The organism is Rheinheimera sp. SA_1 (assembly GCF_001669775.1).
Taxonomy (GTDB): domain Bacteria; phylum Pseudomonadota; class Gammaproteobacteria; order Enterobacterales; family Alteromonadaceae; genus Pararheinheimera.
Genome location: NZ_LXWK01000020.1, coordinates 115,343 through 173,013, shown reverse-complemented (window position 1 = coordinate 173,013; position 57,671 = coordinate 115,343). Strand labels below are relative to the sequence as shown.

At 51.5% G+C, this 57,671-nt stretch carries 43 protein-coding genes (1 of these 43 cut by a window edge); 19 read left to right on the top strand and 24 right to left on the bottom strand.

Going from position 1 to position 57,671, the window contains the following annotated elements:
• Positions 1-1,074 carry the 3' portion of an MFS transporter gene (locus tag A5320_RS20505; RefSeq protein WP_082971950.1) on the top strand. Its footprint begins 642 nt before the window's first position, so the window shows 1,074 of its 1,716 coding nt (coding positions 643-1,716); its start codon lies off the left edge, out of view; the stop codon is at positions 1,072-1,074.
• 321 nt (positions 1,075-1,395) lie between these two features.
• Positions 1,396-2,043 carry a hypothetical protein gene (locus tag A5320_RS22180; protein WP_068069646.1) on the top strand — a complete coding sequence of 216 codons (648 nt, stop codon included), beginning with the start codon at positions 1,396-1,398 and terminating at the stop codon, positions 2,041-2,043.
• A 148-nt stretch (positions 2,044-2,191) separates the two neighbouring features.
• On the opposite strand, the gene A5320_RS20495 is transcribed toward A5320_RS22180, so the two are convergent.
• Positions 2,192-3,172 (bottom strand): catalase family peroxidase, encoded by a 981-nt coding sequence (locus A5320_RS20495; RefSeq protein ID WP_068069644.1) that lies wholly within the window; start codon positions 3,170-3,172, stop codon positions 2,192-2,194.
• Between the two features lie 233 nt (positions 3,173-3,405).
• Positions 3,406-4,299 (bottom strand): AraC family transcriptional regulator, encoded by an 894-nt coding sequence (locus tag A5320_RS20490; protein WP_197490230.1) that lies wholly within the window; start codon positions 4,297-4,299, stop codon positions 3,406-3,408.
• A 113-nt stretch (positions 4,300-4,412) separates the two neighbouring features.
• On the opposite strand from A5320_RS20490, the gene A5320_RS20485 reads away from it, so the two are divergent.
• From A5320_RS20485 to A5320_RS20475, 3 genes are all read left to right on the top strand, one after another.
• Complete coding sequence (locus A5320_RS20485; protein WP_082971948.1) at positions 4,413-5,018, top strand: acyloxyacyl hydrolase; 606 nt, start codon at positions 4,413-4,415, stop codon at positions 5,016-5,018.
• 21 nt (positions 5,019-5,039) lie between these two features.
• Entirely contained in the window at positions 5,040-5,384 is a 345-nt protein-coding gene (locus A5320_RS20480; protein WP_068069642.1) for a hypothetical protein, read from the top strand.
• Between the two features lie 198 nt (positions 5,385-5,582).
• Positions 5,583-6,347 carry a type 1 glutamine amidotransferase gene (locus A5320_RS20475; protein ID WP_068069640.1) on the top strand — a complete coding sequence of 255 codons (765 nt, stop codon included), beginning with the start codon at positions 5,583-5,585 and terminating at the stop codon, positions 6,345-6,347.
• A gap of 30 nt (positions 6,348-6,377) precedes the next feature.
• Here the strand turns inward: A5320_RS20475 and A5320_RS21835 are convergent, their stop codons facing one another.
• From A5320_RS21835 to A5320_RS20450, 5 genes are all read right to left on the bottom strand, one after another.
• Complete coding sequence (locus tag A5320_RS21835; RefSeq protein ID WP_082971947.1) at positions 6,378-9,146, bottom strand: endo-1,4-beta-xylanase; 2,769 nt, start codon at positions 9,144-9,146, stop codon at positions 6,378-6,380.
• Positions 9,143-12,052 carry a glycosyl hydrolase 115 family protein gene (locus A5320_RS20465; RefSeq protein ID WP_068069639.1) on the bottom strand — a complete coding sequence of 970 codons (2,910 nt, stop codon included), beginning with the start codon at positions 12,050-12,052 and terminating at the stop codon, positions 9,143-9,145. Before A5320_RS20465 ends, A5320_RS21835 begins: the two co-directional genes overlap by 4 nt.
• Entirely contained in the window at positions 12,049-13,809 is a 1,761-nt protein-coding gene (locus A5320_RS20460; protein ID WP_082971946.1) for a glycoside hydrolase family 43 protein, read from the bottom strand. Before A5320_RS20460 ends, A5320_RS20465 begins: the two co-directional genes overlap by 4 nt.
• Before the next feature lie 188 nt (positions 13,810-13,997).
• Positions 13,998-14,738 (bottom strand): LytR/AlgR family response regulator transcription factor, encoded by a 741-nt coding sequence (locus tag A5320_RS20455; RefSeq protein ID WP_068069637.1) that lies wholly within the window; start codon positions 14,736-14,738, stop codon positions 13,998-14,000.
• Positions 14,735-16,282, bottom strand: a complete 1,548-nt coding sequence (locus tag A5320_RS20450) for a sensor histidine kinase (protein WP_157606153.1) — start codon at positions 16,280-16,282, stop codon at positions 14,735-14,737. The genes A5320_RS20455 and A5320_RS20450 overlap by 4 nt, the downstream gene beginning before the upstream one ends.
• Positions 16,283-16,578: 296 nt before the next feature.
• On the opposite strand from A5320_RS20450, the gene A5320_RS20445 reads away from it, so the two are divergent.
• Both A5320_RS20445 and A5320_RS20440 read left to right on the top strand, forming a co-directional pair.
• A complete protein-coding gene (locus A5320_RS20445) occupies positions 16,579-17,463 on the top strand; it encodes an ABC transporter ATP-binding protein (RefSeq protein ID WP_068069699.1) in 885 nt (294 codons plus the stop codon).
• Positions 17,457-20,888, top strand: a complete 3,432-nt coding sequence (locus A5320_RS20440) for a M1 family aminopeptidase (protein WP_068069634.1) — start codon at positions 17,457-17,459, stop codon at positions 20,886-20,888. The genes A5320_RS20445 and A5320_RS20440 overlap by 7 nt, the downstream gene beginning before the upstream one ends.
• 32 nt (positions 20,889-20,920) lie before the next feature.
• Here A5320_RS20440 and A5320_RS20435 read toward each other — a convergent pair whose 3' ends face one another.
• From A5320_RS20435 to A5320_RS20420, 4 genes are read right to left on the bottom strand one after another with little or no spacing between them, the layout of a single operon-like run.
• Positions 20,921-23,209 carry a CHASE2 domain-containing protein gene (locus A5320_RS20435; protein ID WP_068069632.1) on the bottom strand — a complete coding sequence of 763 codons (2,289 nt, stop codon included), beginning with the start codon at positions 23,207-23,209 and terminating at the stop codon, positions 20,921-20,923.
• 39 nt (positions 23,210-23,248) lie between these two features.
• Complete coding sequence (locus A5320_RS20430) at positions 23,249-25,822, bottom strand: Ig-like domain-containing protein (RefSeq protein ID WP_068069630.1); 2,574 nt, start codon at positions 25,820-25,822, stop codon at positions 23,249-23,251.
• A 10-nt stretch (positions 25,823-25,832) separates the two neighbouring features.
• Complete coding sequence (locus tag A5320_RS20425) at positions 25,833-26,987, bottom strand: FecR family protein (RefSeq protein WP_068069628.1); 1,155 nt, start codon at positions 26,985-26,987, stop codon at positions 25,833-25,835.
• Positions 26,977-28,290: a tetratricopeptide repeat protein gene (locus A5320_RS20420; protein WP_068069625.1), complete on the bottom strand. Its 1,314-nt coding sequence runs from the start codon at positions 28,288-28,290 to the stop codon at positions 26,977-26,979. Before A5320_RS20420 ends, A5320_RS20425 begins: the two co-directional genes overlap by 11 nt.
• A gap of 175 nt (positions 28,291-28,465) precedes the next feature.
• Between A5320_RS20420 and A5320_RS20415 the strand changes: the two genes are divergently transcribed.
• A complete protein-coding gene (locus A5320_RS20415; RefSeq protein ID WP_068069623.1) occupies positions 28,466-29,071 on the top strand; it encodes a hypothetical protein in 606 nt (201 codons plus the stop codon).
• An 89-nt stretch (positions 29,072-29,160) separates the two neighbouring features.
• Here the strand turns inward: A5320_RS20415 and A5320_RS20410 are convergent, their stop codons facing one another.
• Complete coding sequence (locus A5320_RS20410; RefSeq protein ID WP_068069622.1) at positions 29,161-29,739, bottom strand: DUF6942 family protein; 579 nt, start codon at positions 29,737-29,739, stop codon at positions 29,161-29,163.
• A gap of 79 nt (positions 29,740-29,818) precedes the next feature.
• Here A5320_RS20410 and A5320_RS20405 point away from each other — a divergent pair, with 79 nt between their 5' ends.
• Positions 29,819-30,556, top strand: coding sequence for a TMEM175 family protein (locus A5320_RS20405; RefSeq protein ID WP_068069620.1), 738 nt, complete (start codon positions 29,819-29,821; stop codon positions 30,554-30,556).
• 189 nt (positions 30,557-30,745) lie between these two features.
• Positions 30,746-31,309: a M23 family metallopeptidase gene (locus A5320_RS20400; RefSeq protein ID WP_068069614.1), complete on the top strand. Its 564-nt coding sequence runs from the start codon at positions 30,746-30,748 to the stop codon at positions 31,307-31,309.
• Between the two features lie 75 nt (positions 31,310-31,384).
• Here the strand turns inward: A5320_RS20400 and A5320_RS20395 are convergent, their stop codons facing one another.
• From A5320_RS20395 to A5320_RS20365, 7 genes are all read right to left on the bottom strand, one after another.
• Positions 31,385-32,983, bottom strand: coding sequence for an amidohydrolase family protein (locus A5320_RS20395; protein WP_068069612.1), 1,599 nt, complete (start codon positions 32,981-32,983; stop codon positions 31,385-31,387).
• 76 nt (positions 32,984-33,059) lie between these two features.
• Complete coding sequence (locus tag A5320_RS20390) at positions 33,060-34,439, bottom strand: sensor histidine kinase (protein WP_068069611.1); 1,380 nt, start codon at positions 34,437-34,439, stop codon at positions 33,060-33,062.
• On the bottom strand, positions 34,432-35,115 hold the full coding sequence (locus A5320_RS20385) for a response regulator transcription factor (protein WP_197490228.1): 684 nt from the start codon (positions 35,113-35,115) through the stop codon (positions 34,432-34,434). Before A5320_RS20385 ends, A5320_RS20390 begins: the two co-directional genes overlap by 8 nt.
• Positions 35,116-35,277: 162 nt before the next feature.
• Positions 35,278-35,688, bottom strand: coding sequence for a hypothetical protein (locus A5320_RS20380; protein WP_068069607.1), 411 nt, complete (start codon positions 35,686-35,688; stop codon positions 35,278-35,280).
• A gap of 116 nt (positions 35,689-35,804) precedes the next feature.
• Positions 35,805-36,410 (bottom strand): nucleoside deaminase, encoded by a 606-nt coding sequence (locus A5320_RS20375; RefSeq protein ID WP_068069697.1) that lies wholly within the window; start codon positions 36,408-36,410, stop codon positions 35,805-35,807.
• Positions 36,411-36,454: 44 nt separating this feature from the next.
• A complete protein-coding gene (locus tag A5320_RS20370) occupies positions 36,455-37,114 on the bottom strand; it encodes a helix-turn-helix transcriptional regulator (RefSeq protein WP_068069605.1) in 660 nt (219 codons plus the stop codon).
• Positions 37,104-38,474, bottom strand: a complete 1,371-nt coding sequence (locus tag A5320_RS20365; protein WP_082971942.1) for an MFS transporter — start codon at positions 38,472-38,474, stop codon at positions 37,104-37,106. Before A5320_RS20365 ends, A5320_RS20370 begins: the two co-directional genes overlap by 11 nt.
• 210 nt (positions 38,475-38,684) lie before the next feature.
• On the opposite strand from A5320_RS20365, the gene A5320_RS20360 reads away from it, so the two are divergent.
• The 5 genes from A5320_RS20360 (at position 38,685) to A5320_RS20340 (ending at position 46,217) form a co-directional block, all read left to right on the top strand.
• Positions 38,685-39,059, top strand: coding sequence for a cupin domain-containing protein (locus A5320_RS20360; protein WP_068069693.1), 375 nt, complete (start codon positions 38,685-38,687; stop codon positions 39,057-39,059).
• A 28-nt stretch (positions 39,060-39,087) separates the two neighbouring features.
• Complete coding sequence (locus A5320_RS20355) at positions 39,088-39,306, top strand: DUF6500 family protein (protein ID WP_068069604.1); 219 nt, start codon at positions 39,088-39,090, stop codon at positions 39,304-39,306.
• A gap of 272 nt (positions 39,307-39,578) precedes the next feature.
• Positions 39,579-40,571: an alpha/beta fold hydrolase gene (locus tag A5320_RS20350; protein ID WP_068069602.1), complete on the top strand. Its 993-nt coding sequence runs from the start codon at positions 39,579-39,581 to the stop codon at positions 40,569-40,571.
• A gap of 767 nt (positions 40,572-41,338) precedes the next feature.
• A complete protein-coding gene (locus A5320_RS20345; RefSeq protein ID WP_068069600.1) occupies positions 41,339-43,954 on the top strand; it encodes a TonB-dependent receptor in 2,616 nt (871 codons plus the stop codon).
• A gap of 304 nt (positions 43,955-44,258) precedes the next feature.
• A complete protein-coding gene (locus tag A5320_RS20340; RefSeq protein WP_068069598.1) occupies positions 44,259-46,217 on the top strand; it encodes an alpha/beta hydrolase family protein in 1,959 nt (652 codons plus the stop codon).
• A gap of 77 nt (positions 46,218-46,294) precedes the next feature.
• On the opposite strand, the gene pepQ is transcribed toward A5320_RS20340, so the two are convergent.
• Both pepQ and A5320_RS20330 read right to left on the bottom strand, forming a co-directional pair.
• Positions 46,295-47,617, bottom strand: a complete 1,323-nt coding sequence (gene pepQ, locus A5320_RS20335; RefSeq protein ID WP_068069595.1) for a Xaa-Pro dipeptidase — start codon at positions 47,615-47,617, stop codon at positions 46,295-46,297.
• A gap of 116 nt (positions 47,618-47,733) precedes the next feature.
• The gene (locus A5320_RS20330) at positions 47,734-49,647 is read right to left on the bottom strand and encodes a transglycosylase SLT domain-containing protein (protein ID WP_068069592.1); all 1,914 of its coding nucleotides are present in this window, start codon (positions 49,645-49,647) and stop codon (positions 47,734-47,736) included.
• A 207-nt stretch (positions 49,648-49,854) separates the two neighbouring features.
• Here A5320_RS20330 and fadB point away from each other — a divergent pair, with 207 nt between their 5' ends.
• Complete coding sequence (gene fadB / locus A5320_RS20325) at positions 49,855-52,008, top strand: fatty acid oxidation complex subunit alpha FadB (RefSeq protein WP_068069590.1); 2,154 nt, start codon at positions 49,855-49,857, stop codon at positions 52,006-52,008.
• A gap of 15 nt (positions 52,009-52,023) precedes the next feature.
• Entirely contained in the window at positions 52,024-53,193 is a 1,170-nt protein-coding gene (gene fadA / locus A5320_RS20320; protein WP_068069588.1) for an acetyl-CoA C-acyltransferase FadA, read from the top strand.
• 292 nt (positions 53,194-53,485) lie between these two features.
• Here the strand turns inward: fadA and A5320_RS20315 are convergent, their stop codons facing one another.
• Positions 53,486-54,223, bottom strand: a complete 738-nt coding sequence (locus A5320_RS20315) for a HEPN domain-containing protein (RefSeq protein WP_068069586.1) — start codon at positions 54,221-54,223, stop codon at positions 53,486-53,488.
• Positions 54,224-55,002: 779 nt separating this feature from the next.
• Here A5320_RS20315 and A5320_RS22060 point away from each other — a divergent pair.
• Positions 55,003-55,164, top strand: a complete 162-nt coding sequence (locus A5320_RS22060; RefSeq protein WP_157606150.1) for a hypothetical protein — start codon at positions 55,003-55,005, stop codon at positions 55,162-55,164.
• A gap of 717 nt (positions 55,165-55,881) precedes the next feature.
• On the opposite strand, the gene A5320_RS20305 is transcribed toward A5320_RS22060, so the two are convergent.
• Positions 55,882-56,367 carry a hypothetical protein gene (locus A5320_RS20305; protein WP_068069581.1) on the bottom strand — a complete coding sequence of 162 codons (486 nt, stop codon included), beginning with the start codon at positions 56,365-56,367 and terminating at the stop codon, positions 55,882-55,884.
• 305 nt (positions 56,368-56,672) lie between these two features.
• Positions 56,673-57,134, bottom strand: coding sequence for an Lrp/AsnC family transcriptional regulator (locus tag A5320_RS20300; protein WP_068069578.1), 462 nt, complete (start codon positions 57,132-57,134; stop codon positions 56,673-56,675).
• 130 nt (positions 57,135-57,264) lie between these two features.
• Between A5320_RS20300 and A5320_RS20295 the strand changes: the two genes are divergently transcribed.
• The gene (locus A5320_RS20295; protein ID WP_068069570.1) at positions 57,265-57,600 is read left to right on the top strand and encodes an NIPSNAP family protein; all 336 of its coding nucleotides are present in this window, start codon (positions 57,265-57,267) and stop codon (positions 57,598-57,600) included.
• The last annotated feature ends 71 nt before the right edge of the window (positions 57,601-57,671 follow it).

Genomic DNA, 57,671 nt, shown 5'->3' with positions numbered 1-57,671 from the left:
ACTTTTGGCCGCGTGCTGCAGGGTATGGGCGCCATTTCCGGCGCGGTACTGGCGCTGGCCGCAGATTTAACCCGCGAAGAACAACGACCTAAAGTGATGGCCGTGATCGGCATGACCATCGGCCTGTCTTTTGCGGTGGCCATGGTCGCCGGGCCTTTGATTGCTGAAGCGGCTGGCCTTGCCGGCATATTCTGGTTTACCGCCGTGCTTGCGGTGACCGGGGTTTTAATTGTCACCTTTTTAGTGCCAAAAGCGGTGAATCAGGCTCGCGACAGCGAAGCTTTGGCCAAACCAGGTTTTTTAATTGATTTATTCCGGCATCGGCAATTATTACAACTTAATGCCGGCGTGATGATTTTACACTTACTGCTGACCGCCATATTTGTGGTGCTGCCACAGCAACTGATTGATCTGCATCTTGAATCGCCAGAGCATTGGCAGGTGTATTTGCCGGTGCTGGTCGCGGCTTTTGTGTTGATGGTGCCGCTGATGATCCTGGCGATGCGCCGTCAGCAGGAAAAAAGTTATTTTTTATTCGCGATTGGCTTGCTGATTGTAAGTTTATTGTTAATGATTAATGGCCAGCAGCTCAGCTGGACTGTTGCCGGTTTATTATTGTTTTTTGTTGGTTTTAACTATTTAGAAGCCAGCATGCCGGCCTTGGTTTCCCGTATTGCGCCAGCCGGTCAAAAAGGCACCGCCATGGGTATTTACGCTAGTGCGCAGTTTTTCGGCGCCTTCCTTGGTGGGGTGATCGGTGGCAGTATTGCCGGTTATTATGGACTGGTGATGGTATTTGCGGTGGCCGCCGGAATTGGTTTACTATGGCTGATTATTGCCAAAACCATGCAAGTGCCAGAGCGCGCGCAACGCTTGTCGTTTGCGGTGATGGTACCCGACGATCACACAGCCAGGCATTATGCTGAGCTACTCAGTCAGTTAACTGGCGTGCAGGAAGCCACGGTGGTGGTCGCTGAACAACGTTGTTATTTAAAGGTCGCCCAAGGCGCATTTAATCTGCAGCAGGCGCAGGATTTGCTGGCGACCGGCATAGTACCGGAACAAAAAGCCTGAGGGCTTTTGTGATAAAAGTTTGTCGCAGCAAAGATGTGGTACTACGTATGAGTTGGTGCTGCGAAAGGTTGACAGATTACCCAAGGTAAATGGTTGAAACGACTGCGTAGTTGACTCAGCTTGCACCAATACGATGTAGTGGTTGGTACCGGTGTAATATTTACACCCGATTAACGAATCCAAAAGAATTTACACACTGAACAGCTGTTGCTGGCGAATACACTGTGTTGTTTTCACAGGCAAAGCCGACGGCATCACGACCGGTCGGCGAAGACACAGCGGCAGCGCGTTTCAGTTCAATTAACAGAAGGTAGAGCAGCAATGGCAACAACGGTAACCGGCAAGTTAAATAAAGCCGCATCACAATTTCAGGCAGGTGAGTCCACAGGTTTTGGTTTGCGTTTAGGTGTGAAGTACTACGACCGCGAAAGTAAAACCGAACAATGGTGTAATTACGAAGCCGTGGTGTTTGCCAAAGCGCCGGCACAAATTCAGTTCTATCAGCAAGCACTGGTAGAAGGTGCAATTATCGAAGTTTCCGGTGACAAACAGCGTATCCGTCAGTTCCAGGGCGCCAATGGCTTAAACCTGTCGATTGAAATTCTGGATGCCCGGTTAGGTGCGGTGTTCTCACCACAACCAGGTACAATGCAAGGCCAGGCCCGCCCACAACAAGCGCCGCAACAAGGTTACAATCAGCCAGCAGCACCACAGGCCTACAATCAGGCCCCGCCGCAACCGGCTTATAATCAGGCGCCACCACAGCCTGCTTACAATCAACAGCCAGCGCAACCGGCTTATAATCAGGCACCGCCACAACCCGCCTACAACCAACAACCAGCCCAGCCTGCCTACAATCAGGCCCCGGCGCAGCAAGGTTTTAACCAGCCAGCCCAAGGTGGTTTTGGCCAGCAAAACCGCGCGCCGATGGAACCATCTATTGATTTTGATGACGATATTCCATTTTAATCGGCACCTTGGTTAGCTTTAGTTAATCATAGATATAAGCCTCTAATTTTAGAGGCTTTTTTGTTTATATCTTGTGTTGAGGCAAATTATTCAGATGTGGTTATGTGTACATTTTTAAATTGTTAACCATCAACTGGTTTTTCTGAAATCACAGCCTGCGGCCATAACTCACTGCATAAGCTGCGGGTCGGAACTGTAATACCGGATCTGCACTTGCAACAATGCCTTTCGGCAGAATTAATGGGTTAAACATTTGTTTATCAAGTTGGGTCACGTCAGCAGGTATTGAATCCAGCTTTATGGTCCCAAGCTCAACGATGGTACGATCATCCGGCCAGGTCTGGCTGCCGTCCAATAAAGCGTCGCCATGATTTGGCAGCTGAGCTTGCAATAAGAATTCGACCGGTGCAGCAATGACCCGTGTTTGGATCTCGCTCATTAATACATCCGCCGTCGCTTTTTCCGCATCTGGATCAGCCATATGCTTGATGCCAGCTTTCGGCACAATTCTATAGCGGAAATATTGTTGCTTACCGTTCAGATCTTCAAAAATGAAACTATTGACGCCGAAAAAAGGCTGATTCGCAAAACTCATCGGAACTGGTTTGGGATCCTTGGCAAAGGTTGCCGCAGCTGGATGAGCAGCCATAAATTTGTCTAATGCTGTGGGTTTTGTCGTTTCAGTGGGGGCGTTTTTGATCGCAGTCAACAACTCGAGGAACTGTTCAGGCTTGCTCACCGGAAAGCCGTTATAGGAAATACTGACAATGTCGGTGAAACTGCGATCAGGAAGGTTAAACCGAATCGCCATGCCGTAAGGTCGCGCATGTGGTGATGCATCCGGCAATGTTGGAACGCCTGTACCTGTGGAAAACCTTACGACCACTGGCACCGCCGTCTGAAAATGCGGAGCTGCACTCAATTTTTTAGCTTCGGTACCTGGGGTGAAAGTTCCTGCGACAAATGTACCCTTGGCATGGTTTGCACGGAACCCTTTATGCGGCCCTTGCGCCAGTTCAGTCATGGTATCAACGGTCTTTGTGGCGATAATTCCAATATCTTGTGCTATTGCAGTTACGCTACAAACTAGAAGTGTACAGATAGATAACAACATTGCTTTATGGTTCATGAGTTCTCCTCATCAGCTTTGTTATTTAAATGAATACTGCCTAATTGCGTAAATTAGCTTAGCTTAATCCTGGCAAAAATCGAACAGAAGCGGGCATCAAATCCAGAGCATCGGGCGCCTAAACCGTGGGCTGCTTGACCGATAGCAACAGCCTTATCTGCTAGGGGGGCGAACCACCAAGTTGTTTCCCTACCGCTGTCATTGACCCCTATTTAATTACCTATCCGTTTGCCTTAAGCCGCATGCGGACTCATGCCATGCAACCACTCTTTTGGGGTTTGGCCAAACCGGCTGCGAAAGACTCTGTGAAAGGCTGCGACACTTTGGTAGCCGACCGCTGGCGCCACCTGTTTCAGTGACTCACCAGCCAGTAGTTGTTTACGGGCCAGCGTCAGTCGCCACTGGGTCAGATAATCATTAGGTGTACATCCCACCACTTTCCGAAAATGTTCGGCGAATCTGGCGCGGGACATGCCGGCTTCTTGCGCCATTTGTTCTAAATCCCAATCCAGTTGCGGTTGTTTGTGTAAGGCGTTAAACACCAGCGCTAACTTGCGATCGGCCAAACCTGCCATCAGCCCGGATTGCGGTGGATTATCGCTTAGAATATGTCGCAGCAATAAAATAAGCAGGTACTCAGTTAAGCGGTTTACCGCCGCTTCCCGGCCACAGTACATGGCGGTGTTCTCGCGCCAGATCATCTGGATCAGTTCGCGTAACGAGCTGCAGGCAGAAAGCGGAATGACTTTAATGGCTGGTAATGCCGTCAGAATAGGATTTCCTGCGACCTGTCCGGCATCGATCGTCGCGCAATACAGCTGCAGACTGTCAGGCGCCAGACTTTTAAAACTATGGGCATCGCCCCGTGGCAGATAAATTAAACAAGGTTCGACAATCGCGATCTCTTGTTGATCCAGCAAGATACTGCCGCTGCCACTTTCGACCAGATGCAAATAAGATTGGTCTCCTTTCGGGCAAAACGAGGATTGATCGCAGCTTTTACCATGGAAATGCAGCGCGGCTTTGGGCGAAAAATGCGCCAGCAGCGGCGTCAGTCGATCGACATGCGGCTGCGTTGACGACGGCTCAATCGAGCACCCTGAGGTTTTGTCTAGTATCCCGTTCATCGCTCCTCCTTTTGGAAAATTGGCACGTTCTGCAATAATTTTAGCACTAAATGTTGCCATTAGTTCCAGATAATAGCACTCCAACGCATCAATGCAATCAATTGGAGTTCAAAATGTCCGCTTTTACACCACTTAACGCATGGCTTTGGCGCAAACCTTTGTTGCAAGGCTTGTTCGCCATCATGCTGCTGGTAGGGTTGCCGCAACCGCTGCAGGCTGCGCCACAACACAGCATGGCAACGCAACCACGGCATCAGCTGCATGTCGCTTATGTGCAGGGCGAAGGTGATGTGCAAGGGCTGAAAGTTGCGGTGCAACGTGAGTCAGCATTTTTTACCCAGCATCTGCAGGACTATGGATTCGCGGGCACGGTAAGTTTTGAAATGAGCGCCAACTTCTGGCGCTTTGGTCCTGAAAACGATACTGACCAGAATGTGGTGCTGGCCGTCTCGCCGGTACTGACCTTCTCGCTCGGTAAAGTCTTTGAACAAGAGCTGCTGGCTGAGTTTGGCATCGGCGTGTCCTTGCTGGACGATACCACTTTCGCCGGCAAAAACGTCAGTACCCACTATCAGTTTGAAGACCGCCTGGGGCTGATTTATCGGCTGAATCACGAAGATTCCATCAGTTTACGGTATCTGCACTATTCCAACGCCGGCTTTAAAAAACCGAATCCTGGCCTCGACTTTATCGCGCTTGGCTACAGCCGGGCTTTCTAAACCCATTCAACGGAGTACGTGATGAAACAACTTTATCTGATATTGCTGCTGGTAACACTCAGCATCCCGTTCAGCAGCGCGCAACAATCCATGGTGATGAAACAGCAATCGGCTGCAGACAACATCGCTGTGATGCTGCAACAGATTGATCTGGTGTTAGCGAAAAGGCAGACTGAAAAGCTACCTGTTTCCTGGGTTGAAGCGGAAGACGAATGGCAGAAGCTGTTTGCTGATGAACCCACACCAGGTCTGAACAAAATCTACAATCAACTGCAGGTCAGCTACTTAGTGTACCGGCAAAACCAGGATGTCAGCATGTTGCGACAAGACATCGCGGCTGCACTCGAAGCGCTGGGGTATCAATGACATTCAAGATAAACAAGGATATAGCGGCTATTGCAAACAAAGTTTCAAGCGATGCGCTTTCCTGCAGCTGATTGGCCAAAATCAGCGGTTGTCAGCTAAAAAATTACGATCCCTTTATTGTTCCCGCCATTAATTTTACAGCGTTTTTGCAGTGACTTTTTCTATCATAGGGTCGTGTTTATTACCCGGACATTCACCATGTTGAGTCAGTTTAAACCCATCGCTATCTGTCAGCACGACGCGACCCAAGGCCCAGCCTATTTACAAACGTATCTGGATTTATGGCAGTTGCCCTCTCAGATATTTGCCATTGATCAGGGGGAAGCACCGCCAGTCAGCAGTAAAGATTACAGCGCGGTGGTGCTACTTGGGTCAAATGCCAGTGTCAATGACGCTAACTTGTGGATTCGACAGGAAGAAATCTTAGTCCAGGATGCGCTAAACCGACATCGACCTATACTTGGGCATTGTTTTGGCGGGCAGCTGCTGGCAAAAGTATTGGGGGCACAAGTTCGCCCCAATGCAGTGCCACAAATTGGCTGGGATCCAGTGCGGGTGACGGCTTTTCCGGAAGCGCGACAATGGTTTGGTGCACAGCAGGAGCTGAATCTGTTTCACTGGCATTTTGAAACTTTTCAGATCCCAAGAGGGGCTAAGCGATTGTTGTTTGGCAGTTATTGCCTGAACAAAGCGTTTTCATTCGGCCCGCATCTGGGATTGCAATCGCATCTGGAGGTCACCGCCGACAGTGTCAAAGCCTGGTGTCAGCAAGACCGGCAAGCCTTGTTAAAGCACCAACATTTTCATTCAGTGCAAACTGAAGCTGATATTTTGCACAACTTGCCCGCCAAAGTAGCAACCTTGCATCAAGCCGCCAATTACACCTACCGACAATGGTTACAACAAATTCCGGATTTCCGGGCTGGTCTGGCGCGGGAACCTGTTCCGGCATTTTCGTTATAAAACAGTGTTCTGCAGTGGTAGATCTGCCTGCTATAGCATCTGCTGTGACAATGCTGCCGTCACATACACCAAAGGTGCGTTCCAGTTAATCGCTACTTCATTGGTGGCGTAACTGCACCAGTCGTCCAGATAAGTCGTCGCTGGTTGAGTGCCGGCAGCGGGTAAAGTACCGTAATAGGTGCACTTATCCTGCTTGCCTGGCTGCGCACCACCCACAAGCCAACCGGGTATCGGCGCCTGGACGGCATCTGCTGCCGAAGGGCGATGATGGATATTCAGTGGACTATGTTGGCCAAAGCCGGTGACATAAGACAGCTGCAGCGGATTACGGCCTAGTACGTAATCCAGCAACCCTTGCATTGCTTGTTGTAGTTCAGGTTGCGGGGCGATTTTCCAGGCCTGATACAACAAGATGGCTTTGTTCATCGCCACCGCATTGCTGCCCCAGACAAAATCATTTTTGCTCATCGCTACCTGATAGGCCGAAGCCTGATGTTCGGCCATAATTTGCGTCGCAGCTTGCTGGATGGCTTGCTGCACTTTTTTTCGAAGTGCAGGCTCAAGCTGTGTAGCAGATGCCAAAGCAAAATAACCCAGCGCACCAACATTGGCCCAGGACGCTGCTTTAATCGGTGTTTCCAGCGCCAGCAGTGGCTGTAGATAGCTCCGGTCGTTGGTTAACAAATACAGTTCGGCGCCAGCCCAGGCCCATTCATCGGCCAGTTGTTTGTCGCCGTAAGCGCCGGTGCTGACGTCCTTTGGCTGCTGATAAATGCTGTCTGGATGTTGCTTTGCCCACTGCCAGGCGAGCAGCGCTTGCTGACGATACTGCTGCGAAAGACCGGGCAGCTGAGTTTCAAATTCGGTGAAAGTGCGACTGGCTTTGGCCATTACTGCTGCGAAATTCAGTGCCGCCGCCGTAGTTTTTTGCACCACATAACGCTGTGCTGTGACTTGATCCGGCATTAGGGTGCCGGAAAAATTCAGTTCGGTCAGCTTGTGATAAACCCCACCATCGTTTGGATCTTGCATCGCGCTTAACCACTGCAGATTCCACAAGGTTTCATCAAGAATATCCGGTAAGTCGTTGGTCGATTCCGGAATATTCCAGCTTCTGTCGCGATAAAAATCAGCAAAGTCCTGCCAGGCCTGCAACAGAGTGAAACTGGTAATACCGGAATTAACCACGTATTTGTTGTAATCACCAGCGTCATACCAGCCTTTGGCGGCGCTGAGCTCAAAACCAGCCGGACGATGGTCGGATGCAGCTGAAGCGTGCACCTGAATTTGCGTGTCGGGATGACCCGCGGCACGCGCCCAAGGCCCGGCAAATCTTGGCTCCAGCGCCATCGAGGCGCGGTTAAAATAATAAGCTTTGACCGCAGCATCATGCAGTTGGGCATAAGGTTCTGCGGCAATCTCGACGGTGATTGGGGTTAATCCAGCCACCTCAACCTGATAACGCCCTTGGGTTGTTAAGGTCGAAAAGTCGGCGATACTGACCCATTCACCTGATTCCGGCCAAAACTTAGCCGCCGAACTTTGGCCTTGCAGCACCGTTTTGCCGCTGCTTTGGTTGTTGACTTGAAACGGCACCGCCTGCCGCCCCGGCACCACCAGCAATTTTTGCGCATGTGGTGCAAAACCGAGCTGATTTACTTTCGGCTTGGCTGAGGCTTGAGTTTCTGCCAGTTTGATCAGTGCGCTCAATAGCGGTTTGGCTTGCAGCTTGCGATCAAACAGCAGCGGGTAATCGGTACGACCGCGCATTGGAAAGTTATTGCGCCAGCTTTGGCCATCATCTAAACCCCAAAACGTCACCCGGTCTAGTTTTTGCTGCTGGCGCAATAACAGCGAAAACAGATCCAGATACCGTTGTTGCCAGGCCTGTTCGACGGTTTTTGGTAAGCCATCGCGATAAGGATTCAGCTGTTGTTGCAGTTCCTGATGCTGACTGATATCGGCGCCTGGTGTCATGCCAGGCGGAAACGGTAGTACTGAAATTTCCAGTTCGGTCAGCATTACGTCGAGGCCGGTGGCAGCAAAGGCGTTGATCGAGTCTTCTACTTCCTGCAATTTGGGCGAATCAAGGCCATAATGCGCTTGCTCGCCAATTGCATGAATAGGTACATTTTTTTGCTGCAGTTGCTGGATGATCCGCAGCACCCCGGCGCGTTTTTCCAGTTTATACAGGTTGTAGTCGTTGTAATAGAGTTTGGCTTTGGGGTCGACCTTATGCACCAGCGCAAAAGTGGTGGCAATGTAATCATCACCCAGAATTTTTCGCCACGGCGTATCGCGCAGACTGCCATCTTCATTCAGCGCTTCATTCACTACATCCCAGCCATGTACCCGACCTTGGTAACGACCGACCACAGTTTGGATATGCTTTTTTAATCTGGCGAGTAACAAAGCTTGGCTGGCTGGTTTACCATCCGGGCCTTGAAACACCCAGTCCGGGGTTTGTTCATGCCACAGGATCGTATGGCCGACCAGCCACATCCGATGTTGTTCAGCAAAAGCCACCAGCTGATCGGCAGCTTCGAACACAAAGTTGCCTTCAGTCGGTTGGATTTCCTCCCATTTCATCAGGTTTTCGGCGGTCAGGCTGTTAAAGTGCTGCGCGATTAAATCTCGTTGGTTTTGGTTAGATGGCTGAAGTTGCGCCAGACTCACCGCAGTGCCGATATGGAAAAACGGCTGATAGGCCTGCTGTAACGAGGGTGCAGCAGTGGCCTGGACTGCCTGACTTAACAGCAAGGCAATTCCGAATAGCATCGATGCCAACTTTAAATTCATTCTGAACTCCCAACATAAGGACTTTGCAATGGCCCCAGATAACTAGGCCGTAAACCGCCGGTATCGAGGAGCAGCTTTTGTAGCACCAGTGCCGGATCAACCAGATAAATCCGCAGTTTATGTGCTCCGGCCTGGTTAAACTGCAATGGAATTTGCACTGTGCGTACGCCGTCCAGCACTGCTTGCTGCCAGGCTTGGTTGCTGCGATCTTTAAGCGTGTCGATTAACTGTGGCGGCTGGTCATTCAGGGCTACTGCAAAGCGCAGACCACGACCCGGTACTACATCCAGAGTCGGTGCAATGATCACATGCAGAGTAAAAGTGCCGGCTTGATTGAGCAACAAAGGGTACTCCAATGCTGCCGATTGCTGAATTGCTACTTGCGTGCTGCCGACCTGATAATTCAGTTCGGTCATCGCCGCCATTGCCGCATCACCCCGACCAAGACCTGGCACTTTTTGCCACCAGCGTTTGGAATTGTTCGCCAATACTTTGCCGCTTGCTGCATCTATCGCAATATAACCATCGGCATCAACAAAACCATGACCTGCCAACGCCGCGGTTTTGTGCGCTGTCACCTTAATTTTGGCGCCGCCCCAACCGGTGCCCTGCACATGCACTTCACCGACATTTTCACCGGCTTCGGCTTTGTCCCAATCAATAGACACCGCGATAGTTTGCTGTTCGCTGACACTGCCACTTTGTTGGCTTAAGGTGATCCAGGGCTTGGAGGCTGTGGCTTTAAATTCAAAAGGTGTGGTGCCTTTGTTAAATATTTCCAGCTGACGCTCACGCTGACCCTGCGGATAAAACGGTAATAAACTGAGGTTTTTGCCCTGATATTCACTGATCGGCCACGACAACGGCGAACCTTCAGCCATCACGCCCATATCGGCTACCGGTTGCGGTGTCGCGACGGCCACCACCGGCATTAAATTCGCATCTGGATTGCGCCAATAGGTGTAACCCAAATGCGGCTGCGACATCATATGGTTCCAACGACCGTTGCCCAATTTGTGATAAAGGTCGGTGAGTCTGGCATCTTCATCAAACCAGAATTTTACCTGCGCCGCCCAATAGTTGGTGCTGGCGCGGCCTTGCTCGCCATGTAAACGATTCATCGCCAGCGCGCGATTGTGTTCAAACATCGCCCGACTGGCTTTGAGCGGATGCGACACCAACTGCACATAAGCATCGCGCTGCCTGTCTGCCAACAACGGTTCCAGCGCATCGGACGCCGCCACTAATTCCGCCAGTTCAGCGCTGACGCGCTCTGCTTCGCCATAATGGAAAATACTGTAGGTATCAGGTTCCACCGCTTCGGGTTTACGCCGGCCATTATGGTGCGTATAGCCTTGCAGCAGCCGCGCTATGGTGTCGGCATGTTCAGGCTTTAGCGGCGCGCCAAACTGCTGCGCCGCCCAGTTGCTGGCAAATTGCTGCAGATTATCGGCGTTAAAGTTGGTGGGATCCCAGGCCATGCGCAGGAAAAAGTCGGTTGGAAGTTCCATTGGTTTTAAATCACCAACATTCACTATCCAAATCCTGTCAGCCTGAAATTGCCAGGCCAAATTCATTTGCTCCCAGATTTTCGCCAGCGGTACTGTGTTGATCCAGCGGTATTCCCGCGGATTGCCAACATAATCAAAATGATAATAAACTCCGGCGCCACCTTGGCGGCTACGTTCGTCTTTGGTCGGTAACCTTCTGATATTGCCAAAATTATCATCGGCCCACAGCAAAGTGACATCGTCTGGCACCCGCATGCCACGCTCATAAAAACCCTGCACTTCTTTATACAGCGCCCAGACTTGCGGAATATCGCTGACTGGCCGATCTTTGAAAGTATCTTGCAGAATTTGCCGTTGATCGGCGACGATTTGTTCCAGCAAGCCGATATTCTCACCTTCACTCATCGGCTCATCTTCTTGCCCGCGCATGCCCAGGGTAAAGATACTTTCCAGTTGTTGGTGGCGCTTGGCGCCTTCTTGCCAAAACTTGTAGATGTTGTCGCGATTACTGGAATATTCCCACGGCCCTTTGCCATAACGATTCCATTCTTTGTCGGCGCGCAGCATCGGCTCGTGGTGGCTATTACTCATCACAATGCCCATTTCATCAGCCAGCAGCATGTTTTGCGGGTCATCATCAGCAAAGGCGTTATTCCACATCGCGGGCCATAAAAAGTTAGCTTTGAGGCGCAGTAACAACTCAAATACATGCTGATAAAACTGATGGTTATAGTTGCCGAATTTTTCCGCCACCCAGTTGCTGAGCGCCGGATGTTCGTCATTCAGGAAAATGCCACGATATTTTACTTTCGGCGCATCTGTGATGAAGGTGCCAGCTTTGATATAAAGGCTCGGGTTTTTGGCGACCGGTACATCGGCCCACCAGTGCCAGGGCGACACGCCGATGGTTTCGGCCAAATCATAAACGCCAAAAATAGCACCTCGTTTATCGCTGCCGGCAATCACCAGCGCTTGCTCGACACCCGGCAGCGGGTTTTGCAGCAACTGAATTTGATAAGCTTCCCAGCGACCGGTAATGGCGCTGACATCCAGTTTGCCTTGGCTGATTAACTGATCCAACAGCGCGCTTTTTCCCAGGCTGCCGATGATCACAAGGTTGGTTGTCTTGGATTTGCTGCCGGACTGTAACTTGCGGCCGCTAACATTCTGAATATCCTGCTGCAGACTTTTGACCGCACGCTGCAGACCCGGATAGTCTGCAGCGTCGATATAAATGTCCGCCTGTTGTTTGGCCGCCACCAGCGGGAAATCACTGGCAGCGGGTGTAGCTTTCACCAAATAATCGCCCGGTAGCGCCAGCGTGCTAAAACTGCATATCAACCAGCAAAAAACGCTGAATATAGTCGCTAACGCTCGCGAACGTCGCCGAATCATTCAGTTTTTCCTGAGCTCGTGGTCGGGATTTCCTGACGGCTATACAAACCCAGCATCGTGCCGACAAAACCAGTGGCGACCTGGGTGCTGAGCAGTTTGCCATCTTGCACTGGGCCAAGAGCTTGCCATTCGCCATTGTCCACCGCGTAATAAAAGCTGATTTGCCCGGCCTGACCGCTGATTTTGAGTTTTACACTGGCAGCAGCTGGCAAGTTTTGGCTCAGTAACTGTTTTGGTGCAGCGCCTGCTGCTTGCTCCAGAAAGACCTGGGTTTGGTCGGCTTGTTGGCGGACACCCAGATAATAGTGATATTGCTCATTCTGAAAGGCCACCATACCCGCAGATATTCCAGCAGCCGGTACCTGCAACTGGGTGCTGCTTTCATAATGCATATGTTGTTGGCGACGCGATACAAATGCCGGTTGTAACATGCTATCGAGGCCCGCTGGTTTCGCCTGGATTTGCAGCTTGTCGTCATCAAGCTTTAACCAGCTTTGATCAAATTCGCGCAGCAAGTTCCACTGAATATCCAGCTCTGGGCTGCTGAATTCATCACGCCAGTTAAAATTGCCGGTCAGTGGTGATGGTGGCAGTTTGCCTGGTATTGCTGCCGCTACGGCTGGGGTTGTGCTCACTTTTGGCACCGCCGGACGATACGGAATAGTTTCACCTTGTTTTAAAATCAGCGGCCAGCCATCAGCCCAGCTCACTGGCAGCACAAAGGTCTCGCGGCCACTGTTAAAGTAGATTTGATCATAAGTGCGCGCTGCCAAAAATACCGCCCACCAATCGCCATCCGGGGTTTGTACAAAGTCGGCATGGCCAGCGGTGGTGACAGGGTCTGGCCGGTCAGCCGCTAAATCGCGTTGGGTCAGAATAGGGTTGACGGTGTGCGGTACAAAAGGCTCGTTCAGGCTTTTGCTGCGGAAAATCACCGCTGAATGCTGGTCGGCAGTGCCGCCTTCAGCGCAGAGTAAATAATACCAGCCGTCGACTTTATACAGGTGCGGCGCTTCAATCCAAATCGGTTTGGTTGAAAGGTCAACGCCACCATTCACCAGTAATTTTTTCGATTCTGGCAGCACTTTTTTGGCGATCGGATCATATTCCCACAACCAAATGCCCTTGTGACCTTCATACAACTGCCCGCCAGGGACATCACCGTTATGAGCGATATACACCTTGCCATCGTCATCAAAAAAGATATCCGGATCAATACCTTCAATTTCCGGCAACCAGATTGGGTCTGACCATGGCCCGGCCGGATCGGTAGCGGTCAGAATAAAATTACCACCCCGGTCGACCACTGTGGTGATGAGGTAAAAAGTGCCCTGATGGTAACGCATCGTCGGCGCGAAAATGCCACGCGAGACCTGTAAACCAGCAAAATCCATCTGCGTGGGGCGGGTTAAGGCGTAGCTGAGCAAAGTCCAGTTCACCAAATCGCGGCTATGTAAAATCGGTAAGCCCGGCGCATAAGTAAAAGAAGATGCCACCATGTAATAGTCATCACCACGGCGGGTAATGCTTGGATCCGGATAAAAGCCGGCCAGCACCGGGTTCTGGAAAGTACCGGCCGGCAAAGGTGCGGCGAATATCGGGTCCTTGCCCTGATAATCAAACCAGTCAAAGCTGGCGACTGGCGCAGCTTGAATGTCAGAACCAGCTGACACCGGCGCCGCAGCTTGCTGTGCTGGCTGACAACCGCTTAATAACAAACCTAAAACCAAGGCGGCGCATTGAGATCCATGGTGCATGATCGGTGACTCCTGTTCAGAAAATTGGCAAAAGCGGTCAGAAAAACCACAAGTCAGCCATTAAACGGATAAATGCCATCCGCATCAACGGCCTGCGGTTTATGAAAATCGGGAAGGCTTGTGCGTTTTTTCAAAGCAGTGGCTATTAAAGGAAATAACGGGAAATAGCGACACGCATCCGAATTTGGTTATCTACCGGCCAAAATCGCGCGGGCGTTGTCTTTGTAAGCCTCGCCAATTTTAATCTGTAGAAGATCTGCCAGCTGCACTTTGTGGCTGTCGACCGCAATCACCTGCTGTTTATTAACCAAAAACGACTTATGTACCTGCACAAAACCGGCGTTTTCACACTGGGTATGAATCTGTTTTAAGGTCGAATTGACCAGCGTCATCTGCCCGCTTTGCCAGACTTTGACGTAATTGCCATAAGCTTCAAAGCAGCTGATCCGCGCCAGTTCAAATTTACGCAGTTCGCGTTCGACTTTTAGCACAATAAAACAGGCTGCGATTGGAGGCACAGCTTGCGGTAACTCCGGCTGCGCACCAGCTGCAAGTAAAGTCCGTGCTAACTGACGCCGCCGTACTTTCTCCAGCGCCTGTTGCAGTCGCTCGGCACTGATTGGTTTGAGCAAATAATCGGTCACATCCAGCGCAAAACCATCTAACGCATATTCGGCGTAAGCACTGGTAATAATCACCTGCGGCGGGGTGGCCAACACTTTGAGCATATCCAGGCCGGTCAACACCGGCATTTGGATATCCAGCAACATCAGATCAATTGGCTGATGCGCCAGCACCGCCAGTGCTTCGGCGGCGTTGTAACATTGCGCTACCACTTGCACTGTGGGTTCAGCGGCCAAATGATGCAATAACACCTGATGCGCCAACGGTTCATCGTCGACAATCAGCAGCTGTAATGGTTGACTCATCCCATCTCCAAATTCAGTTGCAGCTCTGCCCGCCAGCTCGCGCCATCCGGCTGACTATGCAGCATAAAATCCGCACCGTAATACAACTCTAATCGCCGCCGCAGGTTGTCTAGTCCCAGACCGCCGTCGCTCGCAGCTGTCGCCGAAGCTGGCCTGCTGTTGTCACAGCGAAAATACAGCTTTTGTCCCTTTACCTCAGCCGACAAGCGGATCCAGCTGGGTTCGTTCGAATTTTCGACACCATGTTTATAGGCATTTTCGACCAACATGATCAATAACAAAGGGGGCAGTAGCAAAGGCGGCAGCTGTAGTTGATTCAAGTCATCCGGGAAATGAACCTCGAGCCGGGTCTTATTGCTGACCCTAAGCTGCTGCAGCGCCAGATAATGCTGTAGATAATCGAGTTCTTGCTGCAGCGTCACCCGGGTCTGCTGACCTTGATACACCACATATCGCAATAAATCCGCCAGCTGCAAAATCAGCGTCGGCGCGCTATCAGATTTCATCAGGCACAGCGCATATAGGTTATTAAGCGTATTGAACAAAAAATGCGGATTAATTTGTTGTTGCAACAACTGCAATTCAGTCTGAACTTGCTGGTGCTGAATATGCGCCAGCGTGCTTTCCTGCTGCTGCCTGTCAAAAGCCAGGATCAACGGCGTGGTGAATAACCACTGAAATAACATAAAGTTAAAGTTGTACCAATCAAAAGGGTTGGGCCCGCCGCCCGGTAACGCTGGCACTGCCACCTGATTCATTGGCAGTTGCAGCAACAGCGCAGATAACAGCGGATAACTCAATAACATCAATGTCAGACTGACCAGCACAAAAGGCAATAAACCATATTTCGCCAGCACCTGCCGTATGAGCCAATAACGGGTGAGCCAATAGCATAACCACATCGTTGCGGCTAACACACTGAATTGACACAGATAACTTAGGAATAATCCGGGGTGTTGCCATAGTCGTTGCCAGTTGACCTGAACTGGGATCGGTTGCCCGGCAAAACCGGGTGGATGCGACACCAGCAATAATGCCCAGGTGATGGTCCAGGCCAGCAGCAGCAAGATCAACACCGCGTCCAATGACAACAACCATTGCCAACGCGTACGTCCACCTTGTTGCAGCTTATGCTGGTAACTAAGCTGGTAAAAAAAATGCAGCCAATACAACAGCGAGAATCCAGCCGCCAACAACCAATCACTGAAGCTGACCGCTGGTGCAAGATTCGTCAGCACCATCAGCGTCGGATAAACCAGCATGCCGGTAACCCACAACCCCAATACCAAGCCTTTGGTCAGACGGGATGGACTTCGCTGCAGGTGCAACCAGCTGAGCAATCCCTGCGCCAATAACAACGGCAGAAATTGCAAAAACAGCAATCCGGTATTCGGCCAGAATAACGCGCTATCCGCCAGCTGCAGTTCCATCTGCGGTTGCAACGCCGCCCATAACCACACCAGCAGCACCGGCAATAGCGGAAACAGGGCTTCAGCTTTAAGCGCAGTTGTTAATGTCAGTGCTTTGGGTTGCTTGATGGCCAAATTCGATGACTCGGAAATAACAATCTGCTTATGCTGCCTGTGTTGTGGCGGCTTGTCATCTGCCGGCGGACAAAACCTGAGTTTGCGCTGATGAAACGGCAATAGCTGCGACCCGTTTGACCAGGATCGGCTGTTTTACCCACGCGGCATCCATCAAATCTTACTCACCAAGCTAGCCACCCTTGTTGGTCATGCCAAGTAGCAGCTTGGTCATTCGTCGCTTGAGGCACATCAGGCAGCAGCTTAAGTTGGTGGATATTGCTGAAATCACCAACATGCCAAAGGCTAGGACACCCATGCTGCATATCAACCAACTGCAAAAAACTTATCCAGACGGTACCGCCGCGCTGCGCGGGCTAGATTTACACGCCAGCTGTGGCATTTTTGGGCTGCTGGGCCCCAACGGTGCCGGAAAATCAAGTCTGATGCGCACCATCGCCACGTTGCAGCAACCGGACAGTGGCCAAATCAGCTTTAACGGCGTGGATGTGTTGCAGGAACCGCAACAACTTCGCCGCCAACTCGGGTATTTACCGCAGGAGTTTGGCGTGTATCCGCATTTGTCGTGCCGGGCGCTGCTGGAACATATCGCGGTGCTGAAAGGCCTGACCGATCGGCAAAGTCGGCGGCAACAGATTGATGAATTGCTGGTACAAACTAATTTGACCAAAGTTGCCAATAAAGCAGTGGCGAATTTTTCCGGCGGCATGCGCCAGCGGTTTGGCATTGCGCAGGCGTTGCTTGGCGATCCGAAGTTATTGATCCTGGATGAACCCAGTGCTGGCCTTGATCCGCTGGAACGGCAGCAACTGCATAATTTATTAGCGCAAATCAGCCGCGACCGACTGGTATTGCTGTCGAGCCATATTGTCGATGATATCGAGCAGCTGTGTCGGCAAGTGGCGATTATGCTGCATGGCCAGATTGTGTTGCAGGGCGATACCACGGCGTTAATTGCGCCTTTGCACGGCCAGATCTGGAGCTACAGTGGCGAACCTGGCCGCTTGCCTGCACAAACCCAGCTGCTGCAACACAGCTATTTACGCGGCGTGCCACAGTTACGACTTTATGCAGCAGCGTGTCCGGGGGAAGGCTTTAGCCCAGCGTCAGCATCACTGCAAGATTGTTATTTTCTGACACTGGCGGCGGCTTCCGCGCCACAGGAGCAGATCGCATGTTGAGCAGCTCTCTAAAAAACATCTCGGTAGATAGCGATGCATTCAACAACCAGGCGGTCGGCAAACCCAAGCTACTGCCGTTACTGCTCAACGAATGGCGATTTTATCGGGTACAGCCTTTGCTGTGGCTGGCCTTGCTGCTCGCTTTGGCATTTGCTGCGTTGACCACCCTTGGCAACGATGTGCAAACTGCGCAACCCCACAAAGAGTTGCTGTTCACCCACACTAAACTACTGATGATTCTGCAAGTGCTATTGATTGGCGTGCTGGCGCCGCTGGCATTTTTACGCGACCGGCAACATGGCATGACAGAACTGACCGGCGTCACCCCACTGACCGATTGGCATTGGTGCTGCAGCCGGGCCGGCGGTTTACTGGTGTTGGTGCTGGGCGTGCAAATTTTATTGCAGTTTCTGGCCATCGCCGGTGTTTGGTTCGGCATCAATCAGCAAGCGACAGCGGTCACCTTAGCGAGTTTATGCTGGATTTCGTTGCAGTTGTTTTTGCTGCAACAGCTGCCAGCATTGCTGCTGTTGGTCGCGCTGCAACTGTGGTGTAGCCGCAAGACACCCCATCCGGCGTTGTTGTATTTGCTGACGGCGGTGTGCTGGCTTGGTTATGTGTTGCTGGCTGCCGCGACCGGTTCGCCGGTGATGGCGAAAAGTCAGCCGGTATCACACTGGTTGTCGCAGTTGATGCTGTATCTGGACCCTTATGCCCTGACGCCCTGGTTGGTGCAACTGCAAAGCAGTGCGTCAATCAACCCAGACGCCACCGTGCTACTGAACCGGTTGCTGATTGTCGGCATCAGCGCCCTGCTGTTTTGGCGGGCATGGGCGACGAGGCCCTCACTATCGAAGCTTCGATCCGGGAAGTTTCAATTCAGGACAGCCACCGATTCAGCACCAGCAATTCAGGACAGCCATCTATTCAGCAGCCTTCCTTTCAACGGATCATATTCAGGACAGCCACAAACTACTGACTTCAGAACAGTCACCCCAACAAGCGCCAATTGGCAGAGTTTTGTCAGTTTACTACGCCTGCAATGGCTGCAGTTATTGCGTCAGCGCAGTACTGTGTTGGCGTTGCTATTGCTGACCGGACTGGTGTTCAGTGAGGTATTTACCGGTTTGGGTTATGCCGAAGCGCTGAGTCGTCTACAGCCGGACAGCCGCGATGCGCTGAACCGGATTAACTGGGACGTCCTGCCAAGATTTGGTTTATTGCTGCTGGCATTTTGGGCCAGTCAGCTCAGCTGGCTCAACCGGCAACTGCGCTTTGACAGCCTGATCGCCGCGACGCCGGTATCGGGTGTAATACAACTGTGCAGTCAGTTGGCGGTGTTGTGGTCATTAACCTTGTTTATGGTCGTGCTGAGTTTCAGCGCCGTCGCATTGGCGCAATTGCTGGCGCAAATTCCCATCCAGTTCGCTGAATATCTGCAGCAAGCCCAACTTACCTTAATTCCTTTATTGCTGTGGGCTATGTTGCTACTGGCCTGTCATGCGTTACTTCGTTTGCCGCTGCTGGCGAATTTAATGGTGGCTGTCCTGCTTTTGTTAGGTCTGTCGCCGCTGCCGGAGATGCTGGAGTTACAACATCCGCTGTGGCGGGTAGGCCAGACAATGCTGGAAATGCCGGATGCACTGTGGGGTTATCAGGGATCGGTTGGTGGTGCTTTTGCCAGTCATAGTGCAACCGGCAATTTCAACAACGGTGGTTTCTGGCCCTTTCTGACCTTCTGGGGGTTATTGGCGCTCACTCTTTGGCTATTGGCGTTGCAAGGTTATCATCGTGGTACCGGCTATAGTCATCTCAAACTGCGATTGAGTCAGCCAACCATTTTAGCGTCACTGGTATTGGCCCTGTTATGGCTGACCCAAGGCTTGCATATCCATCAGCAATTACAGCAGGCCGGTGCGCTGGAAACAGCACAGCAACGTCAGGCCCAGCGCGCCGCTTATGAACGGCAGTACCAACAGTGGCAACACCAACCACAACCGGTGGTCAGCAAAGTGCAGTTGCAGGTCGAGCTGTTTCCAGCAGAACAACAAGCCAGCATTGCAGCAACGCTGACGCTGACCAATCCGCATCCCACGCCCATCACCCAGCTGTTGGTCACGCTGCCCGGCGATATTGCTGATCAGCAAGCACTGCAGAGCATTGATCTCGATGGTGCGCAGTTAGTCTCGCACCAAATCACGCAACCAATACCGCAAAAAACCGAGCATCAACAGCGCATTTATCAGTTCGACCAACCGCTGGCATCAGGCGCGACCACGCAGCTAATTGTGAATTTGCAGTTAGCTCAGCACGCAATAGCCCCGGCGCCGATGCACCAGGTGTTGCGGTCGGAATTTAGTTATTTGAGGTTATTACACCTGTTGCCACAGGTAGGATTTATGCCAGAACTGCGGCTACGTGACGCCAAAACCCGGGCAGAGTTTGGCTTAGCGCCGTTGCCACAAACAGAAACTCAGCCCTCAATACTGGCCGCCACTGCGACTCCCGCCAGCGCACGCTACGACTGGGCGCAACTGGAAACCATTATGTCGGTGCCGCAGGGTTATCAAGGTATTGCCGCCGGAAAATTAATCCGGCAGTGGCAGCAGCAAAACCGGCAGTATTTTCATTATCAAACCACAGACGCTGTACGCAATTTACCTGCTGTCATTGCCGTGCCATGGCAGCCACAGCAAAGCACCCAGGATGGCGTGACGCTGGAAATTTACAGTCCTGCATACAATGCCGCCACTGAGCTCAACATGCAGGCGATGCAACAAACACTGCACTGGTTCAGCACTCATGTTGGCGCTTACCCTGGCGATGCGCTGCGCTTGGTGATGATGCCCGACGTCGGCCCAACAGGTTATGCATTGCCGCAACTGGTGCTGATTAATCATCGGGTTGGCGCGCGGGCAGTTGCCGCACCGGATGCCGGTTTTAGTCAGGTCTACCGGCGTGCCGTGCATGAGGTGGCGCATCAGTGGTTTGGTCATGGCATTGGCAACGGCGTACCGGGTGATGGCGCCTTTTTGGTGGAATCTTTGGCGAAATACGCCGAACTGGTATTGATCGAGCAGCATTTTGGGATTGATGCGATGCAGTCGCTGGTCGATTTTGAGCAGCAACGTTACAGCCGCGCGCTGGCCGGAAGCAGATCAGAACAAAAAAGTCTGGTCGATGCCGACGAGTCTTATGATCAATATTCCCGCGCCACCCTGGTCTTTGCAAAATTGCGAGCAACTGTTGGCGATGCAGTGATTACGGCGGCGCTACGTCAGCTGTGGCAACAACACCGCTATCCGGGCACGCCAGCCAGTGCCATGGATTTTGTGCGTGCTTTACAGGCACATAGCCCGCAAAGTGCACAGCCGTTGATCCACAGCTTATTACTGACTAAGGACAGCAGCTTGTTAGTTGATTAATCCATTGTTATAACAATAAAAAAACACCGGATTCATTTGCTGGTATGAGAATAACTGCCATCCCAATCCGCGCCCGGCTCATGTTGCAAAAAGGCATCGATCCGCTGCAGATAAAGCGCTATCAGCCCGGTAAGGTTGGGCTGCCCTGGCACTGCTGGACTGAACTGCAAAGCCTGTTGCAACCCCAGCAACTGCTCGCGGGCCTGGCTAAATTCCTGCTGAAAATACGACGCAAGCGCTTGTTCAAATGTCTGACAATGGCTTAACAACGGCTCTTTGATGTCTGAATCGAGCGGCAGATAAATCCGGATGGGGATCTGCTTCCCCTTCACCCGAACCTTGTCCACCAGCAGATATGCCAGCTCACTGGCACCGGCTTTGGTATCTTCACTGACCAGTAGCGGCACACCATAAAACTTTGTCAGCCCCTCCAACCTGGAGCCGAGATTCACCGCATCGCCAATCACGGTATAACTGCGCCGAAAGTCGGAGCCCATATCTCCTACATTCATCTCACCGGTATGAATACCAATGCCGATGCGGGCGACCGGTTTCCCGGCAGCATGAAACTGATGATTTAACTGTTCTAAGGCGTGCAGCATGGCAAAAGCCGCCCGGATCGATTTGCTGGCATGCGCCGGCTCCGCCAAAGGTGCGCCCCAAAACGCCATCACCATATCGCCGACATATTTATCAATGGTGCCATCGTGCGCCTGAATGGCCTGCGTCATCACTGAAAAATACTGGTTCAGCCACAGCTTCAGCTCCTGCGCCGACATTTGCTCGGAAATCGCGGTAAAACTGCGGATATCACAAAACAGCACCGATAATTGCTTTTTTTCACCGGCCAGACTGACCGAGCCCGGATCATCCAGCAGCCGCTGAATATGCGCCGGTGGCAGATATTGATCAAACACCGCATTGATCCGTTTACGCCGCCGCGTCTCCCGAACAAAGCCGTAACTGATAAAGTAAACCGACAATAACACCACCAGTAACAGCAGGTTTAGCAAAGGCAGATCAAGCACCTGCACCCGCCATAACCAAAGATTCACCCCCACCGCCAGCAGCATCACCAACAAGGCGGCAGCAACGCTGGATAAAGGACCAAGCCTTGGAAACAACCACAGGCAGAACATCGCCAATATCAGCATCTGCAGCAACATGGCTCCCGTCCACCAATCCGGCCGGTAAGGCAAACTCTGGGGTGACATCAGGCCGTCAAACACTGTGGCGTGGATTTCCACCCCTGGAAACGTCAGCGACGTCGGTGTTGCCTGCAAATCGGCCAGCCCCGTCGCCGAAGTCCCCACAAACACCACCGCCTGATCAAAACGCTGGTCATCGATGCGATCGCCCAATACATCGGCAGCCGAGCTGTAAGGATAATGCCGGGCACCACCCCGAAACGGGATCAGAATACGACCTTGCTGATCGGTGCGAATTAAGCTGTTCCCGATCTGCACGCCGTGCAAATAAGCGTGGCCAGCCTGCTGCAACCAAGCGGGCTGCACCTGTTCGACCAGGCTATAAACCCGGAATGCTTCCAGCGCCAACGACGGATAAAGCTGTGTGTCCAGTTCATGCAACAGCGCGACCCTTCGGATAAACCCATCGGCATCCGCTTCGGCATTGATAAAACCCTGGCCACTGGCGGCACTTGCCAATGTGGTGATCGGAGCCGCGAAGCCACTAAAAGGTTCAAAAGGAGTGGTGCCGGCAGGGCGCTGCTGCCAGACGTTTTGTTGGCCGGTTGGGATGATTTGCCCGGACGGATTTTGGCTCATATACCGGCTCAGCTGACCGGTGCGCAGCCTGCCATGACGATGCAGCACATTTGCCAGCACCACTTCGACCGACTGCATGGCAGCGGCGAACCGCAAATCCGGATCCAAACCTGCGGCATAGCTCAGCAGGCTCTGGCGCTGTGCTTCTGACAACACCGACTGCTGTGGCCAGTTTTGCAGCGCCGTCAGTGCTGCATTGGGCTGGGGTTCAGAGAACAACACATCATAAACCACCAGCACCGCACCAGCTTCGGCCAGCCTGGTCGTCAGACGCTCAAACTGACTGCGATCCCAGGGCATCCGGCCAATTTCATGCAGACTGGCTTCATCAATATCCACAATCTGAATATTGCTGACACTGCGTGGCCAGGGTGGCAGATATTGCACCTTGGCGTCATACAACAAACCTTCCAATCGCAGTAGACTGCGCTCCAAACCCGCTGGCGGCAACCATTGTAATGTCAGCACTAAGGCCAATAACAACAACGGTATACTTTGGCGTGCCAGCCATTTTCTCAAACTGGATCGGGTCATTGTTGTTGCCCGGAGTCAGTGCCGCCGTCAGCCTCACCGCTATAACACATTGATCACCACTGTATTCTGACTGGAACCACCAAAAGCCCCCGTCACCTGATACGTAAAGCTGTCTCCACCGCTAAAACCGACGTTTGGTGTATAGCTGAAACTACCATCAGGTCGCAGTAGTAGCGTGCCATTGGCCGGGCCCGTGACCAATGTCGCCTTCAGCGTGGGTACAACCCCCTGATTGGCAAACCCAAGTTCATAAACCGCGCCGCTGGTTGAGACCAACCATAACAATTCGCCATCCGCACTCACCGCCAGACCACTGACGGTAGTGACGCCTGGCGGGAATGGTAGCAACCGCAGCAGCTTGCCACTGACATCAAACTCCGCCATGGCGGACTGAATACTACTGACCAACAGGATGTTGCCATTATGCGGATTGATATGCAGATCGCCGAAACTGACGCCGAAGGAAACCTCAGGCGTTAAGACGTTAAAACTGCTCAGCACCTGTCCGGTGATCGGATCAATTTGCGCCACCAGATTACCCTGACTGCCGGCAGGGACGTTATCCTGAATAAGCCAGATGCTATTCGTTACCGGATTATAAGCCCCACCCACCACATGACTGGCACCAAAAGCAGTATCCAGTTGGCTGAGCAAGGTGCCGGTTTTAGCGTCAACCGCATAAATTTCGGTCACGCCAGACTCGCCGTTAAAGATCAACAAAGTACCCTGCGGGATTTGGACATCCTTTAACCGAAAGGCAGCTGCAGCAATATCGAGATCGACATCATTAGCGCCGCCGCCTTGCATACCAATCGTTCCTATATTCATACCGAGGCGAGTAAGGTTATGGATCACCGCACCAAACGCCGGGTATAAATACAGCGCTTGCTGATACTCATTCGCCGCTGCGCCGACCAGCCCCCCTAAACCTGGATTAAAGGTGGTTCTGATTTCCAGTTGATTACCTTGCAACAATCCTTTGCCTTCCAGATCATTACCCAGCACACCAGGCGCAGCCACATTCAGCGGGGTATTCATCGTTGCCGGATAAAGATCGTTGTTCGCCACCGCCGGGAAAGGCCCGGGATTATTCAGTGCCGAACCCGGGATGGTGAATGACAATAAATTGAGTGTAGCCATAATCTTTGCGCCCGCGACACGCCCAACCTGGCCGATACTACAAGGTAAAAAGGCATCCAGCCCGCTACAGGTTGCGCCAGGACCGATAAATGCGCCAAAATTCAACGAATCGATAAAAGGTACCGCGGGAAACAAACCACTGAATTTGCCACCGCTATCCGGGAACAAACTAAGTTCAAACCGGGCCGGATTGGCGCCAACAAATTGCAGGCTGTTGCTATTTGGCGCGATGGATCTGGCCAAAACCGGTGAATCAGTCAGGCCGGGATAGGTCATCACAAAACTGAAATTACCTTGTTGCCCCGGTTCATGACCACTCAGGGCAGATTCCTGATAACGACCCGCCATAGTGCAGCGGGTATCGACCAGCTGTACACAGTCGCCGATGCGGTACAGGCCAGTCCCGACCTCACTGCCCAGCGGACTTTCGCCCAGTCCGATATACAAAAAAGCGCCGCTCATGCTCAGAGATTCACCGGCAATATTGGCAATAAAAGGGTTCACTTCAATGCTGACCGTGCCCTGTGCTGTTCCACCTTTGCCATCACTGATCTGGTAGACAAAACTGTCGCTGCCGCTGAAATCGGTGGCCGGGGTGTAAGTGAAAGCGCCATCAGCCTGCAACAACAGCGTACCAGATATAGGTGCGGTCACGGGGGGCGTGGCCACCGTCAAACTGTCACCATCCGGATCACTGTCGTTGATCAACAACCCCTGATCAACGGTCACTAGCAGCGGCTGATTGGTGGTGGCGGTGTAACTGTCATTGAGCGCCACCGGCGGTTCATTTGCTGCCAGCCCTGAGGGGATCAGCGTCTCTGCTGCCACCGCAGATTCGCCACTGCCGCGGACGCCAGCTACCAATAAATAATAGGACTTGGCCGGATCCAGACTGCTGAAGCTTTCAGCCGGAGTGCGCACCGCCAGCTTGGCCTGCCCGTCCGGCAATTGCCGGTAGGTCAGCCGATTCACCCCCGGAGCACTCGCAAGATAAAGGTTGTAACGCAGAATCGCCGGATTGGCGCTCCAGCTGACATTAATGCCAGTCCCATCGGCGCTGCGTACAATCGTCAAATTACTGCGACCTGCCGGTTGCCAGGTCACAGCAGTGGTCGCCACTGCTGAGCTGAGACCGCTACTGTCGGTGACCCAGAGTTGCAGGTTTAAGGTTCCGGGGCTGACACCATAGAGCGCTGGGTCGATATTGGTTCGGGTCGTATTGAAACTATTCCCCTGACATTGCTGTGCGGACTGACACAGCTCCAGCGCACGGGCATTCGGACCAAAACTAACATGCACCCTGGCGATGCCGTCGGCGTCTTGCGCCTGCACCGACAGCAACAGATTGCCGGAAGCGACCGAACCAGCTTTGGGCTGGACAAAGCGCCCGCTACTGTCGGCAGCCAGCGCAGATGCCGACAGCAACAAACCACAGCTCAACAAAAAAACTGTCACAATACGGATGGTAAGCATGGCGCACTCCTCAGGGCTGTTCAGTCAGCACAAAACCACCATCAAGCCGCACTGACGGTTGATCCAGTTCAGCCAAACTCAGATTGCCAAGAATCGCTGTGGCATCATTGATAAAGACACCGCTGATACTGCCATCTGCCACCTGATTGCCGTGACTGGCGAAATTGATAAACAGCTCCAGCGATTGTTCGCCAAATACTCCGTTAAAAGTCGCAAACCATTCGCCGCCGGCATCGATAAATGACAGCTGCCCGGACGGCACCCAGGCACTGTCAAAATCTATTTCCATCGACATACTCAAATTCGACAGTGAACCTGCAGTACTGCTGAAACTGTGTTGGCTGAGCTGGTCAAAACTGGCGATGCCACTCCGTGTGATAGTGTCCATCCCCCAACCGGCCGTCAGATAGCTGTTGTCATAAAAATCAACACCACTGGCATCCTTTGCCAGCGCCGGGCTTTTTACCAACAGGTCCAGGCCGCCATCGGACACAGCTGCCGTCAGTTGCTGGCCGCTAAATTCCGTTTGATCCGCTAAGGTCCCGGGTTGTCCGGCAGCAAAAATCGTTGGCGCCCGCAGCAGCAACTCAACTTCGCCATTTGCCCGTACTATGGCAAAACGAAATGGTTGCTCTGGTCCAAGCGAAAAACTCTGATCAGCGCCAGGTACCGTCACCCGAATATCAATAATGCCATCCCAGCCAGCCAGATACAGATCACCTTGCTGCAGCACGGCTTCATAATGGGTGCCGCGCACACCAATAGTCGCCACCGGCGTGTTCAGTTGATAGTCCTTGGCAGATTGCGGCAAAGTACCGGTGATGGTGCGTAGCCCACCTTTAAGCAAATCCATCGACACCGAATCCGCAGCGCCGCCCTGACCCGATGGGTAATTTCGGATCGCCAGCTCAGAATCGGCATGCATCGACAACAGCCCGCCATCCTTCATGCGTAGCTGGCTGCTGCTCTCTGGCCCGGTACTGACCAGATCCACACCAAATACCGGCGACTGGCGTTTAAGTGCCCGGCTTTGTTGTTCAGCACTGGCTTGCACTGAGCCTCTGGCCATGATGGTTTTACCCGCTGCTTCTTCAGCCAGCAGCGGCAACTGCCACAGCAATACGCTAAGCGCAATAATGCAGCATGGGCTGGATCTAGAATACATAACGGACTCCTACCCAGCCACGTGTCCGCTGGTATTGGTAAATGGTGATATTACTGTTATTGCGCAGATGGCTGACTGACGCCAAGGCGCGCCATTGCGGACTGAAGCTGTAACTCAGTTCCAGCTCAGCGCGGTAGTAGCTGTCATCCCGCACCAACCGGAACAGCGGGTGCAGCTCGTCATAGGCGCCGCTCAGATAATCCAGCGTTACACTGCTGGTCCAGCGCTCGTTCAACAGCAACTGCCAGCGATAACCCAGTCCGTAATAATCACGGCTGTTAAAATCGGTGCGGGTCTGATCACTATCATCCATCCCCCAGCGCAGCTGAAACTTATGCTCAGCACGGCCAGTCCGCGTTGACAACCACCCCTCCGCCAGCAGTTGCTTTTTATCCTGAGCCGACAACTCAGTATAAGATTGGCGGGCGTAGGTCAGATCGAGACCCACCGCAGATTTTTCCCAAATCGGGTAACTCACGGTAGTTTTCAGCCCCTGATAATCAAGGTAGCTGCTGCCATCCAGCTGGATGGGTCGGTAAAACAATTCGCCCGCCAGTTGATAACCACGCCAGCGGGTCTGATACCCGGCGACAGCACTGGCGTAAGTACGGGAAAACACCACGTCTTCGCTGTATTCGCTGTGCAGCGCACCGGCCGAAAGATAAAAGGCCGAATGTTGATCCTGCGGCAGGGTAAAGTTCAGCTGCGCCTGCATTTCATAAAAACTGCTGTCACGCTCCTGACTCTGCTCGAATAAACGCACCTGCCCCAATAACGGAATGAAGAAAAAATCCTCGTCAACCCCACTGTTCGGATTACTGTCACTGCCGGCACCCAGCTGCAACCAGTTCTGCCAGTAACCTTGTTCCGGGTTGCTGAGCTTTTCAATTCGTTGCAGATAAGTTTGTACCAGCATGGCCGCACGATCCGGCAAAGCGGCCTTTTCCAGTTGTTTCAGCTCGCGTTCGGCAGCGGGTAAATTGCCAAGATCAAAATAGCTGACGGCCAGCGCCAGCCGAATGTCCGAAGATTGAGGTTGCGACGACAAGGCCCGCTCCAGCGCGAACACCGCCTGATGAACATGGCCGGAGGATCTGGCTGCCAGCCCAAACAGGTAATCAAAACGGGGATCACCTTCCTGTTCGGGCTGTAGCTGTTGCGCTAGCTGCCAGGCCGCCGGATGTTCCTGTTGCCTGATCAATGCTTCCAGTTTATTCAGCGAGGCGGATGAACTGGCCAGCGCCAGTGAAGAGAAAAAGGTCAACCAACAAAGCGCCCAAGAGCGGAAATGCATACATTTCATCGTCATCTTCTTATTGAGACAACCGGAGGTGTGGTTCAAGTCTAGACACTAAGTTTCGGGTAAGTAAAAAACCAACTGAAATTTTAGGAATTAACATCGCGAAGCCTTGTCGCCGGGTAAATTTACTGTTAATTTTCGGGACATAAATTAATGTGTAATCAAGGAAGAAACACAAATGTTATTGATGCAAAAACCACAATCTGCCTACCGTTTGATGTTCACGCCTGCAACCATTCTACTCCTGTTCCTCTGCTGCTTACTTGGCAGTTGTGCCAGCATCCCGCTGTCGACGATGGCTAAACTCAGTGGTTTTGGCCCTGAAAACCTGACCCAGCTGCAAGCCGATGAAATTCGCATCCGGTTACAGCTGCCAACACAAGCAGAACTGGATCCAAAAAGAACACAGCTGCAGCTATACATTTCGTCAGCAGAACGCCAATACGACGAGAAATTTGCAGTGCGGATGATCTCCAAAACCGCAGGCCAAATGGATGATGGTTGGTTCAGCCCGCCGGTGCCGGTGCAAAGTTATGTTTTTGTGCTGAGTGACAGCGGCAAACAAAAATTTCGCGAGTTGCAACAACACCTTGCGACTGCCGCCAAACCAGAACAAACCATTTTCACCGCCAGTAGTGTGCTGACGAACTTGTCGCCGGAATTTAATACAGTCCGGATGTGGGTTGATTTACAACTCTCTGACAAAGAAGGTTTTTTCCCTTTAATTGATGATGCTGAGATGGAGTTTAATCTGACTGAAAACACCACAGCGAACAGCGAATAAAAACCGACGCTATTAAAGCCATTGTGCGGTGGACTATCTTCGGTAAATCCACCGCACATCGGGTGAGGTATGCCCGCCATTTTTTAACATCAACCGGTAGACCCAACCGGACTGCTGCCAACCAAAAACCGTTCAATTTCGCTCACCTGCTCCGCCAATAACTGCAATAGCTTTGCACTGACCGAAATTTTTTCATTATTCAGCTGACGGTAGTCAAAAAACGGCGTGACTAATAATTTTCGGGTAGGGTCGACCGCAAATTCTGACGACAGCCAATGTAAATCAGCTTCGAGCCCCTGCGTGATCAAATGCTTGGCAAGGGTGCGGCCGGCAATAAGGTGTAAAACATCCTCTTTATCAAACTGTGGCGCACTAAAACACAGTGCCGTGCCTGAACCGGCTTGCAGTAGTTGTAGATCACGAAACTGCTGCCAGCTCGACGCCGAAGGGGCAAAGTCAAAATGCGTTGGTGGCAGCGCGAATAATAACTTGGCGTAGACGTTAAAAATCTTGCGCCAGCCATTGCCACAATGACGGTAAATCTGGTCAATATCACCGGCTTGCAGCGGCTGCATGCCAGAAAGCTGCTGGTAAGCCTCCATCGCTGGCGGCGCAGCCAGATAGACCCGAAAACGGGCATTTACATCACCAAAACCAGTGCCTGACATGGCTTTACTCCTGCAATATTGTACTTTATCTTGATAATCAAGAATTTAACAGATGCTGACCGGCCGGAAGGAATTAAGGATGACAGACCATCAACCTATTGATCATACTCAGAAATTTCGTCTGCGCGGTCAACAGACCACCCGCATTGAAACGCTGACCGATGCTGCTTTTGCCTTTGCTTTTACCCTACTGGTGATAGGTCAAGGCAAATTACCGGCCAATTATGCCGAGTTGGTGCTGGCGCTGCAGCACATTCCGGCTTTTGTCGCCAGTTTTGCCCTGCTCGGGACTTTTTGGTATGGCCACCACCAATGGAGCCGCCGGACAGGGCTGGACGATGGCTTCACTGTTTTTCTAAGTTTTGTGCTGGTGCTGACCATTTTGGTCTACGTCTATCCGTTAAAAGCGGTGTTTTCCAGTATGTTTCATTGGTTTTCCGGCGGCGTGTTACCGGCCGGTATTCAGCTGCAAAGCATCAACGAACTGTCTGGGCTGTTTATGGTGTATGGCGTTGGTTTTGCACTGATGTGCCTGTGTCTGATTTTTCTGCAGTGGCATGCACTACGCAGTACCTTCGAATTACCGCTGAATCTGCTGGAACAAACCATATTACGTACAGAAATGCAGGCTTGGGCATTGTTGGGGACTGTCGGATTGATTTCGACTCTGGTTGCCGCACTCGCGCCTGGCAAATGGGTGGTGCTGGCCGGTTTTGTCTATGGTTCACTCAGTGTGTTGATGCCGCTGTTTGGCCATTTTGCCAGAGCCAAACATCGTCGGGTGGCAGCGCTACTCGCCGCACCGGATGCCGCATAGCTAGCGGCACCTTGACCAGAAATAGCAAAGGCCGCCGCTGATCAGCCCTGATTGATGTGGACAAGGAGATGGCTTTTTCGCCAGTCGCGCCCGCAGCTCTTGAAGGCAGCGTTGGAACCAGCGACACTGCTGCAACTATGCTCAACAGAGAGCACCGTGCCACAGCACAAAATATCCCCGGAGACCCGAATGAAATACCCCGTTTTTGTGCCAGCTCACTGGTGGTTGTTGGTGCCAGTGTTATTGTTGGCCGCTTGCAGCAGTGCCCCAACCGTCACCCAAAAACCTGTAGTAAGCGCTGAACCGCAATTTCGCAGCGCGCCACCACCACCGCCATTTGTCCATCCGGTGCCGGGCTCCCGCGTCAGTTCAATGTTTGCCAAATACATTGTGAAAAGCCGCAACCGCAAACATCACGGCGTCGATTTTGCCGCGCCACAAGGCACGCCGGTGTATGCCGCCAGTTCCGGTGTAGTGCTGAACGCCGACATGGGCAGCTTAAGTGATGCTTTTGGCAAAGTGGTGCTGATTGAACATGGCGACAAGCTACAAAGCTTGTCGGCGCATTTATCGCGGATTGACGTACAGATTGGCGATTTTGTGCAGGCTGGCCAGCAAATTGGTTTGGTCGGCAAAACTGGTCGCGCTACCGGCCCGCATCTGCATTTTGAATTATGGCGCAATGGTTATCCGCAAGATCCGCTGCGGTATCTACCGGATGGCAGTGCAGCTACCCAACGCACCAGCCCGTAATTTGTTAATTACGGGGTCAGAGTCAATTGTTAACAGGTTTCTGTTAACAATTGACTCTGACCCCACATTAACAATTTAGTCAGCAAATTGTTGGCGGAACATAGCACTGCGAAGCGCGCCGGATATCAGCTGCAGATTAATCCGCAGACTAGCGGCTTGTTCTTCCGCAAATTGCTGTAATTGATTTAACCTGTCTTGATCGTACCATTGGCCGGCAATCACCAGCCCTTGTATCTGGCGCAGCGCCTGAATATCGGTCAGTGGATTGGCCGCCAATAACACTAAATCAGCATCATAACCTACCGCTATCTGGCCACTGTGATCGGTCGTGCCGTTGTAGCGAGCTGCATTGAGCGTTGCGGTTTGCAAAGCTTGTAACGGCGTTAAACCCGCTTGCACATAAAGCGCTAACTCGTCATGTAAACCACTGCCGGTAAACACAAAAGAGTCGGGCGCATCGGTGCCGGCGATGATGTTCACACCGAGTTTATGCGCTTGCTGTACATGCTGCAGCGCCAATGCAAAAGCTTGTTGCTGTGGATGTTGCGCATTACCTTGCTCATCAACAACACGACCGCGTTCGACCATACCATCAGCGTCGGCCTGCCATAGTTTTTGCAGCAGCCACGGCACGGTATTTAGTCTGGGATCAGCGCGAAACTCCGGCAACATTGCTTTAGCACCGAGCTGTAACGTCAATAAAGTCGGGCTCCACCAGCTATCGGATGCCGCCAGCAACTGCATTTTCTGTTGGCACAGCTGCGCATCCTGCGAATTCAGAATCTGCTGCCACACAGCGCTGGTGATCAATCCTTCACGCATTGGCTGCGCTTTATAAGGGCCGATTGCTGCAGCACATTCAAACAAAAATAACCGGCCATGCTCCAGACTTTTCATGCCACCTTCAAGCGCATTTGCGAGCGGCACCAGCCAGGGTTGATGACCGGCCAGGGTGATACCTGCTGGCTTTGCCGCTGCGCTTAACCAGTGAAACTGTTGCAGGCTCAACAGCTCATACAGTTTCAGTTGATCAACGCCAAGCTGTTGATAATGAACCACCAATGCTTTGGCATCAGCTGCGCTTTGCAGTTTCAGGTAAGCCGGCATACCAGCGGGTACTTCAGCGCCGCCATTCAGCGCAAAACTGCTTTGGATTGGATAGCGCGGACTACTGCGTAAACCTTGTTGTAATTGCTGTTGCCAGCGTTTTCTATCTTCCGTACAAGCAACAAAACTGTCGCTGGCCGCCATGCAACCCGACATATCGCGCACCGAGGTCACGCCAGCCGCCAGCCATAGCGGATGCTGCACTTGCGGCGCCAGTTGCATGCTATGGGTGTGCATATCCTGCAGACCGGGGATTAAATACTGGTTGTTGCCGTTGATTTGATGCCACTTACCAGCAGCCGGTTCTGCTGCAAAATCGTTGGCAGTGGCAGCAATTCGCTGAATTTTGCCCTGCTCAATCCACACTGATTGTCCCGGCTGAATGTCGCCGGTGACTACATTCACCAGCTGAACATTGTGAATAAGTAACGGTTGATTACTCAGCGTAGGTAACGGCGGTTGCGGCAACGCGCATCCCAGCAACAGCCCAAGCCAGAGCAGCAATAACAATGACGACCACAGCAACAAAGGGTTAAAAGTAACGGTCTTTAATCTGGTAAGTTTCATCAACAGGTCTCTGCATAAATACACGACTGAGCGCCAGCCCACACCACAGCATAGGCAGCTTCCTGTGAAACTTATGTCAAAGCGGCCAGCTTAAACGCACTTCCAATCGAGTTTTGTCATCATTGATTGCAATCGCCAGCCCGATGCCACTGTGCTGACAAAGCCGTTGCACGATGCCAAGCCCCACACCATAACCGCTGGAATGACGACCCTTGGCAAACAATGCCGCTGGTTCCTGCGGTAAATCGGCTGCCACCACCGGGTTGCTGATCAATAATCCTTGCTCATCGGCTGCAATCAACACCACACCCGGCAAACTATGGCTGCAGGCATTTTGTAGTAAATTCGCCAGAATCATTTGCAGCAACACAGCCGATACTTTATGTACCGCTAATGGCTTCGTTGTTTCCGACAACTGCAAGTCCAGAGTTAAGCACTGATGCTGCAACAGATCGCTGTGTTGGATGATCAGTTGTTCCAACAGGGGCAGCAGCGGCACTGCTAATGGCTGTTTTGCAGGATCGATGTTATCCGGTAACGATTGTTCGCGTGACAACGTCAGCAAGGTATTGATTAGCTGAGTCATTTGTAGGCAAGCGGCGGTAATTTGCTGCAGTTTTTGCTGTGCGGCCGTCGGCAAATCGGGCTGCAGCAACAGCAACTCCGCGCTGCTTTGGATCAGGCTTAGCGGTGTGCGTAGCTCATGACTGGCATCCCGACTAAAGGCACGTTCACGATCGACAAACTGCTGCAATCTGGCAAAAGCTTGCTCTAAGGTGCGGGCTAGCAAACCAATTTCGTTGTCGCGAAACTGCGCCGAAAAACCCTGCGGCAGCGATTGCCTGTGCTGGGATTGCGAATGCTGTGATAGCGTGTGCTGGGATTGTTGCACCAGCTGGACTAGCTCCAGTAACGGCCGGGTAGCGCGCCGACTCAGCCACAGCCCAATAACCGCTGCGCCTGCCAACATCAACAATGTGGTAAAGCCGTAAAACAACAACATTTCGGTGCGAATCGGCCGCACCACCAATTGCTGGCTGACCTCCATCACCAGCCACACCGGCTGCGGGTGTGCCGGGTGGTCAAATGTCAGCAAATGATAATGCCTGCCCGCATCGCCGGGAATTTCGCGGGCTCTGGTATTTTGCTGAAATTTTTCGACTATATCCTTTGGAAAATCAGTAGGTTTGAAGTAAAGCTGCATCAGCGGTGACACCGGCGTCACTGTCGTGGAATGTTGCAGTTGGCGCTGTTGCTCTTGTTTAAGCTGATGGTAAAAAAACTGGTCTTCGACAGTGTAGACAAACACCAGATTGACCAGGCTAAACAACAAAGCACAGCACAAGGCCAACAGCACAAAAGCGCGCACAATCCGCTGCGACAGACTGATGGCTGAACTGGATTTTGTGCTGATCAGAGTGATATTCGCAGCTGGTATTGGAGTTGGCTCAGCCATCGTTTTCTCCGGTCATCAATTTAAAACCGACACCATGCACTGTTTGTAACATGTTAAAAACAAAAGGTTTATCCAGTTGTTGGCGCAGCAGGTAAATATGCGCCCGCAGCGCGTCGGAATCAGGTGGATTGTCGCCCCATAATTTACTGGTGAGTTCAGAGCGGCTGAGCACCGCTGGATAAGCTTCGGCCAATAACTGCAAAATTTTCATGCCGATAGGATGTAATTCCAGCAGTTGCCCGGCACGACTAACCAACTGGCGCTGACGGTCGAATGTCAGCTCGCCGATGGCTAGCACATGATCGGTCGCCAACAAATGCCGCCGCGACAATGCCTGCACCCGCACCGCCAGTTCAGCCAGTGCAAAGGGTTTGGTCAGGTAGTCGTCGGCACCACAGCCAAAACCGAGCAGTTTGTCATCCAGGCTATCGCGCGCAGTCAGCATCAGCACCGGAATATAACGGCTGGCGCGCTCACGCAGCTGCTGGCACAGCTGCAAACCATCCAGGCCAGGAAGGGATAAATCGAGAATAAGCAGATCATAATTGTGTGTCAGCGCCAATTGCAGGCCACGAATGCCGTTGTCGGCATAATCCAGCGCATGGCCTTGTGCCGTCAGGTAGTCCATCACATTGGCCGCCAGCGCAGTTTGATCTTCAATCAGCAGAATATGCAAAACGTGATTTGTCCTTGTGCATGAAGTCTGGTCAGACACTAGCATAAGGCAAGGTATGTCAAAAGCAGGTGAAATGTGTAGGGGAAAATAATCAGGGGGTCAGAGTCAATTGTTAACAGAGTTCTGTTAACAATTGACTCTGACCCCACAATTAACAAACCATTAAGCGGCTGGTTTTACCATTTTGATCTTGCTGACCGTGTCGCCCTTGAAGCTTAATTTGATCGCTTCCGGCACTTGTGGATATTGTTTTAAGGCTTCAGTCAACATTGGATAAGTTTGTTGCAGCTTTGACAGATCATAGCTCCATACTTCGGCGCCTTCTTCGGTCAGGGTTTGGCTGGCCTGGCCCAGTTTTTTCGTGACATAAGCCTTGTCGGTTTTACCGGCGACCAGACCTAAAGCTGAATTCACGGCGCTGTCATAAGCGGCTTCTTTGGCGCCATCAGCAGTTTGTTTCACGCTGTCGGTGACACTGCCTTTGACTGAATCGGTGGCGGCTTTTAACCAGTCAGCCTGCACTGCAGTGCTTGCCAATACCAAAGATGCGATTACAGCGAATTTAAATTTCATGAGGTTTTCCTTTCCTTTGCTCATCAATTGACCGCCTGCCGGGGCTCATCCCCACTCAGGCGGCGCGCATGATAAAGCAAATTCGGGAACAGCGAAACCGTGATGATGCAGCAACGTTAAGCTGGGGTGTCACTACCGTTATAGATCCTGCCACCAGAACTGGCGTAATAATCCAACACCGCTTTGGCTTCAGGTTGCATAAAACCGCGCACCACTTCAATGCCGGCATTCTGCAGATACTGGTAAGACTCAGCAAACACCGGGCCTTCGTCAAAACCAATAGCCCGCGCATCAGCTGCCACACCGGCACAAACCAGCCGGTTGACGCCACTCCACAGCACTGCACCAAGGCACATGGCGCATGGCTCGCACGAGGTAAACAATTCACGACCGCTGCCTGAGGCCAGACTAAAATGGCCCAGCGCCTGCTCGGCCTGCATAATGGCGACGGTTTCGCCATGCAAGGTGGAATTGCTTAATGGCACCACCCGATTGACCCCAACACCCAACAACAGGTTAGTGGTGCGGTCAAAAATCGCCGTGCCGAAAGGTCCGCCGGTGCCGCGTAACACGTTCTGTTTCGACAGCTCAATCGCCAGTGCCATTTTGGCGTTATCGTCGGGATAAGGCTGATCCCACTGTACTAAAGCTTCCACCCAATCCGGTAAAGTAATGGTGACCGGCTGGCCAGGGGCTTGTCTAAACAAAGAATATTTCGCCATCAATAACACTCCGGTTTGCAAAAAATAAACAACGACCCATGCCATCAATCGGCTTGGATGGGCGAAAACAGATATGCACAACGGCTACCGTCGCTGAGCAAATGTTCAGTCCGCTCCACTGTCGCTAACCCTTCGACACAGGCACGAAACAAAGTGAGCTCGGAGCGGCAGAAATTCTGACACAAGGTAGCAGCTGCACAGATTGGGCAATGATGCTCCACCAATACCCAACTACCGTCCAGTAAGCTGTTCTCAAGTAAATAGGCTTCGGCCAAATACCCTTCTTGCCGGCGAATTTCCGCCAACTGCTGCACTTTCGCTGCCAGATCGCCGAAATTACTTAATTTCTGCAGATAGTGCAACTGCTGCTGTTGCTCCCGCTGCACTATTAACTGCTCCAATCCTGTGGCGCCAAACAACTGCCGCACCCCGTCAATTAACTGCAGACTGACGTCAGCATGACGATCGGGGAAATATTGATGACCGGCTTTGGTTAAACGCCAATATTGTTGTGGCCGACCGCGACTGCTGCCTGTTGCAGCTTCCGGGTGGTCAGTGCCCGCCACCACCAGCCCTTGTTCGGCTAAATTCAGCAAATGTTTGCGCGCCCCCATCATGGTCAGTTGCAACAAGTCCGCCAGTTGCTGGCTGGTTTGCTGGCCTTTGGTTTTCAGCAGTTGCAGAATTTTTTCGTTATTGGCCACAGGGAACCCCTTCGGTGTTTTTGCCTGAGCTATGAAGATCACGGCGCCGCTCTTGCCAGATAAACCAACCGGCCAGCCAGATCCACAAAGCGCCGACGATCAAAGTCCAGCCCGAACCCCATAATGCAATCACACTACCGCCAAGCGCAATGATGATATTGCCGGCGCACATCAGCAGCGTCAGCAAACCCATCAGCCGCCCCTGACCCAAAGCCGCATATTTGTTGGCACAATAAACATTAAACCAGGTACTCATCATGCCAATCGGCACACCGCACAGCACCAATACCGCCCAGGCTGGCCATTGGCTCAGTTGTGGTAGTAGCAACACCAGAAATCCCAGTAGTGCTATCGCCAACAAACTGCCTTGTAACGCCGAAACTTTGTGACTCCAGAACGACATTGGCCCGGCGCTAACAGTCACCATCAGCAGGCATAACGCCGCCGTGATCAGACCAATGTCAGTGCTGTTAAATTGCTCAGCCTCGACCAGCCATAAGGGGTAAAACTCGTAAAACGCATTGAGCCCGATGGTGTAACTCAATTGGATCAGCACCACCCATTTCAGCAGCGGCTCACGCAGCAATTGCAGTGAATTATTGGCCGCCAGGTTTTGCCACAGCGATAGCCGGTTTGGCTGTAATTGGGTAGCTGGCAGTAAAAAATACACCAACACCAGACAGGGTAACATTGCCGCAGCCGCCACCCAGAAGGGTACATCGGTGCCATACACCACGGTAAAACCACCGATTAACGGCCCGACCAACCAACCACCATGCAAGGCACTATTGACCCAGGCGATGGCTTTATTGCGCTGAATTTGCGGATGTAAATCGGCCGCAATCGCGCGCGCTATGCTGATGGCTCCTTCACAAATACCGGTCAGAAAACGCGCCAGCACAAACCACAAATATTGCTCCGCTGCAATCGCCAGCGCCGATAACGCATAACCGACCAGTGCCAGCAGCAACGACCCCAACAACACCGGCCGCCGGCCATAAATATCCGACATCGCCCCCAGCACCGCACTACCAATTAAAATTCCCAGCGGACTCGCCGCCAAAGCAATGCCAAACAACAAGGTCGGATCCAGCCCCAACCAATGATTAAAAGACGTCAGCTCAGACGACGCAAAAATCGGCGCCAGAATAGGGTAAGGCAACGCCAATCCCGCCACCGAAAATAACGCGATGAGGCAGATAGTGAGGAGTACTAACTGCGGGTGTTGGTATTGAGGTTGCGTTGATAGTTGGATGTGTTCGGGCTGCTGCTCGTGGGATAGCTGCGCAGCAGGCTCCGGGTAAGAAGCATTAACCATTTCAGTAGGAGCTAACTCAGTTTCAACTGTAGAATTCGACATGTGCAACTCTTTATGTAGGGTGGCATTTTTGCTGAGTATAAAAGGGCAACGCAATTAAATATACTTTTTTGTTTATTTAATTGAAAGAGTCTCAACAGACGACAGTCCCGTTAAATGCAACGTCACACCATCACACTGGCTAAAAGGGCACGGCGAATGCTACAACTGTGCAATAAATCCGGCCGCAAACAGCTACAGGAAAAATTTCCCATGAACGACGTAGTCTCACCAGCGATTATCGCTGCAAGTTTAACTGAATACTGGTCGCCAAAAGTTGTAGCTGAACTTGATGATTCTTATGTCAAGGTCGCCAAAGTGCTGGGCACACTGGTTTGGCATCATCATGAATTTGAGGATGAACTGTTTTATATCCTCAAAGGTTCGCTGACCATCGAAATGGAGAAGCGCACTGTGGTGCTGCAACAAGGTGATAGTTTTGTGGTGCCCAAGGGCGTGCGGCACAACCCGATCGCCGCGGAGGAATGTCATATCATGCTGATTGAACGTAAAAGCACTTTGCATACCGGTGATAAACAAACGGAAAAGACCCGCAGCCTGGCGGAGCAATTGACGCCAGTAAAATAACTTGATTCGAACAATGTGGATATACCCAATGCGACATACCCTGCGTGAAAAAATAATTGCGGTCTGCGACAAAAAAATCCAGGCCAAAGGCGAGTCAGTGGGCCTGTCGTTCTATGCGTTTTTTGCCAATAAAAACGACAACCCGGAACTACTGATGGAAGCAGCAACATGGTGGATCAAAACCCATCAGTTGGACCATTTTGAAAAGGCTAGCAAGATTAAAAGTATGATTGAAGCAGGGCTTTAAACATGGCCGCTGTTTTGGTTTAGTGTCTTATGGCTTAACGGCGGACGACCTCCGGTGAGTCCGCCCTACTTTTTAAAATAAAATCACCTGTTTGCGTAGGGCGCTACTCACCGCGTGAGCGGCAGTACGCCGGAGGCGCTGTATTAAACATCAACCACATCCCTGCTCGAATATGACTAATGTCATCAGCCAAAGGTGACAACCGTTACCTGTGCCATCAAGCCCTGCCACGTACTCTGACCTTATTGCAACAACCAATAAGGAATACCCAAATGCAACAGTTCAAAACCACCGTACGCACACTAACACTGGCTTTAGGCTTCACCGGCACTCTGCTGAGCTTACCGGTCATGGCGCAAACTTCCGTAGCTGAATCCACCGCGGTGCAACAAACAGCAGAGCAACAACAAACCTGCGCCTGTTTTGCGGTGAAGGTTGTTGGCAAAGGCCCGGCGGTGATTTTAATTCCGGGTTTAGCCTCGTCTGGCGATGTCTGGCAAACAACAGTCGAAGCGCTGAAAAATGACTATCAACTGCATATTCTAACGCTGGCAGGTTTTGCCGGTACCGCGCCGCTGCCAGCTGAACAGTGGACAGCAGGTTATCTGCAAGTGCAGCAGCAGGCGATTCTGCGTTATATCAGCGAACAACAGCTGGAAAAACCGGTGGTGATTGGCCATTCGCTGGGTGGGTATCTGGCGCTGGCACTGGCATCGAGCGCATCAGATAAAATTGGCTCCGCGATCAATGTCGATGGCTTACCGGCCTTAGGTGCACTCTTTGCACAAAACAGCGCTGCCACAGCAAGTACTGATACCGCAAGCGCTAACACAAAAAGCACTACGGCCAAGGATAACAAAACACCGCAACAACCAACGGGCGGTTTTGATCCGATGCTGATGGCCAAAGGCATGACCAATAACCAAGCCTGGCAACAACGTATCGTCACCGATATGGCGCGCTCTGACGGCATGACCAGCGGCCGGGTGATGGGTGAACTCATGCGGGCTGACTTACGGCCGCAACTAACCAACATCAAAGTGCCGGTGCTGACTTTAGGCGCGCTGCAAAATGGAGCTCCTTACGCCACACCAGCGCAGGTGCAAAGCAATTACCAAACGCAGTTGGCAAATGCCCCAACGCAGTATCACAACTTTGCCTTTGCTGCGGATTCGAAGCATTTCATTATGGCGGATGCGCCGGACTGGCTAAATCAGCAAATCCGGCAATTTCTGCAGAAAAACGCCGCCGTTGCGATACATTAACAAGATATAACACTGAGCTGCACCGCCAAGGAATCATCCGGTGCAGCCCTTACCGCAACAATACCTTACTGGATATCGCGCCTTAAACTTCCCTCGCATCTTTACTGCGTTGGCATTGCCATGCAGCCCAAACAGACTCATTAAGTTCTGATGATGGCTGTTTAATTTAGCCAATTCAGCAAATACATATAACTAAATCGAATAACAAACCAATCAAAATTCACTTTGGTTTATTAGGAATTCTCAGTAGAATGCCACCGACGTCTGGACGGCTAAATGGATGTTATTTTACACAACAACATCACACTGTGTTAGCGCCACCAGACCTAATACCCAAAATCATTGAAAATGCGGGTAGGCGGCAACTGAGCGAATCCCCAGGAGCATAGTAGTCCTATGTGACTGGGGTGAGTGAAGGCGGCCAACAACCCCGCATCTTCAAGGATGACGGGTATTAATGCTCACCGGACCTCCGGAAGCCTGCTGCAGTTATTATAGGATTCCGTATATGAATATTTTTACCAAGGCACCATTTCAACGCCTATTCCAACACGTCAGCAACCGACTGACGGCCGATTGTTTTCAGCCACGAATGTGTCGCTACCGCCAGTCAGCGGTCGCCGGCATGCGTTGTTGCTGCTGATCCTGCGTTATTAGTCAGCGCGATAAGCTGACACCCCCCACGTAATTTTTTATTGAACAGGTTTTTCCTGTGATGGCTGCATGGCTTTTTCGCCTGCAGTACGTTGATTTTTTTGAGGTTGATCATGAAGTTTAAGTTTTCTGCTGTCGCATTTGCACTCAGCGGCCCGGTATTGCTACACCCTGTTTTTGCTGAAGACATCAGCAGCGCTGAAGTTCTGCCCGAGCGAATTGCCATTACCGGCTCGCATATCAAACGCGTGGATCAGGAAAACGCCACGCCGTTATTGCTGTTAACCGGCGACGAAATTCGCCAGAGCGGCAAAGTGACACTGACCGATGTACTGCGTGACCTGACCATTAACTCGGGCAACAGCTTTGACGAGCAATACACCGGTAGTTTCTCTGCCGGTTCGGCTTCGATTGGTTTACGCGGCTTAAGCCCGAAAAACACCCTGGTGCTGGTAAACGGCCAGCGGGTTTCCAGTTATGGTTTTGCGCTGAATACCCAGGACAACTTTGTTGATCTGAATGCTTTGCCATTAAGTTCAGTCGAGCGGGTGGAAGTATTAAAAGACGGCGCTTCGGCGGTGTATGGTTCAGACGCCATTGCCGGGGTGGTCAACATTATTCTGAAAAAAGATTATCAGCAAACCAGTCTCAGTGCGGTGGCCGGTAACGCCACTGCCGGCGGACTGGCGCAATATTCGGCTGGCTTGGTGACCGGTATTGGTGATGTCGATAGCGATGGTTATAACCTAAGCCTGAGTCTGGATTTGTTCACCCGCGAGCACTTAACCGCTGATCAGCGCGACCTATTAAAATCGGGTGATTTCCGCCATTTACCGGGTGGCCGGTTAGCGGGCTGGAGCACCGCCGGCGGCGCCTTTTTAGCTAACCCGGCGCAACCAGTGCCGGTGGCAAACTGCCCACAAGGTTCGATACTTCGGCCACGTAGTGATTTCAGCAGTGGCCAAACAGGCTCGGTCTGTGCTTTTAACACCCAGCCATTTAACAGCTTGCAACCTGAAGTCACCCGTCGTCAGGCCTCCATCAACGGCACTTGGCAGCTGAACAACCAATGGCAAGCAACGGCAGAAGTGCTGTACAGCTACAACGACTCAGCGATGACATTTGGTGCGCCGCTGACTGTCGGCCCGGGCCTGCGGGCTTATCAGCAAGCCACCGGTAGTCTGGTCGATATCGCGACAGTGTTGCCGGTCGGCCATCCAGACAATAGCAGCAATAAAGCGCTGCCATTCGAATACACCTTGTTCGATTTAGGGCCACGGCTGAAATCAAATAACCAGATTTTTAACCGCTTCTTAGCCGGCCTGAAATATCAGGGCGAAGACTGGGACATCAACATCAATGCGCTGCAATCTTCGAGCTTACAGCGCGAATATGTAGATAACTTCGTCAATCGTTACGAGTTTGAAAAAGTACTGGCCAACGGCAGTTATCGCTTTGATGGCCGGCAAAATTCGGCCGAAGTGCTGGACAAACTGCGCTTGCAAACCCGTCGCCCGGGTCGTTATGAATTGTCGTCGCTGAACCTGACCGCCAGCACGATTTTGCTGGAACTGCCGTATGGTCCGCTTGGTTTTGCCAGCGGCCTGGATTTACGCCGCGAAAAAATGGACGCCAGTACTTCACCGGAAGTGTTGTCCGGCACCGAATTACGCCCGGCAATTAATCTGGTGAAGGGTGAGCGGGAATTACTGGCCGGTTTTGCTGAATTCAGTGTGCCGCTCTATACCGATCTAACCGCCAGTGTTGCCGGTCGCGCCGATCACTATGATGATTCCGGCAGTGCGGTTTCGCCCAAGTTGGGGCTGCATTATGTGCTGAGTGACGATTGGTTGCTGCGCGGTTCCTGGTCACGAGGTTTCCGGGCGCCGGCTTTGCCGGAAATTGCTGATAGCAACACCATCAGTTATGGCACTGTGATTGACCCGAAAGATCCGCTGGAACCCGGTTCCCGCCGTGGTTTCACCAGTATCCGCAGTGGCAATAACGAGCTGCAGGCGGAGCGGTCGAACAACCTCAATGCCGGTGTCATTTGGTCGTTTCAACAGCACGCCAGTGTTGGGGTGGATGTATTCCGCATTGAACAGGATCAAATCATTGGCCCGGACAATGCCCAGTACATTATCAGTAACGAAAGTCAGTTTGCCGACCGTATCCGCCGTGACGCCCAGGGCCGGTTGCAGCTCATCACCAATCAATATAAAAATCAGGGCACTCGCACCACCTCGGGTTTTGATATCGACGCCAATTACCAACTGCAGTTGGCGGGTGGCCATCAGCTGAAGTTTAAAACCGTCTGGTCGCGGCTTTTGGATTACAAACAGGCACTGGTCGCCGGTCAGCCGGAAATTGATGGCGCCGGCAATAATCAGTTTGGCGCTTTGCCGGATTGGCGCGGCAATAGCAGCGTGAACTGGCAGCACGGCGATTGGCAAGCAAATCTGAGTGCCGATTTCACCAGCGGTTATAGCCAAAAAGTGGCCACTGCCAGCAGTAATCCAGGGTTAAAACTGCAGGTTGCCAGTTACACCCAGTGGAATAGCCAGCTGAATTACCTGGGTTTTGCCGATACGGTACTGACCTTGTCCGTCAACAATCTGCTGGATCGCGATCCACCGTTTGACGTCGCCGCCGGCGGTGACTATTTCGACACCAGCCTGTACAACCTGCGCGGTCGGGTCGTGAATTTGTCGGTGAATTATCAGTTTTAACCTGGAATTATAAGGCGTTACTCGTCGCGTAGCGGCAGTACGCCTTCAACTTCAACATATCAACCGCTGATGCTTGCGTTGGCTTTCACGACCTGTTTGATCGCTTGCGATTACGGACAACTAAAAATATGACTTTGATTTATTTTTTATAAGATAAATCAAAGTTTTAACTTTAAAATTTTTTCAAAAGCCCATTACTTGCAAAGTTTTTAGTCGGTTTTGGATACAAATTGGTATAAAATCAGTTACAACTTTCGGTGTTCATCACCGGCCAAATCCCCCTGCTTTACCATGAGACCATCAAATGCACCCTTTTTTATCCCAGGCTTTATCCCTGGCCTTGCTTCTCGCCACATTGCTGCCTGCGATCAGCTTTGCCGCTGAACCAAAGCCCGACATCACCACTTTATTGGCCCGAAACCCTGATTTTGGCGATGTGAAAATTTCGCCGGATGGCCGTTATCTGGCAGTTATTGTGTTCAAAGAAGACAAACGGCAGTTGCTGTGTCTGGAGCGCGAAACCATGAAAGCGGTGGGTGGCGTTCGATTAGTCGGTCACGATGAAGTGGGGTCATTTTTCTGGGCCAATCATGAACGGTTGGTGATGAAAGTAATCAGTCGTAAGGCTTGGGAGAAGGAACCTAAATACTATGGCGAACTGTTTGGCATTAACTGCGACGGTAGTCAGAAAAAACTACTTTTTGGCTATCGAGCCACAGACACCACGAAGGTTAATAACAGTGAAGGCAAACGTGCCTGGGCTGAATTAATTCACCTGTTGCCCAAGGACCCAAAACACATTTTAATCAGCTCCACTAACTGGAGCAAAAGTGGTGATGCTAAATCTGACGTTTACAAATTGGATATATACCGCGGCAAGATGACCAAAACCGGCCGTTCGCCCATTGGTTATGCCGATATTCTGGCGGATAGCGCGGGTATCCCAAAGGTTGCGAACGGCACTGATGAAACCTTTACCCAACGCGTCTATCTGGCCGGGGCGGATGGTGAATGGCTGGAAGATGAAACCCTGAATAAAATTGATGATTTTCAGGCGCTGCGGATGCTGCCGGACCAATCCGGCTTCTACTTTTATGGCCGCCATCAAACCGATCTGGCGGGTCTTTACCAGTTCCATTTTGCCGATAAGCGCATTACGCCGCTATACGAACCAGACAAAGTAGATGTCACCAATGCCCTGTTTAGTACCGATGGTGAAAGCATTTACGCAGCAAGGCTGGACGAAAACTATCCGTCTTATCTGCTGCTAAATAAAGAGTCTCCTGATACGCAGGTATTCAGGACCTTGACCCAAAAATTTGCCGGCGCTGATGTCAGCTTAACCAGCCGCACAGAAGACGGCCGGCTGCGGGTGGTACGGGTGGAAGCAGAGCAACTGCCGCCGGTGTATTTTTTACACGACAACCAAACCGGTAGCATCAACCGGATCCTGGACAGCCGACCGCATTTGCGTGGGATCAAACTAAAAGAAACCCACCCCATTGAATTCAACAGTACCGACAAAACGCTGATCCGTGGTTACCTGACCATAGGTGCTACCGAAGGCGGTGCACAACCGCTGGTGGTGTTACTGCACGGCGGACCTTATGGCGTTCGCGACTACTGGGGTTTTAACTCAGAAGTTCAGCTGCTGGCGATGGCAGGTTATAACGTGCTGCAAGTGAACTTCCGCGCTTCAGATGGCTACGGTGCAGCCTTTGAGGAAGCCGCTAATCATCACTGGGGCGACAGTGTGCAGCAGGACATTATTGCCGGCACCCGCTGGGCTATCAGCCAAGGCATTGCCCAGCAAGGGAATATTTGTATTATGGGCGGTTCGTTTGGGGCCTATTCCGCGCTGCAATCGGCCGCACTGGCGCCGGAGCTTTATCGCTGTGCGATTGGGGTGGCAGGGATTTACGATCTAACACTGCTGACCAAAAAAGGTGACATCACCCGATTGGCTTATGGCGAAGCCTATCTAGACCGGGCTATTGGTCAGAATGAAGCTTTATTAAAGAGTTTTTCACCGGTATACCGGGCCGACAAAATCAAAGCCAAGGTGTTGTTGATCCACGGCGAGAACGACGAGCGCGCACCGCTGGTTCATGCGGAAGAGATGCAAGAAGCGCTGGAGGAAGCGGGCAATCCGGCCACATTGTCAGAATATGATGATGAAGGCCACGGCTTTTACGCCGAAGAAAACCAGATCCGCTATTACCAGCAAGTGCAGCAGTATCTGAGTACGCAGTTAAAGCAATAAGTTTGTAAACTTAGGGGTCAGAGTCAATTGTTAACAGATATCTGTTAACAATTGACTCTGACCCCGCCATTAACAACTTACAGCAGACCTAAATCCCGGGTCATATTCTCGTTCCGATCCCGGTGCACAATCACGTTATCTTCAATGCGGATGCCGCCGAATTTGCGCATCGCATCAACTTTGCGCCAGTTCACATACTTACCGTGTTCGGTTTCTTTCAGCTGTGCCAGCAGCGAATCGATGAAGTACAAACCAGGTTCGATGGTGAACACCATGCCGGGTTCGACTAAACGAGTGGAACGCAGGAAAGGGTGATTGTCAGGCGCGGAAACGTGAGTGCCGCGCTCGTCGGCCATAAAACCACCGACATCATGTACTTGCAGGCCTAAATGGTGACCAATACCGTGCGGGTAAAAAGTACGGCTGATTTCGGTTTCAACAATAGCGTCGGCACCCAGCTGCACCAGATCAAAATCGGCCAGTACATTAGCCACCAGTTGATGCGATTTTAAATGCACTTCGGTGTATTTAATGCCCGGTTTTAAACTATCCACCAGCTGCAGTTCAATCGCATTCATCGCCTGGATCAGCGCGGCGAATTCGTCGTTTTTGGCGCTGTAAGTGCGGGTGATATCAGCGGCGTAACCATGGAACGAAGCACCGGCGTCAATTAAAAATGAATGATGATCGGCAGGCTTTTGCCGCTCCAGCACGGTGTAATGCAAAATGGCCGCGTTTTGATTCAGCGCAATAATATTGCTGTACGGCACTTCGTTTTCGCTTTGACCAACAGCCGCTAAATACGCCAGCTGAATATCAAATTCGCTGCCGCCTGCACGAAACGCGGCTTCGGCGGCACGGTGTCCCTGCACTGCGACAAGGTTGGCTTCACGCATGCAAGCCAGTTCGTAATCGGTTTTATAAGCACGGTGATAGTGCAGGTAGCTTAACACCCCTTCCGGGTTCAGTTCGGTAAAACCGAGCGCCCGCGCCAGTTCCAATTGTTCGCCGAGGTAGGCAATCCGCGCTTTGTCGTACGGCAGAATTTGTTCAACTTTGGTCGGTTTATCAATGATTTCAATATCAAAAAAGCCTGACCAGAAATCGGTTGGCGCATCCGGCACTTTGTGCCAAAAATCGACCGGCAAATAATAAACCAGCTTGGGTTTGTTCACACCATCGACCATTAACCAGCAATGCGGATTGTCGACCAGCGGCAACCAGGCTTTAAACAGCGGATTCACCTTAAACGGGTAGTCCATGTCGTCCAGAAACTGTCGTTTGGCCTGGCCGGAATGAATGACCAGCGCATCGAGATTTTCCCGTGCCAGCACCGCCTTGGTGCGTTGTTGCAGTTCAAACAGGTGAGCGGCGTACAAAGGTTGGTAAGCTGGTCGCATGGCTTTTCCCATTGTTGATTATTATTGGCGATGCCGTGTTCGCGGGCAGCGAAACGGCATGTACACATTCATCTTATCCGGCATCAAGAATACTGCAATCACTGCGCCAACAGCAATCAGGTCGTCTCGCCAACCTGCATCGTACTCAGCGGCACAAACACATCTGTCGGTTGATTCATCCGGATATTGTAAATCTGATAATAAGCCAACACCGCTTTGACGTACTCGCGGGTTTCTTTAAACGGAATGGTTTCAATCCAAATATCCAGCGGCATCTGGCGGTTTTTCGGCAGCCAGGTTTTCACTCTGCTGTAACCGGCGTTATAGGAGGCCGTCGCGAATACCAGATTGTTATCGTTCTGGCGCATTAAATAATTCAGATAGTCAGTACCCATATCGATATTGGTATTGGGGTTGTATAAGGTTTCAACCGGCACCCGCCGCCCGGTAATATGTTTGGCGGTTTGCGGCATAATTTGCATCAAACCATGGGCACCAACCGGAGATTTGGCGGTAGGAATAAAGGTACTTTCGCGGCGGGTAATCGCCATCGCCCAGGCCGGATCAACTCGGGCGGCTTTGGCATGCTTTTGAATTTCCTGATTAAACACCATCGGGAAACGCATATCGACATCATCCCAATACCCGGCATCGGCCAGTGCAAAAATAGCGCGGTCGTACCAGCCTTTATCATAAGCGTATTTCGCCGCACCAAATTTTTGCGTCTCCGAGCCATATTTTTGCAGGAAACTCAGCTCACGCTTCGCGGCATTCGGCCGGCCAATCGCCTGCCACTCATACATCCGGGCGATGGAATCACTCTTTTTAAACGCCTGATATTGCTCAGCGCTAATCGGCACCGGCCGATGCGCCAAACTAGGTTTCAGCCCTAATTTTGCCGCCGCCATAAAGCCATAATAACTGCGCTGCACTGCCACTTTCGCCAGCAACTGATCGCCTTTTTCCAACAAGCCGGTTTGCTGGTAAGCCCGCGCCAGCCAGTACTGCAGACTATCATCGCTTTGGCTTTCCGCTGGCAGTTCCAGAATCAAATCCTGCACCTGTTGCCATTGGTTTTGCCGCAGCAACCAGGTTAGTTGCCACTGAATAAATAAGTCGTCTTTGAGCTCAACCGGCACCATCGGCATAAATTTGGCGGCACGCGGGTCGTCTTTACTGGCCAGTGCTATCGCAAACTGCCGCGCTACATCAATGCGCTGCGACTTGGTAAACTGTGGATCGGATTCAAACCGTTGCCATACCCGCAGCGCTTGCTCTGGTTGTTTCCAGATCATTTTTTTCAGCGCATAAGCCAGTATTTCCCGTTCCCAACGATGTTTCAGCGGCAGGAATTTTTGCCGTTGCACTAAGCCCGGGTTTTCAATCACATGCTTCCATTTATCACCGAGGTACTGCAGGTTTTTTGGCAGCAGGGTGCGCAGGTAAGGAATAATGCGCACATCTCCGCCATCGGCCACTTTACTTAACCGTGCCCAAATCACTTCCGGCGTGCGTTGACCGGCTTTTTGCCAGCGTGAAAACAGCGGATCACATTCTTTTGGCAACGATTTACCGACAGTCCACAGCTGCGTCACTTCCGGCCACACGTCGGCCGGCGGCTGGTTGATTAACCGCAGTTGCAGCGCATAACAATCCAGCACCACATCGGTGCCCATCGCATAGTTTTTTAAATAGGGTTGAGTTAAACCAACACCGGCCAGATACATCAGCCAGCGTTTTTTTAAGGTCCACTCCAGTGGCGTGCCCTGGTGGCGTTTGATGAACTCTTTGACTTTGACGGTGTCTTTCAGCGAGCGGCTCAGCACTTCCAACTCGATATAGGGCTTGAGCGGATACTGGTGTAAATCGCGCAGCATCTTGCCGGCTTGCTCCGGCGTGACCTTATGAATGCTCTTCTCGGCCTTGAGGAAACGCTCGCGCAGCACCTGATCGGACGGTGCTGCCTGGGTGCTGATACTGCAAATAGCCGTCAGTAAACAGAGCAGCAGACGGCCCCGTGTGCGTAGCATGGTTGTACCTGAAAACCTGAAGTTCGGTTGCCACATCTGTATAAATACCACCTATAGTTACACAGGCGTCGACGGCAAATTCAAACAAGCGTTTAAATAACGGTTGAATTTTTTTCTGAACCGCGACACACTGGACCCGCACAAGACTCATCTGACCTGTTGCGAAAATAAAAGCATCTGTCACCTACGCGACGAAGGAGAACATCCATGATCTACCAGAGTTCCAGCATTACCGTGCAATACATTGCTGACGGTATTGCCGAGTTTACCTTTAACGCAGCCGGCTCGGTAAATAAATTTGACCAGCAAACGCTGGCTGATTGCCGCGCAGCGCTGGAAATCCTGCATAAAGATGAAAAACTCAAAGGCCTTATTTACAACAGCAGCAAAGAGACCTTCATCGTTGGTGCTGATATTACTGAATTTCTTGCCACTTTCAAAAAACCAGAAGCCGATTTAATCCCGTGGATTAAACAAGCTTCGGACATCTTTGACCTCGCCGAAGACTTACCGGTTCCAACCATCGTTGCATTAAAAGGTTTTGCCTTAGGCGGCGGTTGTGAATGGTCATTGACTGCGGATTACCGCGTGGCCGATACCACCACCAAAATTGGTCTGCCAGAAGTGAAACTGGGCCTGATGCCAGGTTTTGGCGGTACCGCCCGTTTACCACGCATTGTCGGTGCTGACACCGCGATGGAGTGGATCACCACCGGTAAAGAACGTGGCGCTGAACAAGCGTTAAAAGAAGGCGCAGTCGATGCCGTGGTTGCTCCGGATAAACTGATGGCCGCAGCCTTATCGATGGTGCAAGACGCCATTGCCGGCAAGTTGGATTGGCGCAAAAAGCGCGCAGCTAAATTGTCGCCATTAAAACTGAATAAAACCGAAGCCATCATGAGCTTCAACACCGCCAAAGGCATGGTGTTCGCTACCGCCGGTAAACATTACCCGGCGCCGATGGTTGCAGTAGAAACAATTGAAAAAGCCGCACGGTTAGACCGTGCCGGTGCTGTCGCGCTGGAAAACGCCGGTTTTGCCAAACTGGCAAAAACCGATGCTGCCACCGCGCAAATTGGTTTGTTTTTAAACGATCAGCTGATCAAAGGCAAAGCCAAACAAGCCGGCAAACTGGCGAAAAAAGCCATCAACAAAGCTGCCGTGTTAGGCGCTGGCATTATGGGGGGCGGTATTGCTTACCAGTCTGCTTCCAAAGGCGTGCCAGTGGTGATGAAAGACATCGCTGACAAAGCATTGCAACTGGGCATGGGCGAAGCCATTAAGCTGTTAGGCAAATTGGTTGAGCGCAAACGTTTAGATGCGGCCGGTATGGCTAAAGTGATTGCTTCTATTACACCAACACTGTCGAACGAAACCGTCAAAGGCGTCGATATCGTGGTCGAAGCTGTGGTCGAAAACCCGAAAATCAAAGGCACAGTGCTGAAAGAAATTGAATCAGTGGTTGGCCCGGATGCGATTATCACTTCCAACACTTCGACGATTTCCATCAATACCTTAGCGGCAAATTTAGAAGATCCCAGCCGTTTCTGCGGTATGCACTTCTTTAACCCGGTACATCAGATGCCGTTGGTGGAAATTATCCGCGGTAAAGATACTTCGGATGAAACCATCGCAGCTGTGGTGGCTTACGCTGCCAAAATGGGTAAATCGCCGATTGTGGTCAACGACTGCCCGGGTTTTTACGTCAACCGTGTGTTGTTCCCGTATTTCGCTGGTTTTAGCAAACTGGTGCTGGATGGTGCTGACTTTGCCAAAGTCGACAAAGTGATGGAAAAACAATTTGGTTGGCCAATGGGCCCGGCCTATTTGCTGGATGTGGTTGGTTTAGACACCGCCCATCATTGTACCGACGTGATGGCCGCTGGTTTCCCAACGCGGATGGCCAAAGTCGATAACGATCCAGTGAGCGCTATGTATAACGCGCAGCGTTTTGGTCAGAAAAACGGTGTCGGTTTCTACGCTTACAGCAAAGATGCCAAAGGCAAACCGAAAAAAGATTTGGATGCCGCCAGCGCCGCGTTATTAGCAGGCGTTGCAGCACCAGCCAAAGATTTCTCCGCCGATGAAATCATTGCCCGCACTATGGTGCCAATGATCAACGAAGCCATTCGTTGTTTAGAAGAAGGCATTGTGGCATCAGCAGCTGAAGCTGATATGGGCTTGATCTACGGTTTAGGTTTCCCTCCGTTCCGCGGTGGTCCGCTGCGTTATGCTGACACCATTGGCCTCGCCAACTTTGTCGCTTTAGCTGACCAATATGCACACTTAGGTGAAATCTACCAGGTGACTGACAAAACCCGCGCTATGGCTGCCAACGGCCAAGTGTTTTACCCGGTTTAATTGCGGAGAATTACCATGAAACAAGCTGTGATTGTCGACTGCATCCGGACCCCAATGGGTCGCTCCAAAGCCGGTATTTTCCGTAATGTCCGTGCTGAACAACTGTCTGCTTATGTAATGAGCGGTATTTTAGAACGTAACCCAGGCCTTGATCCAAGCGAGATTGACGACGTGATTTGGGGTTGTGTGCAACAAACGCTGGAACAGGGTTTTAACGTAGCGCGTAACGCCGCGTTATTAGCCGGTATTCCGCATTCAGTGCCTGCAGTTACGGTAAACCGCCTGTGTGGCTCGTCGATGCAGGCGCTGCATGACGCGGTGCGTTCTATCGCTATGGGCATGGGCGAAGTGTATTTAATCGGCGGTGTGGAGCATATGGGCCACGTGCCAATGACCCACGGTGTCGATTTCCACCCTGGCCTCGGTGTTTCAGTAGCCAAAGCCGCTGGCATGATGGGCTTAACCGCTGAATTACTTGGTAAAATGCATGGCATTAGCCGCCAGGATCAAGACGAATTTGGTGCCCGTTCGCACCGTCTGGCGTATGAAGCGACCTTAGAAGGTCGGTTTAAAAACGAAATTCTGCCTTGTTTAGGCCACGACGCCGATGGCGTATTAAAACTGTTTGATACGGACGAAGTTATTCGTCCGGAAACCACAGTGGAGTCATTAGCAGCGCTGCGTCCGGTCTTTGATCCAGCCAACGGTACTGTGACTGCTGGTACTTCTTCGGCGTTATCTGATGGCGCTTCTGCCATGCTGGTGATGAGCGAAGACAAAGCCCGCGCTTTAGGCCTGAAAATTCGCGCCCGCGTGATTGGTATGGGTGTGGCCGGTTGTGATCCATCAATCATGGGTTACGGCCCGGTACCAGCGTCGAAAAAAGCATTAAAAGCCGCTGGTTTAGACATCGGTCAAATCGACTTCTTTGAGCTGAACGAAGCTTTTGCTGCCCAGGCGCTGCCGGTAATGAAAGACTTAGGTTTGCTCGAAGTGAAAGAAACCAAGGTTAACCTCAACGGTGGCGCTATTGCACTGGGTCACCCGCTGGGTTGCTCCGGCTCACGTATTTCCACCACGTTACTGAACGTGATGGAAAGCAAAGGCGGCAAATACGGTTTAGCCACTATGTGTATTGGGTTGGGCCAAGGTATTGCTACTGTTTTTGAGCGGGTTGATGCATAAATCATTCGATGATTGATGTTTCAATGAAAAGGGCTGATAAATTATCGGCCCTTTTTTATTGGTTTTGTGCGAGATATCCGTCTGTAAAAATACACGTAGGTGCGATAAGCGCAGCGCCATCGCACAGCAACAATAGGATGAAGATAGCACCCCGTCAGCCATTACCGGGACCAACCACCGACAACTACTCCGTTCGCCCGTTCGCGCCTCCGGCGCTCACTGTTGAATGCTCACTGCGCAGTTGCCGGTGGTTGGTTGGGGATTTTTCTAATCATCAAATATCCGATGGTTGCTAGCCGTTTTTGTATGCATTTTTTATTTCATCTGGGACAAATGTATATTTCGACACTTCCTCGATAATTTCCGGGTACAGAGAAAACGGAGAATTTTCAGCCATTTTGCCACTTTTCATAAGTACTGACTTTCTGTTGGAATTTGTGTAGTAGAGATTGCACCAAACTAAATCAGGTCTTGCCCTGGATTTTCGATTCTCCAGTGTTTTTTCAAGATACCCGCCCGGCACGAGAGTATTTATTTTGTTTGGTTTTTCGATGGATCTAATAGCTTCGTATTTGTCGTTGCATAACGAAACAAAATGGTCTCCAGAATAAACATACAACTCAGCATTACAAAAGCGGCGCAATTCCCAAACAGCACGATCTAGCTTTGCTAGTTCACAGTCGTTTATAAACCAGGAGATCTCTAAATATCGAAATCTTGCGCCATACTCTTCAAGACGAGCTATGAATTTCTTTGTTTGCTCCGATAGCGCTATATCTAGCTTCTCGGAAATAAGCTCCAAGCTCCGGTTTACTTCGTGCTTTATGTGATCTTTTTTAGGCTTTGGGATGCGAGTGAGAATTGCAATACATTTGGCATATTTCTCAAGAGCATGAAGCGCAGACCAATGGAACTGCGGGAATAGATCGGTCTTATATGCCATGCGGGCGAGAATATAATCTTTATCAGCTGTATCTCGAAAAGCTCTCAGAGCAAAACTGTTTACCTTTTGCATCATATTGTGAGACATGCATATCCTCTAATCGGCCTACATTTATTGCCTCTGATGGGATTCAAACTATCTGTTATTGTCTTTATGTTCAACAACATTGTTCAGTTAAGGGTACAGGAAGGTTGTGCCCGTGGAATGCCGGAACAAGTTAAAAAAAGTTACTGAAGCGGCCGGGTGACAGCAAAAGCAGACCGTTTGCGGCATGGATGCCGCAATCGAGCCTACAGGGACGTATTTACGGTGTGTCTGCGTTGCTGTTACCCGTGCCGCTTAAGCCGATCGGATTAGTGATCGAAACGCACAGAAAGTGACGAGCCAAGAGAGCCAATCAGCTTATCATCTGGTTCATCTCGCCATAACTCAAATGACTCACTGCAGGTTGCAATGCACCGGTTTGCTGAAATATTTGCATCTGAGCCAATACATGGCCATATGCGGATTCTGCCATGAAGGACCCTGCGCTATAACATTTGACACCTATGGCGAATATTTCGTCGGCGCTCGCCACACCCGATAATGCCATCACGCTCAAATGGCGGCCTCCGTGGACACCCAGCCGAATATCGCTCAACCTTGATCATTGCGTTGGGTGCACTGCTAGTTGCTGGGATCCCTCAGCGAAAATGGCCTCTGTTCACGTTTGCTAACGCACAGACTAGAGTGCGTCCGAGCACTATCCTAACGCCTCACCTTATAGACATGTTGATTTTTCGTGCAGTCATATTGCAGTGGTGAATCAGTTTTACTGTTCACAATGAACAACATAGTGTATTTCACTTACTATCAGGAGGCCTGTCATGGCTAACCAGAAAGATCAAAGTGGTCGTCCGGCAATGGACGAAGACAAACGTAACAGCGGAAATAAAGATCAAAAGAATCAGCAAAAACCCGACCAACCAAAACCTGCTTTGAGTCCCGATAAAAAGCCTCAGTCTGGCTCGCACGGTCGTAATTCGTAATACTATTTGTTGTCTAAAGCCCGGCCTTTATGGTCGGGTTTATGACTCAGTGCTACTGCTATGGACCTTAATGGACGGGGCCTCCATCGACACCCAACCGAATACAGCCAAACCTTGACATTAATATTTCAGCAACCATCGTAAAAGCCTGCCCTCGACACGGACCGTCAAGGAAATCCCAATGCCCTCGCCCCGAAAATCGCTGATATCAGTAGATACTGCGCCCAATGATCACATCGTTAGCCGCTGTGTGCGCCGCACATTTTTGCTTGGTGTTGTCGATAGCAAAGATTTCAGCCACCGATGCGATTGTGGCCAGGCTTGTTGAGCTTACCCAATTGTTTTGTGTCGATATTTCCGCCAATGCCGTTATGTCTAATCACTACCACTTGGTCGTGCAAATTCAAAAACAGCGCGCATTGAATTTGTCGATGACAGATGTAGCGAGGCGATGTAGTTCTTTGTATTAATTACATTTTTTGGTCAATCGTTATGCCAGCGATGAGCTGTTAACCGCCATGACTGCACACGCTTGACACCTAAAAATCTGCTGCTCACAAATTAGACTCTATGTGCTCGTAGAGATGTATCATTACCTGGACTTTGCTGCGCCTTTTGGCCGACATAAGAACAGCACGTCATGTGGGCAGTAAGGCGCTGCTGTCTATGACTCAATACCGCTTAACATGAACGGATGTCGACCACCAAAGATAAGTTTTATTGCCGGTACATTTGCATGCGCCAATTCACTTCCCAGGTTTTGCCCTGATCAGCAGACATCGCTTGCTCCCAGCGCGGGGTTTCGGTGTCGGTATCAAACCATGTATAGCGAACCCGAATAGGTTTGCCGTCCAGCTCATCATCACATTCGAAGATGCCAATGCCATTTTCAAACTTGCCTACGACGGGCGGCATTAAACTACCGGCGCCATTAAGACCGGCGTTGATATTGTCGAGCCAATAAATACTCCACAATTGTGTTTGCGGATTGAACAAACGCAGCGACATGCCGACAAAATCCGGGCGCCAGCAGGGTGCGAGGAAATCATCGTAATTGCCGATGCCGCCTGGCAGCAATCGCATCTCTTGGCTCGCTTCGAAGTGCTCCCAGTCGTCGGACTGTTGCAAACGATGACGCAGCCGTTGGTTTTCTATCCGCCAGCGGCCAACGAAAAAATCAAAATCATGTTTAGGGTCATTCAAACTGTGTTTTCCTTGATTGAGAGATGGTGCCGCATGGGCAAAAGACGAACGAGATCATAAGGCACCAGGCCCTGTCAGGACATAGACAATGCCAAGTAGTTGCCCCTGGTTAGCCACGGATTTCACAGATTTATACTGGTTTTACTTTGGATTTCGCAAAAGCGGCGGAAGCTTGCTAAATTGCCTCGCGAGCAAGGGCTTTAAGGTCGAAAAAACACTGCGCATTTGTTGAGCATAGGTGGCGCTGATACTGCAAATTGCCGTTGGCAGGCGCCAGTTTTGAGGAGCCAGTTCTGTGGCGCGAGTCAGGAGGATTTCGGCAGTTGATCACCATGGCAACGCGGACGGTTTTCAAACTGAGATGACAGCACCATCGAGGTACTGGTTTTGCCTAGTTTACCCAACGACATTAACACATTTTGTAAATGTTCCGGCGAGGTGACACCGATGTGCATCAGCGCGCAGTGATTGCCGGTGGTCGCGTGCAGCGCTAACACTTCGGCATGAGCTGCGGCCCAAGCATCCAAGGCGGCATGTGAATCCACCACAATGTTGATAAAGGCTTCAAAGCTATAACCCAAGGCGCGCAAATTGACTCGTGTTTGGTAGCCCGTAATCACCTCTGCCTCTTCCAAACGCCGCACACGTTCTGTCACAGCTGGCGCAGTGAGATGGACTTGCCGGCCAATTTCGGTGTAACTGATACGCGCATTGCTTTGCAACAGGGCGATAATTTTACGGTCGTAGTTATCAAGTTCAAAAGCCATAGTAAACCTAGTGAAATATCTTGAATTCAGTGGTTATATCGCCGTAAATGCTTGGGATTTGCACTGTATCGGTAGGTGGTTCCCACTTACCATATTGGCTTGTTATTGCCACTTTAGCAGATGTTCAGCGATGAAAAATATTATTGAAATTCGCAGTTACCAATTAAAACCAGGCACTGGGTCAGAGTTCCATCAATTGTTACATGAAAAATCCTTGCCGCTACTGGCCACCGCGGGGATTGATGTGGTGCTCGCCACTGCCTCATTGCAAACCCCAGACACTTATATGTTGGTGCGGGCTTATCAAAGCGTATTGCATTGTGAGCAAAGCCAGCAGGCGTTTTATGCCAGTGATGCCTGGCAAAACGGGCCGCGGGCCGCCATTTTAGCCTGCATAGCAAGCTGCAATACCATGGTGTTGGCGGCCGATGCTACTTTGATCAAAAGTTTACGCCATCATCCCTAGAAACGAACGGAGTTTAACCGTACTCAGTACACGTCTTCGGCGCTCACCTTTAAATGCCCGCTGTGCAGTTG

Coding starts and splice junctions, on each gene's coding strand:
- A5320_RS20295 (WP_068069570.1), top strand. CDS start 57,265: ATGAAAAATATTATTGAAATTCGCAGTTACCAATTAAAACCAGGCACT.
- A5320_RS20480 (WP_068069642.1), top strand. CDS start 5,040: ATGAAACAACTTTATCTGATATTGCTGCTGGTAACACTCAGCATCCCG.
- A5320_RS20425 (WP_068069628.1), bottom strand. CDS start 26,987: ATGTATTCTAGATCCAGCCCATGCTGCATTATTGCGCTTAGCGTATTG.
- A5320_RS20345 (WP_068069600.1), top strand. CDS start 41,339: ATGAAGTTTAAGTTTTCTGCTGTCGCATTTGCACTCAGCGGCCCGGTA.
- A5320_RS20445 (WP_068069699.1), top strand. CDS start 16,579: ATGCTGCATATCAACCAACTGCAAAAAACTTATCCAGACGGTACCGCC.
- A5320_RS22060 (WP_157606150.1), top strand. CDS start 55,003: ATGGCTAACCAGAAAGATCAAAGTGGTCGTCCGGCAATGGACGAAGAC.
- A5320_RS20495 (WP_068069644.1), bottom strand. CDS start 3,172: ATGAACCATAAAGCAATGTTGTTATCTATCTGTACACTTCTAGTTTGT.
- pepQ (WP_068069595.1), bottom strand. CDS start 47,617: ATGCGACCAGCTTACCAACCTTTGTACGCCGCTCACCTGTTTGAACTG.
- A5320_RS20400 (WP_068069614.1), top strand. CDS start 30,746: ATGAAATACCCCGTTTTTGTGCCAGCTCACTGGTGGTTGTTGGTGCCA.
- A5320_RS20350 (WP_068069602.1), top strand. CDS start 39,579: ATGCAACAGTTCAAAACCACCGTACGCACACTAACACTGGCTTTAGGC.
- A5320_RS20465 (WP_068069639.1), bottom strand. CDS start 12,052: ATGATTCGGCGACGTTCGCGAGCGTTAGCGACTATATTCAGCGTTTTT.
- A5320_RS20300 (WP_068069578.1), bottom strand. CDS start 57,134: ATGGCTTTTGAACTTGATAACTACGACCGTAAAATTATCGCCCTGTTG.
- A5320_RS20440 (WP_068069634.1), top strand. CDS start 17,457: ATGTTGAGCAGCTCTCTAAAAAACATCTCGGTAGATAGCGATGCATTC.
- A5320_RS20420 (WP_068069625.1), bottom strand. CDS start 28,290: ATGAAATGTATGCATTTCCGCTCTTGGGCGCTTTGTTGGTTGACCTTT.
- A5320_RS20315 (WP_068069586.1), bottom strand. CDS start 54,223: ATGTCTCACAATATGATGCAAAAGGTAAACAGTTTTGCTCTGAGAGCT.
- A5320_RS20430 (WP_068069630.1), bottom strand. CDS start 25,822: ATGCTTACCATCCGTATTGTGACAGTTTTTTTGTTGAGCTGTGGTTTG.
- A5320_RS22180 (WP_068069646.1), top strand. CDS start 1,396: ATGGCAACAACGGTAACCGGCAAGTTAAATAAAGCCGCATCACAATTT.
- A5320_RS21835 (WP_082971947.1), bottom strand. CDS start 9,146: ATGAATTTAAAGTTGGCATCGATGCTATTCGGAATTGCCTTGCTGTTA.
- A5320_RS20395 (WP_068069612.1), bottom strand. CDS start 32,983: ATGAAACTTACCAGATTAAAGACCGTTACTTTTAACCCTTTGTTGCTG.
- A5320_RS20415 (WP_068069623.1), top strand. CDS start 28,466: ATGTTATTGATGCAAAAACCACAATCTGCCTACCGTTTGATGTTCACG.
- A5320_RS20340 (WP_068069598.1), top strand. CDS start 44,259: ATGCACCCTTTTTTATCCCAGGCTTTATCCCTGGCCTTGCTTCTCGCC.
- A5320_RS20365 (WP_082971942.1), bottom strand. CDS start 38,474: ATGTCGAATTCTACAGTTGAAACTGAGTTAGCTCCTACTGAAATGGTT.
- A5320_RS20485 (WP_082971948.1), top strand. CDS start 4,413: ATGTCCGCTTTTACACCACTTAACGCATGGCTTTGGCGCAAACCTTTG.
- A5320_RS20360 (WP_068069693.1), top strand. CDS start 38,685: ATGAACGACGTAGTCTCACCAGCGATTATCGCTGCAAGTTTAACTGAA.
- A5320_RS20490 (WP_197490230.1), bottom strand. CDS start 4,299: ATGAACGGGATACTAGACAAAACCTCAGGGTGCTCGATTGAGCCGTCG.
- A5320_RS20355 (WP_068069604.1), top strand. CDS start 39,088: ATGCGACATACCCTGCGTGAAAAAATAATTGCGGTCTGCGACAAAAAA.
- A5320_RS20405 (WP_068069620.1), top strand. CDS start 29,819: ATGACAGACCATCAACCTATTGATCATACTCAGAAATTTCGTCTGCGC.
- A5320_RS20460 (WP_082971946.1), bottom strand. CDS start 13,809: ATGCACCATGGATCTCAATGCGCCGCCTTGGTTTTAGGTTTGTTATTA.
- A5320_RS20380 (WP_068069607.1), bottom strand. CDS start 35,688: ATGAAATTTAAATTCGCTGTAATCGCATCTTTGGTATTGGCAAGCACT.
- fadB (WP_068069590.1), top strand. CDS start 49,855: ATGATCTACCAGAGTTCCAGCATTACCGTGCAATACATTGCTGACGGT.
- A5320_RS20435 (WP_068069632.1), bottom strand. CDS start 23,209: ATGACCCGATCCAGTTTGAGAAAATGGCTGGCACGCCAAAGTATACCG.
- A5320_RS20455 (WP_068069637.1), bottom strand. CDS start 14,738: ATGAGTCAACCATTACAGCTGCTGATTGTCGACGATGAACCGTTGGCG.
- fadA (WP_068069588.1), top strand. CDS start 52,024: ATGAAACAAGCTGTGATTGTCGACTGCATCCGGACCCCAATGGGTCGC.
- A5320_RS20330 (WP_068069592.1), bottom strand. CDS start 49,647: ATGCTACGCACACGGGGCCGTCTGCTGCTCTGTTTACTGACGGCTATT.
- A5320_RS20475 (WP_068069640.1), top strand. CDS start 5,583: ATGTTGAGTCAGTTTAAACCCATCGCTATCTGTCAGCACGACGCGACC.
- A5320_RS20375 (WP_068069697.1), bottom strand. CDS start 36,410: ATGGCGAAATATTCTTTGTTTAGACAAGCCCCTGGCCAGCCGGTCACC.
- A5320_RS20390 (WP_068069611.1), bottom strand. CDS start 34,439: ATGGCTGAGCCAACTCCAATACCAGCTGCGAATATCACTCTGATCAGC.
- A5320_RS20410 (WP_068069622.1), bottom strand. CDS start 29,739: ATGTCAGGCACTGGTTTTGGTGATGTAAATGCCCGTTTTCGGGTCTAT.